The organism is Microbispora sp. H10836 (genome assembly GCF_012999525.1).
Taxonomy (GTDB): Bacteria; Actinomycetota; Actinomycetes; order Streptosporangiales; family Streptosporangiaceae; genus Microbispora.
This window is the reverse complement of record NZ_JABBWU010000004.1, coordinates 226,084-282,180: the sequence shown is the minus strand read 5'-3', so window position 1 is coordinate 282,180 and position 56,097 is coordinate 226,084. Positions and strand designations below refer to the sequence as shown.

55 protein-coding genes, 4 tRNA genes and 1 pseudogene (2 of these 60 cut by a window edge) are annotated in these 56,097 nt (G+C 66.0%); 34 read left to right on the top strand and 26 right to left on the bottom strand.

Going from position 1 to position 56,097, the window contains the following annotated elements; genetic code table 11:
• On the bottom strand, positions 1 to 371 hold the start of the coding sequence (locus HHX30_RS10875; protein WP_169981755.1) for an ABC transporter permease. Its footprint begins 682 nt before the window's first position; only the first 371 of its 1,053 coding nucleotides appear in the window; the start codon lies at positions 369 to 371; its stop codon lies beyond the left edge, outside the window.
• Entirely contained in the window at positions 368 to 1,258 is an 891-nt protein-coding gene (locus HHX30_RS10870) for an ABC transporter ATP-binding protein (protein ID WP_169981754.1), read from the bottom strand. The genes HHX30_RS10875 and HHX30_RS10870 overlap by 4 nt, the downstream gene beginning before the upstream one ends.
• A 707-nt stretch (positions 1,259 to 1,965) precedes the next feature.
• Here HHX30_RS10870 and HHX30_RS10865 point away from each other — a divergent pair.
• The 4 genes from HHX30_RS10865 to HHX30_RS10850 all read left to right on the top strand — a co-directional run bounded on the left by HHX30_RS10865 (position 1,966) and on the right by HHX30_RS10850 (position 5,302).
• On the top strand, positions 1,966 to 2,985 hold the full coding sequence (locus HHX30_RS10865; protein ID WP_169981753.1) for a histidine kinase: 1,020 nt from the start codon (positions 1,966 to 1,968) through the stop codon (positions 2,983 to 2,985).
• Positions 2,982 to 3,653, top strand: coding sequence for a response regulator transcription factor (locus HHX30_RS10860; protein ID WP_169981752.1), 672 nt, complete (start codon positions 2,982 to 2,984; stop codon positions 3,651 to 3,653). Before HHX30_RS10865 ends, HHX30_RS10860 begins: the two co-directional genes overlap by 4 nt.
• Before the next feature lie 287 nt (positions 3,654 to 3,940).
• Positions 3,941 to 4,813, top strand: coding sequence for a class I SAM-dependent methyltransferase (locus HHX30_RS10855; protein WP_169981751.1), 873 nt, complete (start codon positions 3,941 to 3,943; stop codon positions 4,811 to 4,813).
• A 165-nt stretch (positions 4,814 to 4,978) separates the two neighbouring features.
• Positions 4,979 to 5,302, top strand: a complete 324-nt coding sequence (locus HHX30_RS10850) for a hypothetical protein (protein ID WP_169981750.1) — start codon at positions 4,979 to 4,981, stop codon at positions 5,300 to 5,302.
• A 79-nt stretch (positions 5,303 to 5,381) separates the two neighbouring features.
• On the opposite strand, the pseudogene HHX30_RS41515 reads toward HHX30_RS10850, so the two are convergent.
• Both HHX30_RS41515 and HHX30_RS10840 read right to left on the bottom strand, forming a co-directional pair.
• Positions 5,382 to 5,628 (bottom strand): annotated as a pseudogene (locus tag HHX30_RS41515) (transposase); the annotation flags it as partial.
• A 150-nt stretch (positions 5,629 to 5,778) separates the two neighbouring features.
• Complete coding sequence (locus HHX30_RS10840) at positions 5,779 to 6,414, bottom strand: hypothetical protein (protein WP_169981749.1); 636 nt, start codon at positions 6,412 to 6,414, stop codon at positions 5,779 to 5,781.
• A gap of 161 nt (positions 6,415 to 6,575) precedes the next feature.
• On the opposite strand from HHX30_RS10840, the gene HHX30_RS10835 reads away from it, so the two are divergent.
• Positions 6,576 to 7,760, top strand: a complete 1,185-nt coding sequence (locus HHX30_RS10835) for a sensor histidine kinase (RefSeq protein ID WP_169981748.1) — start codon at positions 6,576 to 6,578, stop codon at positions 7,758 to 7,760.
• Positions 7,757 to 8,416: a response regulator transcription factor gene (locus tag HHX30_RS10830; RefSeq protein ID WP_169981747.1), complete on the top strand. Its 660-nt coding sequence runs from the start codon at positions 7,757 to 7,759 to the stop codon at positions 8,414 to 8,416. Before HHX30_RS10835 ends, HHX30_RS10830 begins: the two co-directional genes overlap by 4 nt.
• A gap of 49 nt (positions 8,417 to 8,465) precedes the next feature.
• On the opposite strand, the gene HHX30_RS10825 is transcribed toward HHX30_RS10830, so the two are convergent.
• The 3 genes from HHX30_RS10825 to HHX30_RS10815 form a co-directional block, all read right to left on the bottom strand.
• Positions 8,466 to 9,809 carry a PD40 domain-containing protein gene (locus HHX30_RS10825; protein ID WP_169981746.1) on the bottom strand — a complete coding sequence of 448 codons (1,344 nt, stop codon included), beginning with the start codon at positions 9,807 to 9,809 and terminating at the stop codon, positions 8,466 to 8,468.
• Entirely contained in the window at positions 9,809 to 10,675 is an 867-nt protein-coding gene (locus HHX30_RS10820; protein WP_169981745.1) for a hypothetical protein, read from the bottom strand. Before HHX30_RS10820 ends, HHX30_RS10825 begins: the two co-directional genes overlap by 1 nt.
• Before the next feature lie 438 nt (positions 10,676 to 11,113).
• Complete coding sequence (locus HHX30_RS10815; RefSeq protein ID WP_169981744.1) at positions 11,114 to 11,764, bottom strand: HAD family hydrolase; 651 nt, start codon at positions 11,762 to 11,764, stop codon at positions 11,114 to 11,116.
• Positions 11,765 to 12,280: 516 nt separating this feature from the next.
• Here HHX30_RS10815 and HHX30_RS10810 point away from each other — a divergent pair.
• Entirely contained in the window at positions 12,281 to 13,273 is a 993-nt protein-coding gene (locus HHX30_RS10810; protein WP_169981743.1) for a hypothetical protein, read from the top strand.
• Positions 13,274 to 13,896: 623 nt separating this feature from the next.
• Here the strand turns inward: HHX30_RS10810 and HHX30_RS10805 are convergent.
• From HHX30_RS10805 to HHX30_RS10790, 4 genes are all read right to left on the bottom strand, one after another.
• Positions 13,897 to 16,896: a type I restriction endonuclease gene (locus HHX30_RS10805; protein ID WP_211591849.1), complete on the bottom strand. Its 3,000-nt coding sequence runs from the start codon at positions 16,894 to 16,896 to the stop codon at positions 13,897 to 13,899.
• Entirely contained in the window at positions 16,893 to 17,906 is a 1,014-nt protein-coding gene (locus HHX30_RS10800) for a restriction endonuclease subunit S (protein WP_169981742.1), read from the bottom strand. Before HHX30_RS10800 ends, HHX30_RS10805 begins: the two co-directional genes overlap by 4 nt.
• A gap of 386 nt (positions 17,907 to 18,292) precedes the next feature.
• A complete protein-coding gene (locus HHX30_RS10795) occupies positions 18,293 to 20,656 on the bottom strand; it encodes a class I SAM-dependent DNA methyltransferase (protein ID WP_169981741.1) in 2,364 nt (787 codons plus the stop codon).
• 531 nt (positions 20,657 to 21,187) lie between these two features.
• Positions 21,188 to 21,607, bottom strand: a complete 420-nt coding sequence (locus HHX30_RS10790; protein WP_169981740.1) for a winged helix-turn-helix domain-containing protein — start codon at positions 21,605 to 21,607, stop codon at positions 21,188 to 21,190.
• A 100-nt stretch (positions 21,608 to 21,707) separates the two neighbouring features.
• Between HHX30_RS10790 and HHX30_RS10785 the strand changes: the two genes are divergently transcribed.
• The 3 genes from HHX30_RS10785 to HHX30_RS10775 are packed head-to-tail and all read left to right on the top strand — an operon-like array spanning position 21,708 to position 22,629.
• A complete protein-coding gene (locus HHX30_RS10785; protein ID WP_169981739.1) occupies positions 21,708 to 21,956 on the top strand; it encodes a hypothetical protein in 249 nt (82 codons plus the stop codon).
• Between the two features lie 5 nt (positions 21,957 to 21,961).
• A complete protein-coding gene (locus HHX30_RS10780) occupies positions 21,962 to 22,282 on the top strand; it encodes a hypothetical protein (protein ID WP_169981738.1) in 321 nt (106 codons plus the stop codon).
• 59 nt (positions 22,283 to 22,341) lie between these two features.
• Positions 22,342 to 22,629: a hypothetical protein gene (locus HHX30_RS10775; protein WP_311922304.1), complete on the top strand. Its 288-nt coding sequence runs from the start codon at positions 22,342 to 22,344 to the stop codon at positions 22,627 to 22,629.
• Between the two features lie 158 nt (positions 22,630 to 22,787).
• On the opposite strand, the gene HHX30_RS10770 is transcribed toward HHX30_RS10775, so the two are convergent.
• The 3 genes from HHX30_RS10770 to HHX30_RS10760 form a co-directional block, all read right to left on the bottom strand.
• Positions 22,788 to 23,408 carry a guanylate kinase gene (locus HHX30_RS10770; protein WP_169981737.1) on the bottom strand — a complete coding sequence of 207 codons (621 nt, stop codon included), beginning with the start codon at positions 23,406 to 23,408 and terminating at the stop codon, positions 22,788 to 22,790.
• The gene (locus HHX30_RS10765) at positions 23,405 to 24,442 is read right to left on the bottom strand and encodes an AAA family ATPase (protein WP_169981736.1); all 1,038 of its coding nucleotides are present in this window, start codon (positions 24,440 to 24,442) and stop codon (positions 23,405 to 23,407) included. The genes HHX30_RS10770 and HHX30_RS10765 overlap by 4 nt, the downstream gene beginning before the upstream one ends.
• A gap of 257 nt (positions 24,443 to 24,699) precedes the next feature.
• Complete coding sequence (locus tag HHX30_RS10760) at positions 24,700 to 25,080, bottom strand: GntR family transcriptional regulator (RefSeq protein WP_169981735.1); 381 nt, start codon at positions 25,078 to 25,080, stop codon at positions 24,700 to 24,702.
• A 137-nt stretch (positions 25,081 to 25,217) separates the two neighbouring features.
• On the opposite strand from HHX30_RS10760, the gene HHX30_RS10755 reads away from it, so the two are divergent.
• The 9 genes from HHX30_RS10755 to HHX30_RS10720 all read left to right on the top strand — a co-directional run bounded on the left by HHX30_RS10755 (position 25,218) and on the right by HHX30_RS10720 (position 31,279).
• Positions 25,218 to 25,562 carry a hypothetical protein gene (locus HHX30_RS10755; RefSeq protein WP_169981734.1) on the top strand — a complete coding sequence of 115 codons (345 nt, stop codon included), beginning with the start codon at positions 25,218 to 25,220 and terminating at the stop codon, positions 25,560 to 25,562.
• Positions 25,559 to 26,932, top strand: a complete 1,374-nt coding sequence (locus tag HHX30_RS10750; protein WP_169981733.1) for an FtsK/SpoIIIE domain-containing protein — start codon at positions 25,559 to 25,561, stop codon at positions 26,930 to 26,932. The genes HHX30_RS10755 and HHX30_RS10750 overlap by 4 nt, the downstream gene beginning before the upstream one ends.
• A gap of 44 nt (positions 26,933 to 26,976) precedes the next feature.
• On the top strand, positions 26,977 to 27,657 hold the full coding sequence (locus HHX30_RS10745; RefSeq protein WP_169981873.1) for a DUF2637 domain-containing protein: 681 nt from the start codon (positions 26,977 to 26,979) through the stop codon (positions 27,655 to 27,657).
• Positions 27,658 to 27,668: 11 nt separating this feature from the next.
• A complete protein-coding gene (locus HHX30_RS10740; RefSeq protein ID WP_169981732.1) occupies positions 27,669 to 28,028 on the top strand; it encodes a hypothetical protein in 360 nt (119 codons plus the stop codon).
• Positions 28,029 to 28,047: 19 nt separating this feature from the next.
• Positions 28,048 to 28,224 (top strand): hypothetical protein, encoded by a 177-nt coding sequence (locus HHX30_RS10735; RefSeq protein WP_169981731.1) that lies wholly within the window; start codon positions 28,048 to 28,050, stop codon positions 28,222 to 28,224.
• Positions 28,221 to 28,355, top strand: coding sequence for a hypothetical protein (locus HHX30_RS42600; RefSeq protein WP_283246733.1), 135 nt, complete (start codon positions 28,221 to 28,223; stop codon positions 28,353 to 28,355). Before HHX30_RS10735 ends, HHX30_RS42600 begins: the two co-directional genes overlap by 4 nt.
• A 101-nt stretch (positions 28,356 to 28,456) precedes the next feature.
• Positions 28,457 to 29,839, top strand: a complete 1,383-nt coding sequence (locus tag HHX30_RS10730; RefSeq protein WP_169981730.1) for a replication initiator — start codon at positions 28,457 to 28,459, stop codon at positions 29,837 to 29,839.
• Positions 29,832 to 30,008 (top strand): helix-turn-helix domain-containing protein, encoded by a 177-nt coding sequence (locus tag HHX30_RS10725; RefSeq protein ID WP_139577440.1) that lies wholly within the window; start codon positions 29,832 to 29,834, stop codon positions 30,006 to 30,008. The genes HHX30_RS10730 and HHX30_RS10725 overlap by 8 nt, the downstream gene beginning before the upstream one ends.
• Entirely contained in the window at positions 30,008 to 31,279 is a 1,272-nt protein-coding gene (locus HHX30_RS10720) for a tyrosine-type recombinase/integrase (RefSeq protein ID WP_169981729.1), read from the top strand. The genes HHX30_RS10725 and HHX30_RS10720 overlap by 1 nt, the downstream gene beginning before the upstream one ends.
• 556 nt (positions 31,280 to 31,835) lie before the next feature.
• Here the strand turns inward: HHX30_RS10720 and HHX30_RS10715 are convergent.
• The 5 genes from HHX30_RS10715 to HHX30_RS10695 form a co-directional block, all read right to left on the bottom strand.
• Positions 31,836 to 31,909 (bottom strand) — tRNA-Phe (locus HHX30_RS10715).
• Between the two features lie 20 nt (positions 31,910 to 31,929).
• Positions 31,930 to 32,004 (bottom strand) — tRNA-Asp (locus tag HHX30_RS10710).
• 111 nt (positions 32,005 to 32,115) lie between these two features.
• A tRNA-Glu gene (locus tag HHX30_RS10705) sits at positions 32,116 to 32,188 on the bottom strand.
• Positions 32,189 to 33,820: a metallophosphoesterase gene (locus HHX30_RS10700; RefSeq protein WP_169981728.1), complete on the bottom strand. Its 1,632-nt coding sequence runs from the start codon at positions 33,818 to 33,820 to the stop codon at positions 32,189 to 32,191. It abuts the tRNA gene before it with no gap.
• 57 nt (positions 33,821 to 33,877) lie between these two features.
• A complete protein-coding gene (locus HHX30_RS10695; protein ID WP_169981727.1) occupies positions 33,878 to 34,519 on the bottom strand; it encodes a TetR/AcrR family transcriptional regulator C-terminal domain-containing protein in 642 nt (213 codons plus the stop codon).
• Between the two features lie 68 nt (positions 34,520 to 34,587).
• On the opposite strand from HHX30_RS10695, the gene HHX30_RS10690 reads away from it, so the two are divergent.
• The 4 genes from HHX30_RS10690 to HHX30_RS10675 all read left to right on the top strand — a co-directional run bounded on the left by HHX30_RS10690 (position 34,588) and on the right by HHX30_RS10675 (position 38,188).
• Positions 34,588 to 35,535, top strand: a complete 948-nt coding sequence (locus HHX30_RS10690; protein WP_169981726.1) for an ATP-binding cassette domain-containing protein — start codon at positions 34,588 to 34,590, stop codon at positions 35,533 to 35,535.
• Positions 35,532 to 36,362 carry an ABC transporter permease gene (locus HHX30_RS10685; protein ID WP_311922297.1) on the top strand — a complete coding sequence of 277 codons (831 nt, stop codon included), beginning with the start codon at positions 35,532 to 35,534 and terminating at the stop codon, positions 36,360 to 36,362. Before HHX30_RS10690 ends, HHX30_RS10685 begins: the two co-directional genes overlap by 4 nt.
• A gap of 12 nt (positions 36,363 to 36,374) precedes the next feature.
• Entirely contained in the window at positions 36,375 to 36,716 is a 342-nt protein-coding gene (locus HHX30_RS10680; RefSeq protein ID WP_169981725.1) for a metallopeptidase family protein, read from the top strand.
• Between the two features lie 182 nt (positions 36,717 to 36,898).
• Positions 36,899 to 38,188 (top strand): MFS transporter, encoded by a 1,290-nt coding sequence (locus HHX30_RS10675; RefSeq protein ID WP_169981724.1) that lies wholly within the window; start codon positions 36,899 to 36,901, stop codon positions 38,186 to 38,188.
• A gap of 1 nt (position 38,189) precedes the next feature.
• On the opposite strand, the gene HHX30_RS10670 is transcribed toward HHX30_RS10675, so the two are convergent.
• Positions 38,190 to 38,621, bottom strand: a complete 432-nt coding sequence (locus tag HHX30_RS10670; RefSeq protein WP_169981723.1) for a PspC domain-containing protein — start codon at positions 38,619 to 38,621, stop codon at positions 38,190 to 38,192.
• Between the two features lie 86 nt (positions 38,622 to 38,707).
• Here HHX30_RS10670 and HHX30_RS10665 point away from each other — a divergent pair, with 86 nt between their 5' ends.
• From HHX30_RS10665 to HHX30_RS10640, 6 genes are all read left to right on the top strand, one after another.
• Positions 38,708 to 39,865 (top strand): acyl-CoA dehydrogenase family protein, encoded by a 1,158-nt coding sequence (locus tag HHX30_RS10665; RefSeq protein WP_169981722.1) that lies wholly within the window; start codon positions 38,708 to 38,710, stop codon positions 39,863 to 39,865.
• A 133-nt stretch (positions 39,866 to 39,998) separates the two neighbouring features.
• Positions 39,999 to 40,073, top strand: a tRNA-Lys gene (locus HHX30_RS10660).
• 792 nt (positions 40,074 to 40,865) lie between these two features.
• On the top strand, positions 40,866 to 42,257 hold the full coding sequence (locus HHX30_RS10655; protein ID WP_169981871.1) for a 3'-5' exonuclease: 1,392 nt from the start codon (positions 40,866 to 40,868) through the stop codon (positions 42,255 to 42,257).
• Positions 42,254 to 42,964, top strand: a complete 711-nt coding sequence (locus HHX30_RS10650; protein ID WP_169981721.1) for a DarT ssDNA thymidine ADP-ribosyltransferase family protein — start codon at positions 42,254 to 42,256, stop codon at positions 42,962 to 42,964. The genes HHX30_RS10655 and HHX30_RS10650 overlap by 4 nt, the downstream gene beginning before the upstream one ends.
• Position 42,965: 1 nt before the next feature.
• Positions 42,966 to 44,762 carry an ADP-ribosylglycohydrolase family protein gene (locus tag HHX30_RS10645; RefSeq protein ID WP_169981720.1) on the top strand — a complete coding sequence of 599 codons (1,797 nt, stop codon included), beginning with the start codon at positions 42,966 to 42,968 and terminating at the stop codon, positions 44,760 to 44,762.
• Positions 44,763 to 45,252: 490 nt separating this feature from the next.
• Positions 45,253 to 46,323, top strand: coding sequence for a hypothetical protein (locus tag HHX30_RS10640; RefSeq protein WP_169981719.1), 1,071 nt, complete (start codon positions 45,253 to 45,255; stop codon positions 46,321 to 46,323).
• 82 nt (positions 46,324 to 46,405) lie between these two features.
• Here HHX30_RS10640 and HHX30_RS10635 read toward each other — a convergent pair whose 3' ends face one another.
• From HHX30_RS10635 to HHX30_RS10615, 5 genes are all read right to left on the bottom strand, one after another.
• Complete coding sequence (locus HHX30_RS10635) at positions 46,406 to 48,055, bottom strand: site-specific integrase (protein ID WP_169981718.1); 1,650 nt, start codon at positions 48,053 to 48,055, stop codon at positions 46,406 to 46,408.
• A 6-nt stretch (positions 48,056 to 48,061) separates the two neighbouring features.
• Positions 48,062 to 48,298 carry a helix-turn-helix domain-containing protein gene (locus HHX30_RS10630; RefSeq protein WP_169981717.1) on the bottom strand — a complete coding sequence of 79 codons (237 nt, stop codon included), beginning with the start codon at positions 48,296 to 48,298 and terminating at the stop codon, positions 48,062 to 48,064.
• A gap of 229 nt (positions 48,299 to 48,527) precedes the next feature.
• Positions 48,528 to 49,415 (bottom strand): TRM11 family methyltransferase, encoded by an 888-nt coding sequence (locus HHX30_RS10625; RefSeq protein ID WP_169981716.1) that lies wholly within the window; start codon positions 49,413 to 49,415, stop codon positions 48,528 to 48,530.
• On the bottom strand, positions 49,415 to 50,119 hold the full coding sequence (locus tag HHX30_RS10620) for a hypothetical protein (protein ID WP_169981715.1): 705 nt from the start codon (positions 50,117 to 50,119) through the stop codon (positions 49,415 to 49,417). Before HHX30_RS10620 ends, HHX30_RS10625 begins: the two co-directional genes overlap by 1 nt.
• A 568-nt stretch (positions 50,120 to 50,687) precedes the next feature.
• Positions 50,688 to 51,197 (bottom strand): ATP-binding protein, encoded by a 510-nt coding sequence (locus HHX30_RS10615; protein ID WP_169981714.1) that lies wholly within the window; start codon positions 51,195 to 51,197, stop codon positions 50,688 to 50,690.
• Between the two features lie 519 nt (positions 51,198 to 51,716).
• Between HHX30_RS10615 and HHX30_RS10610 the strand changes: the two genes are divergently transcribed.
• Positions 51,717 to 52,595: a helix-turn-helix transcriptional regulator gene (locus HHX30_RS10610; protein ID WP_311922295.1), complete on the top strand. Its 879-nt coding sequence runs from the start codon at positions 51,717 to 51,719 to the stop codon at positions 52,593 to 52,595.
• Positions 52,586 to 52,783 carry a DUF397 domain-containing protein gene (locus HHX30_RS10605; RefSeq protein WP_169981712.1) on the top strand — a complete coding sequence of 66 codons (198 nt, stop codon included), beginning with the start codon at positions 52,586 to 52,588 and terminating at the stop codon, positions 52,781 to 52,783. Before HHX30_RS10610 ends, HHX30_RS10605 begins: the two co-directional genes overlap by 10 nt.
• Positions 52,784 to 52,801: 18 nt before the next feature.
• Here the strand turns inward: HHX30_RS10605 and HHX30_RS10600 are convergent, their stop codons facing one another.
• The gene (locus tag HHX30_RS10600; RefSeq protein WP_169981711.1) at positions 52,802 to 53,173 is read right to left on the bottom strand and encodes a hypothetical protein; all 372 of its coding nucleotides are present in this window, start codon (positions 53,171 to 53,173) and stop codon (positions 52,802 to 52,804) included.
• 502 nt (positions 53,174 to 53,675) lie between these two features.
• Between HHX30_RS10600 and HHX30_RS10595 the strand changes: the two genes are divergently transcribed.
• From HHX30_RS10595 to HHX30_RS10585, 3 genes are all read left to right on the top strand, one after another.
• A complete protein-coding gene (locus HHX30_RS10595; protein ID WP_169981710.1) occupies positions 53,676 to 54,494 on the top strand; it encodes a hypothetical protein in 819 nt (272 codons plus the stop codon).
• 277 nt (positions 54,495 to 54,771) lie between these two features.
• Positions 54,772 to 55,116, top strand: coding sequence for a pilin (locus tag HHX30_RS10590; protein ID WP_311922294.1), 345 nt, complete (start codon positions 54,772 to 54,774; stop codon positions 55,114 to 55,116).
• A 2-nt stretch (positions 55,117 to 55,118) separates the two neighbouring features.
• Positions 55,119 to 56,097, top strand: partial view of an ABC transporter ATP-binding protein gene (locus tag HHX30_RS10585; protein WP_169981709.1) — the 5' portion only. Its footprint extends 650 nt past the window's final position; 979 of the gene's 1,629 nt are visible here — the first part of the coding sequence; its start codon is at positions 55,119 to 55,121; its stop codon lies off the right edge, out of view.

The following is a 56,097-nucleotide window of genomic DNA, read 5'->3' as shown; positions in this document are numbered from 1 at the left end:
ACGGCTGCCAGACCGACGAGCCCCAGCTTGACCGCCAGCCAGCGGCCGCGGGTGACGCTCTGGTTCCACACCAGCAGATGCGTGCCCGCCTCCAGCTCGCGGGTGATCAACGGTGCCCCCCAGAAGAGCCCGACCAGAGCGGGCAGGGCCAGCACGACAAAGCTGACGGCCACGAAGGGGAGCTGATGTCCGTCGAAGAAGCGGTCGAAGAACAGGTCACAGATGTCGTCCGGAGTGCAACCGGCGATCCCGGCGGCGTACTGGGAGGCCAGGTCCGGGCCGGTCATGGCCAGGGCGGCGGTGAGAACCACGAGTACGGCGGCCATCATCAGGGCCGAGCCGCGGAACTGGCGCCAGGTGAGCCAGATCATCGCTGCACCTCCACGGCGGCCCGCCGGTTCTCCGCGGCGTGCTTGTCCATGTAGGCGAGGACGAGGTCCTCCAGATTGAGACGGCTGACCGTCCACACGGGGTCGTGGATCGGGGAGTCGGTACGGACCACGTACGTGCTCTGTCGCTCGGTGTGGCTGGCGGAGATGACGTACTGGCCGGCGGGGAGTCGGTCGGGATCGCGGCGTGGGCCGGTGAGCCGGTGATGGGCGGCCAGTAACCGGTGGACCTCCCCGGCCATCTGGACGCGGGAGTCGGCGAGCACGATCACGTGATCGCAGATCCGTTCCAGGTCAGAGACCAGGTGGGAGGAGAGCAGCACGCTCAGCTCGTGCGCGACGGCAGCCTCCGCCAGCCCCTGCAGGAACTCGCGGCGGGCCAGCGGATCGAGTGAGGCCACCGGCTCGTCCAGGATCAGCAGCTCGGGCCGCTTGGCCAGGCCCAGGGTGAGGGCGAGCTGGGCACGCTGACCGCCCGACAACTTGCCCGCCCGATGTGCGGGGACGAGTCCGAGCCGCGCGATACGCTCCCGCGCCATGCCGTCGTCCCAGCGGGGGTTGAGCCGGGCTCCCAGCCGCAGGTGCTCGGCGACGGTCAGCCCCGCGTAGACGGGGGTGTCCTGGGCGACGAACCCGACCCTGGCCAGTTGCGCGGGCGTACCCCCGGGCCGGCCGCCGAGCACGGTGATGTCGCCGGCCGTCGGTTCGAGTTGGCCGCCGGCCAGCTTCAGCAGCGTGGTCTTGCCGGCTCCGTTGGGTCCCACCAGCCCGACGACGTGGCCCGTCGGGATGTCGATGGTGCACTCGCGCAGCGCCCAGCGCTTGCCGTACCTCTTGCCCAGTGCCTGGGCCTGCAGAACAGAAGTCACGCTGTGTCCTCCTGAGAGGTGGTCATGAACAGCCTCGACGCTTTCGGCGAGGTCGAGGTCACGGTCGAGGATGTGGCGTCAGAGCGGCGTGATGGCGGGAACGAAACTAGGCACTGCCCTTGCCGGTGCGCGTCGGCCGTCATGCCGAGATCGCGTACCTCCTGAGAAGGAAGGGCCGTCAGGTCATCCCTGCGATGTACTCCCCAAGACCGTGAGCCCCGTCACAACGGCCGATGCGTGACGGACAGGCAGGCGGTGACAATGTGCCGGTGGAAACCGGTGAACGACTGCCGTGGTGGCGGCATCTGCTCGACCTGGACAGCCGACCGGATGAGGATTACCCGGACCGGCGCGGCGTCCGGGACGCGCCGGGGCTGAGTGGCGAAGGACCTCCAAGGCCGTCTCGCAGAGCACTCGCCGCCGACGTGGTGGTCGCGATCGCCATGACGGTCATCGCGGTGACCGTATCGGTGAAATATCCAGTGAGCGGCCCGATCGCGGATCAGCCCGAAGTGATCGAGTACTTGCGGCTCCGACCTGCCCCCTCGCCCCCACCGCCGGTTCCCGATCGCCCGCCGGCTCCTGATTCCCCGACCGACTACCCACCACCTCCTGGCGTCCTGTCCAACGACCCACTCCCACTCCCCGGCGAACCTTCCGGCAACACGCCTGCCCAGCCTCAGCCCTACAACCCGCCCGCGTTCCTTGTGGCGCTGACGGCGTTGCCGCTGGCGGCGCGGCGCCGGTACCCGCTCACCACCTTCTGGGTGGTGCTGGCCGCGGCGCTGGCCACCCACGCGGGTGCCACCTGGATCACCGTGCTGACCTGCGCTGTCGCCGCGTACGGTGCCGTCGCCTACAGCCGTAACAGGTTCCTGGCCATGGGTGGCCTCGCGCTCGCGGCCGGGCTCGCCGGGGGCGCCTTCCGGGACGTCGCGCCTGCGCCGCCGAATTGGATGGGCCCGTTCGTCGTCCTGCTGAGCGTCGGCGTCTTCGGGAGCTTCGTCCGTTTCTGGCGGCGACAGCTGGGAGCCAGCCGGCATCGGCTCGCGGAGTTGCAGCAGGCGCAGGCGGACGCCATGCTCAGGGCTGTCGCGGAGGAGCGGTCCCGGATCGCCGCCGAGCTCCACGATGTGGTGACCCACAATGTCAGCGTGATGGTGATCCAGGCCGGAGCGGCCCGCAAGGTCATGGACGTGGAGCCGGAGCAGTCGAAGCAGGCTCTGCTCGCGATCGAGTCCGGCGGCCGGGCCGCCATGGCCGAACTGCGCCATGTCATGGGCCTGCTCGCCGGCCCGGGCGGCGAGCGTCTCGACGGGCCTTCCGACGGCCTCGAACCCCAGCCCGGGCTCGACCAACTCGACGCCTTGGTGGAACGGGTCCGCGCCGCCGGCGTGCCGGTGAGCATCGAGGTGTCGCCGCCGGGGCCGTTGCCTCCCGGAGTCGATCTCGCCGCCTACCGCGTCGTGCAGGAGGCCCTCACCAACACGATCAAGCACGCGGCCGGGGCCGCCGCGTCCGTGACGATCGGTCATGACGGCGACTGGCTGGAGATCGAGGTGACCGACACCGGCGGGGCACGGAGCGCCGGGCCGCGGACCGGCCATGGCAGGGGGCTGATCGGGCTGCGCGAGCGGCTCGGCGTTTACGGAGGAACTCTGGACTCCGGACGGACGGCCGGGGGCGGATTCCGGATCAAGGCCCGCGTCCCGTGGAGGACCGCATGAGCGAGCGGTTGCGCGCCGTCATCGCCGACGACCAGGCACTGGTACGCACGGGATTCCGCATGATCCTCGCCGCCGACGGCATCGAAGTGGCGGCCGAGGCCGCCAACGGGGACGAAGCCGTCGCCGCGGTCCGCCGTACCAGGCCCGACGTCGTGCTGATGGACATACGGATGCCGCAGATGGACGGCCTCGAAGCCACCCGGCGGATCCTCGCGGGCGGTGCCGAGGACACCCGCGTGCTGATCCTGACCACCTACGACCTCGACCACTACGTGTACGCCGCGCTCGCCGCGGGCGCGAGCGGGTTCCTGCTCAAGGACGTCTCACCCGAGCATTTGGTGGCCGCGGTACGTCTGGTGCGCTCCGGCGACGCCCTGCTCGCGCCCACCATCACCCGCCGCCTGGTCGAGCGTTTCGCCCGCCGCGACAATGTGAAGCCCACCCTCCACCGCGATCTGTCCGAGCTGACGCCTCGAGAACTGGACGTGCTGCGCCTGCTCGCCACCGGCCTGAACAACGCCGAACTCGCCGACCAACTGACCCTCAGCGTGGCCACGGTGAAGACCCACGTCGCGCGCATCCTGTCCAAGCTCGGCCTGCGTGACCGTGTCCAAGCCGTGGTGGTCGCCTACGAGACCGGCCTGATCTCTCCCGGCGGCACCGGCTGACCTGAATGAGCTGCGCCGGGTTTTGATGTGCCCTGACCTGGATCTTTGGGCACAGGCCAAGGGAGTAACCACACGAGCATCAGCCTGCCATGGACGCCCCAGCAGCGGAGGCGGCGACGTTGCTGTCATTAGAGATCAAATCGGGTCCAGGTCCGTATCGCCGAGATCGCCGATCCAGCGGAGGCGCCAGACGCCGAGCGCCTCGACGACCGGCCGCCGCGCCCCGGCGTCTCTCCGGTACAGATGTTGCACTAGGAAGCGATTTCGTCGGAACCTAGTTTCGTTTCATGAGCGATTTGATCAGCGAGGCGGAGACCGACCGCGCCTTGAAGGCCAGGCACCGGGCGATGTGGGCGCTGGGTGACTACCCGGCCGTGGCCTCGGAGATCATCCCTGACCTGGGCGCGACCCTGGTGCAGGCATGCGACGTAGGGCCCGGCGACCGGGTGCTGGACATCGCGGCCGGAACGGGTAACGCCGCGATCCCGGCGGCTCTGGCCGGCGCGGAGGTCGTCGCCTGCGACCTGACGCCGGAACTGCTGGAGGCCGGACGCCGATCATCGGCTGGGCACGGCGTGGAGTTGGAGTGGCGCCAGGCCGACGCCGAGGCGCTGCCGTTCGCCGACGGTGAGTTCGACATCGTGCTCTCCTGTGTCGGGATCATGTTCGCCCCGCACCACCAGGCCGCCGCTGACGAGATGCTCCGCGTCTGTCGCCCAGGCGGCACAATCGGCCTGCTCAACTGGACGCCGGAGGGGTTCATCGGCCAGATGTTCGCGACGATGAAGCCCTACGCGCCCCCGCCGCCGCCCGGCACGCAGCCGCCGCCCCTGTGGGGGCGCCCGGAACACGTCCGCGCGCTATTCGGCGACCAGATCACCGATGTCACGGCCGATCGGCGGACCGTGCAGATCGACAGGTTCACGACACCCGAGGCATTCCGCGACTACTTCAAATCCAACTACGGCCCGACCGTCGCCGCCTACCGCGCCATCGCGAACGATCTCGACCGTGTCACCGCTCTGGACCATGACCTGGCCGCCCTCGCCCATCGCCACACTCACGACACCGGCACCACCTCCATGGCCTGGGAGTACCTGCTGCTCACCGCACGCAAGACCGAGCCGGCCGGCGGCCGGTGCACGGTCGGCCGGTTGTAAGCGCGCTGCGGTACGCCTGGACCAGCGGAAACCGGGCTTCTGCCCGGAGTCGACACGGAAGAAGCAGGAGAAGAGGACATCATGAACGGAACATCAGGCGGCGGGACGGCAGGGAGGCGGACCGGCGCGAGCACCGGCAGGGGCAGCGGGAGTACGGCCGTCAGGATGGCCGCCCGCTTGGTCCTCGTTCCCGCGCTCACTGCGGCCGCCACGCTGGGAATGGCATCTGTCGCGTCGGCCGAGGAGAAGACGGTCACGTGGACGAGCGATCCGAAGAGCATGGTGGATCTCTGCAATGCAAGCGGTGGCTTCGGCGAGATGTATAAGGACGGCAGCGGCATCTGCCTCGGCAAAAAGGGTGGCAGTACGTACTGCAAGCCGCCCAAGGCGCCGAACAACTGCACCAGCACCCCGCCGGAGAAGCTCAGTCAGAGGAAGATCGAGCGGTGGTGGATCGCGACGGGCTTTGCCACCTTGACCGCCTCCTGACCGGGCGCGGACGGCACCGGATAGGCGATCGGCGACAGCATCGCGCCGCCTGAGATTCGGTGCGTGGGGCCACGCCCGGATAGGAGCCGGACCGCAGCCGGGGCACGGCCAGTTCGATCGACCCGGCCCGGGTGTCCCACGGGCGTGTGCGGTAGCCGTTGCGGGTGTTGACTCGCTGGTCGGACACTTCGCCGTAGCCGGCCCCGCAGATCTGCTCGACCTCGGCGTCCATCATCCGCTGGGCGAACTCCCCGGATCATCGTGCGCAGCAGGTCCGGGCTCGCCGCGGCGAGGGTGTCTTCGAAGTACTCCCCGGCAGCGGGCACAGTGTCATTGACGGCCACTTCGTCCCCTTCGTGTTGATGTGAGCGAATCGAAGGATTATGAAGTGGCCGTCTCATGTCACATCGATCTCACCCGCACCAGCAGCAGAGCCTGATCACCCGCACACCATCTCCCCGGACGTCAACGCCAGGTCAGGCCGGCGTGGCCACCCGGGCCCGGGCGGTCGTCTCCAGCGCGAACAGCCGTGCGGACAACGGGGCCAACGCGACACCTATCAGAGCGAACATCATGATCCCGGACACGGCGTCGGGTGCCGCGAAGTCGGCTGCCAGTGCCGCCACCAGCGTCACTGCCGCCCACCGCGGTGCCAGCCGCGTCCGCCAGAGGGCGACGGCGAGGGTGAGGGTGCCCGCGACGGTCGCCAGCAGCACCGGGACGATGAGCACGGCGAAGGGCGGCGCCTCGAACATCGCCGCGGCGATCTCGGCCGCACCTGCCCGGTCCGGGTGGTGGGCGAGCGGGTACTGGGCCATCACGTAGGCGACGGGACCGATGTGGAGCGCCCACCCCAGCGCCGCGAGGACAGACCCGGCGACGCCGAGCCGCGAGCCTTCGGCGCGGAAGAGGCCGATGAGCCCGAACAGGGCACCGGCGAAGCACAGGAACGAGATGACGAGCAGCACGTTCGCACCAATCCAGCGGGCGGGCTGCGCCTCGATCAGGGCGAGCTGGGCGGGGGCGTCGGCGGACGCCGGCAGGAGGATCGTGCCGGCCAGGCCGGCGACGGCGCCGGTGATCAGTGCGACGGCGGTACTTCGGCGTGACATGTGGACCTCCGGGGGAAGGCAGCGGTTGGTGCCGCCGACGCTAGAGACGGCCAGCGCCGGAATCGTCGGAGGTCACGCGGAACCGCATACGAGCCTGCTCGTATGCGCCTACCTCCCCGGGTCGATGCCGCACGGGGCAGCGCGCCGCTATGGTTCGTGCCATGACCGACGACGGCGCCGGCGCCCTGGCGCAGTGGCTGAGGGCCCGGCCGCGGCTCGTGGACTTCACGGTGGCCGCCGTCCTCGTCGCGCTCGGTGCCGGGCAGGTGATGGCCGGGGACGGCGGCGCGACGGCGCTGATCGCCTCGGTCGCCATGACGGCGCCCGTCGCGTGGCGGCGCCGACGGCCCCTGCCGGCCGTCCTGATCGGGTGGTCGGCCCTCTTCGTCGCGGAGGGCCTGGGCGCGGACGTCACGAGCCAGGGCTACGCGGCCGTGATCGCGCTCATACTCACCGTCTACTCGGTCGCGGTCTACGCCCCGCTCCGCCGGGCGCTCGTCGGCCTGGTCGCGGCCCTGGCCCTGGTGTGGGGCTCGATCCCGTTCGCCGCGTCACAGACAGTGGCCGACTTCGCGTTCACCGGGCTGATCACGCTCGCGCCCTGGCTCGCGGGCCGCACCATCCGGGACCGGCAGCTGCGCATCACCGAGCTGCGACGCCTGGCTCGCGAGCTGGAGCACGAGCGGGAGGAACGGGCCCGTGAGGCGAGGGACGCGGAGCGCTCCCGCATCGCCCGGGAGATGCACGATGTGCTCGCACACACCGTCAGCGTCGTGGTGATCCAGCTCGGCGCGGTCGAGCGCATCGTGGAGTCCGATCCGGGCACGGCCCGCTCAGTGATCGCCTCGGTGCGCGCCACCGCGAAGTCCGCGCTCGCCGAGCTGCGGTTCCTGCTGAGCCTCGATGGCGTTCCCGCGGCCGGGCCTCGTCCCTCCCTGGCCCGGCTCGGCGACCTCGCCGACGACATGCGTGCCGCCGGCGTGCCGGTCGAGCTGACGGTCAGAGGTTCGGTCGGCGGGCTGCCGTCCGCGGTCGACCTGGCCGCCTACCGGATCGTTCAGGAGTCCCTCACGAACGTCATGCGCCACGCCACGGGCGCACCCACCCGTGCCCTCGTGGTGGTGGACGAGGATGCCGTACGTCTCACGGTCGAGGACGACGGCGCCGCCCGGCCCGCGTCGCGGGTACACCCGCCCGGGGCGCCCGAGCGGGCCGGTTACGGCCTGATCGGCATGGCGGAGCGGGCCCGGCTGTGCGGGGGCGACCTTGAGGCCGGGCCCCGGCCGGACGGAGGCTTCCGCGTTCGGGCGCGGCTGCCCCTGGTGCGGGCCGTGAGCGTGGCGTGATCCGGATCCTGCTGGCCGACGACCAGGCGCTCGTACGTGCCGGGTTCCGGCTCATTCTCGAGACCGAGGGAGATTTCGAGGTCGTGGGCGAGGCCGCCGACGGGCGGCAGGCGGTCGCTGCCGCCCGCGAGCTCCGACCGGACCTCGTGCTCATGGACATCCGGATGCCTGTGCTCGACGGGATCGGCGCGACGCGTGAGCTGGCGAGGGCCGGCGCCACGGCCAAGGTCCTGGTACTCACCACCTTCGACGACGATGCCCTCGTCCACGACGCGCTGCGCGCCGGAGCGAGCGGGTTTCTTCTCAAGGACGTGGACCCTCCCGACCTCGTCCATGCCTGCCGGACCGTCGTCCGTGACGAGGCGCTGCTCGCGCCGGCCATCACCCGGAGGCTCATCGAACGATTCCTCGCCACCCCGCCGCCCGGCCGCCCGCCGGCTGCGTTCTCCCGGCTGACGGCGCGCGAACTCGAGGTGTTCACGCTGATGGCTCGGGGTCTGGACAACCAGGAGGTCGCCGACCGGCTGGTGATCTCCGCCACGACCGTCCGGACGCATATCACCCGCATACTCGCCAAGCTCGGCCTGCGTGACCGGGTGCACGCCGTAGTCCTCGGCTATGAGTCCGGGCTGGTCCGTCCCGGCGAGGGTGCCTGATCAGCACCGGGCCAGCGCCCGCCGCCACTGTCGGCCCCGGGTTTGTCGATCATCGCACACACCCGGGGAACCGCACTTCTCTCAGGTCTTCCGGGACCAGAGCAGGCAGAGGCTCGGCTTCCCCGGTCTCGATGTCGACCCGGTAGTAGTTGCTGGGCCCGTAGCCGTCGGTACTGATCACGAAGGTGTCCGCACTGGTCCAACACTCGACCCTTTGGAGCCTCGCGGTCGTGGGCAGCCGCATGCTCCGGCGACCTGTGCGCCGGCCGTACCGCGTGAAGCGATTCTCGTCATCGTCGACGCCGATCCACGTCCTCCCGTCGTGCAACGGGCCCAAGTGGCCCAAGTCCTCTGTGCTGAACAAGACGCTGCCACTGAGATCGACCGCCCGGGCACCCTCCAAGTCTTCAACCAGCAGGGCCTGCCCGCCCGCTAACCAGCCGTTCAGTGTCGACTCCGGCCCAAACCCCGGGACACGCCGCCGCTTGCCGTCCCAGACATACAGTTTGTCCTCGGAAGTGAACGCGAGGCGGCGACCGTCCGGAGAAAAATACAGTCGGTAGTCCGAAGGAAGATTCAGTCGGTAGTCCAACGCATCGGCTTTCGATATCGTGCTGATCTTTCCCGACGGAAGGTCATACACGACGACCTTGCGCTTGCTCCGGCTGTGGTAGGCCAGCCTCCGGCCGTTCGGGCTGATCTCGAGGTCGCTTGGGGTGGCGTCCTCGACAAGCAGCCGTTGGTTCGACTCGGTGATGACGACCCAGTAGCTTTCATCGGTGAGCACGGTTACCGGCGCGTCGACGCGGTAGGCGTACCGGAGCGTGGCCTGCATAGGACCGTGCAATGGTTTGAGCTCCGAAAAGGCAAGGGCGACGAAGGGAGCGCGGCCTGCGCCCTGTCCGAGCAAAGCATCTAGGGCCGAGCAATAGGCCACCATGAGGACCAAGGCGACAAGGCAGGCAATCAAGGCACCGCACCCGGCGTTATTCCGCCCGGGCTCCCGCTCGGCGACCGCAGGAAGATCCTCCGTCATTGCCCGTAGCGTGCCGGCGAGAGCCGTGCCATCGGTGCCCAGAGCACGAAGCCCTTTCTCGCCCGCCCGCCGCACGGCTCTTCTACTTCGCCCACACAAATAGGCGGTCTCCTGCTCGGTCCAGCCGTCATGGTGCAACGCAACCAGGACGGCACGCTGCAAATTGGAGAGTTCCTTCCCCCAGCCCGGATCGGGCCAGACGCGGAAGCGGCTGAGATAGGACCGATAGAGCGAGAAGAAGGCGTCCTTCGTGCCTGCCCTGTCGCGCAGTGCCTTCTCCGCCATGCGCCGGGCATACGGCGTGCGTCCGCCCAACAGCGACGCCGTACGGCGGACCTGCTCGTACCAGTCCGACATCAACGGACCTTCCCGAAGACGATTGAGTCGGAGTATGGGATGCCAATCGAGATGAGCTCGCCCGTTCTGGCGTCGATGGCTATGTAGTCGTCCCCATCCTGGATATCCGCGTCCCGTGCGACCAGGGTGTCGGCGCCCGCCCACTGGAATTCGCTGAGCTCAGAGGGCAGGACCCGCACCCGCCGCCCGGTTGCGGTCTCGTACACCGAAGTCGGCTCCCCCAAGTCGATGTACCACCGCAGATCTGCGGACATATCACGGGGACGCTCCTCCTCCGACCGGAAGCGGGTCGCCGTGCCGTCGAAGCGGATGGCGTCGATCGAGACGTCGCGACCATCGCAGCCCGCGCTGCCCATCAGGCTGTCGCCGGTCAGCCCGTAGGCCCAGCACACCTGGTTGAGTGTCCTCGTCCGGCCCGTCTCGAAGTCCGTGACGAATGTCCGACGGTTCTCACTGGTGGACACGGCGAAGTGGCGGCTGTCGGCGGAACTGGCCACCGAGGTGATTGCGACGATCTCCTCAGTGGTGAGGCGTGGTGTGATCGGGCGGGTGAAGCCGGAGCGGAGATCCTTGGCGACGTAGCGGAGCTCCCTCACGTCCAAGTAGGCGACGCGGTGTCCGTCCGGGGTGATCTCGATGGGGATACGGCCGGTGTCGTGCATCGACTCAGAGCGAGCATTGCTGGCGGCCGTACTGAGCTCGATATCCATGCCGAATGGCACGTGCAGTGTCCATCCCACGCAATCAATCACCGTCCCGGCCGCAGGCCCGGGCTCGAATAGGTCGCTGGGGCACGATGTGGGCTCGCCGTACGTGACCGCCTGGATATTGCGCCCGAACGCCCCCTGACAGGCGGCCAGACCCACGAAGACCGCGGCGATCCCTGTCCATCTACGGATGCGTCTCCAACGCGAGAGCCTCGCCCACGGATGTGCCACAGCAAACAGTGATACCCAGACGCGATCACAATCGAATCAACGTCTAACCTCGGACGTCTGCGGACAGGCGTCGACGCCCGGATCTGGCGCTCATCCGCCATCAAGGCAGTTGAACGACGATCCCTTGCTGGAAGAAGACGATGCTTGTTGCTGTCATTGGAGATCAAAAACGCCCCGGAGCGTGATCACTCGGGGCGTTTGGGCTGTTCAGGGGTGGTGGTCAGGGGCAGGGTCGAACTGCCGACCTTCCGCTTTTCAGGCGGAACAATCGCCCTGCTCCCCCGGTCCGTCCCGAGGTCAGGGGTGCTGCTCGGAGGTCAATGTGCGCTCATGGTGGCCGACGTTGTCGTCAGCGTTGTCGTCACATCAGCCGTGGTGCTCAAGAATCTCGATGGCGTGCAGTACGTCGGTAACCACGTGGTCGGCCTGGTGATCGACACCGGACCAGGTGCCTCGGTCAATCCAGATCGTCCGGAGTCCCGCGGCCCGTCCGCCGGCTATGTCAGCGGTCAGATTGTCACCGATCACCCATCCGCCCTCGGCGAGAGCCGCTCCGCAACGCTTGGCTGCGATCTCGAACAGACCGACGTCGGGTTTACGGATGCCCTCCAGCCCCGACAGCGCACAGGCGTCGACGGCCTCGGCCAACCCTGTCTGCTGGATCTTCCCGAGCTGGTTGTCCGCCGTCCCGTTGGTAACGATCGCGACTCGCCAGCCAGACGCGCGCAGCCGAGCCAGGCCATCCAGCACCTCGGGACGAGAGCGCACGAGGTACGGCATCCGCCGCCGGTAGCTACCCCACAACTCCTCGACGGAGTCAGGCAGCGCGAACCGCTCGCGGACCTTGCTGAAGAACACCTCTCGGTGCGGGTAACCGTCCCGGTCCAGACCGATCAGCCAATCGACCGCCTCGACCTCCAGCTGGTGTTCGTCGGCGAACTCCTCAACCCACACCCGGAACGCCGCATCAAGATCTACGAGGGTGTTGTCCAAGTCGAAGAGCGCGAGCCGCTGCACGAGCACACCGTAGCCGGTCGCCTACCGTGTCAAACAGCCTCCGACCGATGGCTGGGCCTCACCTCAGACGGCGGCAAGCGGACCCAGACCGCAGGGTGGCCAGACCGGAGGAACGGAAGCGGCGCGACACGTTGCAGGGTTCGTAAGGGACGCTTCGCGATCATTGGCCTACGGCGACGTATCGATGCTCTTGCGTGCTTCTGGGCCATCACCCACTTCAATGCACGATGTCGCCTTGCCAGTTACTCGCGGTTGCATGGCGCCCTGTCCGACGGCTCGTTCGCGGTTCTCCTGTGGCATGTGGACCCGGACGGCCATGCTGCAGCTTGGAAGGCCCGAGGGACCGACATGGCGACTCAAGATCGCATGTTCACTCTCGAATAAAGGTTACATAGCACACAAATACCTCAGCCTCAGAGCAACACATAGTGCAAACGGGCCACTTGGCATAGGCATATCGATCCGAACCACTGCTTACCGGACGCAGCAGCCAGCCGCTTGTGGCACTCTATAGTCATGAGTTCCTCGGCACCCCAGCGTCGCCTCCGCCAACCGAAGCCACCAAGCGTCAAAAGAAGCATCTACTTCTATCGGGTCGATGCCGGCGCCGATGAAACCGGCATCCCCAAGAACATCGACGTTGAGTTGCGATCTGGACTCAAAGCAATCAACGACCTTTCCTTCGCCCCCGGCAGTCGTCGCTACATGAACCAGGCGGATGGCAGTAGTTTGTGTGCCTGGGTAGACGACACCGTCGGAGACATCACGATGGTTCGACTGGGAACCATTCGGAGGAATGCACTTCCGCAGTCAGAGCTTGGAGGCATCCTCCGCAACCTCACTCTCGGCGAAGACGAAGGACTATGCGAGACATCGCATATTTGCCTGTTCCCTGATGGAATCGTCGGCGTGGAGCACAACTTCTACGGTCCCCGCGCGAAGCGCCTGCCTAGATACATGGAGCATGCGCTATCTGAGCCAAAGCCAAAGTTCACACTCGAGGCACTGCTCAACCACGACGTGGCACAGCAGTTGGAGGGGCTTAAGGCCGTTCGCAAGCTCACACTACGAGTGCGCAAGTCATACGTGGCGACTATCGGAGAAGCCAACGAATCGCTCGGCAAGGCACTTGATGCGGCGGCCACCGGAAGTGATGCCGCGGTTGTCGGACTCATACTTCAGCCAGAGCCGTACAAAAGAGTCGACCTCAAATCTGACTTGATCAACTTCTTGCGTCGCCTCGTTCGCAGGGAAGACCTTCGGGACCAGACAGAAGAGCTCAAGGCGACCGTCGTCGACGGCGAAACCGGGAGAACCGATGAGATCAACCTGCTCGAGGACCAGCTCATCAGTAAGAAGACGATCCTGCGCCAGAGCCAGAGATCCAGAGTGTTGAACAGGGAGGATGCATACCGGCAGATCATCGCCGCCTACGAGGAGCTACACGAAGATCTTTTGTCGGCCTCGTCCGCTAGTGTGTCCTTGAAGGGTTCGAATCAATCCCCCTAAGAGGTGCAACGGATGACGCGACGGCGATTCCCCTCCTTCGCCACAGAGCTATTCACATTCGCCGCCACCTCTACACTGCTGTATAAAATATCATTTATCGCAGAAGTAAATCACCCAATGCAGGAGATTTTACTCAACCGACGAAAAGATATCTATACTGCCACGGTTGGGCTTCACGGAACCCTCCTCGGCTTCATTGTTGCAGCCATCACTATCGCTTTGACTTTCGTCAACTCTCCCCGCTTCGAAATATTGCGTCGAACCAAGCAGTGGCCCCGTCTCTTCGGCTCCTACACGAGAAGCATGCGGTGGGCCGCTATGGCCACCCTGCTATCCCTTATTGCACTGATAGTCGATAACGACTCGACCCCAAATAGACTGACAGCGATTTCTTGCCTCTGTGCTGTCCTATTCGCAGCTTTGGCGCTTACACATATGCTGTGGGTCACCGAGAAGACAGTCAAGGTGGCAATCGCCGCAAAACCCAGATTGCCAGGGGAATAGGAATAATAAGGAGCTCAAACCACCTGCAGTCCCGTCGATCCTAGCCCGACGCAGGCCCGTCCAAGTGCAGTGATAGGTCTAGACTTCGGCGAGGGCTAATCGCTTCATCGCAAGCGCAGTCAATCGCCAGCACCTTCGATATCCCTGGCTGTCGGGTCGTAAGTTTCCCGAAAAATCATTTCTGTCAGCCACCTCTTGAACGCGGGGTTGCCGGCGAAATGACTGTAAAGCTCCGTGTCGGACTTGAGGAACGCCATGATTGCCCGCTGCACGGCGGCATCGCTCTCGACGCGTGCGTTCTGCTCATCGTTGTATCGCTGGGCGTTGACGTACTGTTTGTCCTCGCGAACCTTCGCGGGTATCTCCACAGCGATCAGATGGCGTATCCGGTCTTTGTCTGTCCAGGGGATGTTGCCGAAGTGCTGGTTGAAGTCCTGAAGGATGATCGAGGCCGGCTTCAGCTCGGGCTCGGGCCGATGTCCGGCGCCCATAGGACCGCCACCCGTCAGTTCCGCATCCTCGTTGCCTAGGGTGATGCTGATCGCTGCCTGCTGCTCGGCCCGGTAACTGTCCAGGTCTACCGTCTCCAAGATGCCCCTGGACAGGTCCTCCTCAATCGGTGCAGGCAGTTTGGGGATCAGGAACGTCAGCAAGATCGACAGCTTCAGCCACTCGGGGTTACGGTAGGGGAGTATGCCCGCCAGATAGTCATATGTGCGGACGAACGCCTTGGCCGTGCTCTTGAACTCAACCTGCTGGTCCTCACTGTTGAGCTCCTGGTAGGTGACGACGAGCTGGTCGAGGAGTGCTTCTAGGCGCGAGCGGGGCTCCTTGGCTAGGAACATCTCAACGAAGTGGTCGATGTCTTCGCGACCGTAAACCCCCGCGCCATCGAGAACCGCTCGCAGATCGTGAAGCTTGTTGGGATCGACCGCTTCCGCTAGCACAGTGGTGCGGTACCACCGCATAAACGACTTCTGGATGCCCTCGGCCTTGTTGTAGAAGTCTAGGACGGCCACGTCGTGCTTGTCGGGGTGGGCACGGTTCAGCCGGGACAGAGTCTGCACAGCCCGTACGCCGGACAGCGGCTTATCAACGTACATGGTGTGCAGGAGCGGTTCGTCGTAACCCGTCTGGAACTTGTCTGCGCAGACAAGGATGCGGTAAGGGTCCTCGCGGAAGGTCTTCTCGATGGCGCTACTCGGAAAACCATTCAGGCTCGCCTCGGTAACGTTCTTGCCACCATGTTCGTGCTCGCCCGAGAAGGCAACGATGGCCCGATAAGGACTGCCCAGCTTTTTCAGATAGGCGTTGATGGCGAAGTAGTAGTCCAGCGCTCGCGAGATGCCGTCGGCCACCACCATGGCACGCGCTTTACCGCCGATCTTCCGAGGCCGGATTACCTGCTCCAGCAGGTGGTCGACCATAATCGACGCTTTGGTTTGGATCGCGTGCTCGTTGCCCTCGACATAACGGCGCAACTTCTTCACGGCTTTCTTGGCGTCGAACTCGGGGTCGTCCTCAACCGACTTGACAAGCTTGTAGTAGCTCTCCACCGTCGTGTAACTCTTCAGGACGTCCAGGATGAAACCCTCTTCGATCGCCTGCTTCATCGTGTAGATGTGGAAGGGATAATCGCGTCCATCCGTGCCGCGGCGGCCGAAGTAACCGAGCGTCCGCTCCTTGGGCGTGGCCGTGAAGGCGTAGTAACTGGCGTTGTTGAGCAACTTCTGGCTGTCGATGATCTTGTTGATCTTGTCTTCGGTCGTCTCCTCTTCCTCGACATCTTCCGGAGCGGTACCAAGCGCGCTGCTCATGGCGTGAGTCGTCTTACCGCCCTGCCCGGAGTGCGCTTCGTCGATGATGATGGCGAACCGCCGGTCCCGGTGCGCGTTGCCGATGTCCTGAAGTATCACCGGGAACTTCTGAACGGTGGAGATGACGATCTTCGTACCATTGGCGAGGGCCTCGCGCAGGTCCTTCGACTTGTCGGCGTGCTTCACGAGTGATCGGAGCTGCGTGAACTGCTTGACCGTACGCTCGATCTGCGTGTCCAAGTTGATGCGGTCAGTGACTACGATAACCGCGTCGAAAACGGGCGAGTCGTCGCCGCCGAGACCGACCAGTTGGTGCGCCAGCCAGGCAATGGAGTTGGACTTGCCGCTGCCGGCCGAGTGCTGAATCAGATAGCGCTGGCCGGCGCCGTTCTCCTCACTGTCCTTGAGAAGCTTACGGACGACGTCGAGTTGGTGGTATCGAGGGAAGATCTGCCACCGCTTCGTCTTTTTGGTCTTAGGGTCCTTCTCCACCAGCCGGGCGGCGTAGTGCTCGATGATGTCTGCAAGGCTGCTTGGCGATAGAACCTCCTGCCAGAGGTACGCCGTCCTGTAGCCGTGAGGGTTGGGTGGGTTGCCGCCGCCGCCGTCCCACCCCTTGTCGAAGGGAAGGAACCAGGACCTCTTGCCGGCCAGCCGGGTGCAGAACCGCACCGAGTGCTCATCCACCGCGAAGTGCGCGAGACAGCGGCCGTCGGCAAAGAGCAGCTCACGTGAGTCGCGTGTGTTCTTGTACTGCTCAACCGCGTCCTCTACCGTCTGCTTGGTCTGGCGGTTCTTCAGCTCGAACGTCGCGAGCGGCAAACCGTTGACGAAGATGGCCAGATCCAGGGCTAACTGCGTGTCGTCCTGGCTGTAGCGCAGCTGTCGAGTCACACTCCAGCGGTTGGCACGGTAACGCCGCTCGGCTACAGCGTTGCCCGGCGAGGGCGTCGCCCCGTAGAAGACGACCTCGTATGCGCCCGTGCTGGTGGAGTGGTTCATCCCCTTCCGCAGAAGGTCCACGACACCGTGCTGAGTGATATAGCCCTGCACGCGGTTGAGGAACTGCGCGCGCGTGTCGGACTGGGGATTGTCAAGCTCGAACGCCGCGGCGGCCTCCGGCTGGGTCTCCTCTAGGAACGCCCGAAGTTGCTCAACGTCCATAGCGCGGCCGCGGTCATACGACTTAACGGATCCCTCAATCCACCCACCCGACGGCGAGGTCATGTCCGCGACGATGTCGCGTTCGAGGGCTCCCTCGCTCATATCCGTACCGCCGTATAAACCCGCTGTGCCGCTCACATCGACTCCTCGGTCAGGTCATCGCAGTCCAGGTCACCGTCTAGCCCTTCCTCGTCGGCGTCGTACGCCGCCGGGCCAGGGCCGTGCGGGTCCACGTCGGGCAGTGCCACTGCGGCGGCACGGACATCGAGCTTCCCGGTGACCACATCGGCGATCAAGCGGTTCTGGTATTCGCGAAGGAGGGAGATTTCACGCTCAGTTTTCTCGATCAGTCGTGTCGCCACCCCTGTCAAATCATCAATACGGCGGGAAATTTCCACTTGCTCCTCCAAAGGAGGAAAAGAAACGAGGATCTGCGGTAGTTTACTCGCCTTGATTCCTGGGGCTGTCGATCCCGTCGCACGCTGCGCCAATTGCTGTTGCACGCACGAAGAGGCAAAGGCATGGAGGATGAATCGAGGGTCAACCGCAGTCGGCTCGAACCGAAATCTCATAACCCTCTGGGCAAAAGCGACATTTTCTCGATCAGCCAGTGCGAAATTACCGAGAGGTGCTTCAGTGGTAAATAGTAGGTCACCAACGCGCGGAAGGCCGCGTCGCATGATCGTTGCGTACTTCTTGGGGTCGACATATTCTCGCGAGGCATCGTAGTCGATATATCCTCTGCGGATGTTCTTTGCGGTAACCAGCGTTATTCCCGATGTCGTCTTCTCGGGAGTTGCTCCACGGTAGTCAGCTCGTTCGATGACACGCCTTAAGAATGGCTCTGTCTTCCACCCCTTAGGAAGTTCTGATTGCGTGAGGTTCACAATATCTATCCCGAGTCCTCCGGTGACCTCAAAGTCCACCACTGCTTGCTTATGCTCTTTCAGCAAGGCCATCATTCGTTGCTTGGCCCGGATGGCTGTTCCCACTTCTCGCTCAACGTGCCGTACGTACTTGGCGATGGCCTGCTGCTCATCGAGAGGCGGAACCGGCAAGACCTGCAAGCCAAACTGACTGAACCGGAAGTCCGTAGACCGCTCGCGGATCCCCGTGGCCAGGGCCGCGATCCACCCAGATAGCGCCATGTGTCTGATGAGTAGGGCATAGTACTCGGCGTTCGCTCCGGGGCGAGGCTGACAGACAGTGTAGGCAGGGGTGCATTTCCCATCGGAGTCGGACACGCCCACCGCACCCGCAAACGCGTCCATGGCATGAATAACCAGGTCACCTTTGCGGACCCCTTGGTATCCAATCTCCTTGACGGATTCCGTGAATCCAGTCGTACGTCGGTTTTTTCGCAGCGTGACGGTTCCGTCGCGAAAGCATGTTACGACCTCGTCGCTGCGTCTGACTGGCCGCGACATAAGGGTGAACAGATTCTTCCCGCGAGATATATTCCAATGCGCTGGGATGCACCCGATCCACGGTTGCATGAAGTCCGAGGAGTGTAGGTACTCACGCAGCTTAACTTTCACTCGGAATCTCCCTCAAACAGATTACCGAGCAGCCCTTCGGTTTCCTTCTCCAGAGCCATGATGTCGGCCCGGATCTCTTCCAGGCTGCGCAGCACGGGGGGCTTGTAGAAGTGGCGAGTGAAGCTAATCTCGTACCCCTTCTTGGTCGCGGTTTCTTTGATCCACGCGTCTTTCACGTACGGCAGGACCTCGCGTTGGAAGAACGCCTCGATGCCACCGGGCTCCAGCAACGGCACCCGTTCCGTGTCGCGCAATTCACTGTCGGGCTCGTATTCGACGACAAGCGTCTGGGGTTTTGCCAACGTTGTTTCCTCGATCTCGTACAGGCCGTACAGAGGGCGCGCGACAGCGCCGGCCTTGTACCGCTTGAGGATTACCGGCTTCGCGGTCTCGTCGCGCCAGCTCATGCAGCGCAGCATCACCTCGCGGTCGGCCGGACTCAGCTTGAGGCCGAGGCGGCCCATTACCAGACCGGCCTGACGCTGGAACTCGTTGTAGTCGTTGAAGACCTGCTCGCCCATGTCATCGAGCAGCGCCGCACCGACCTTGACCAATTGCCCGTCCCGCTCCCAGGTCTGCGCCTTCAGCAGCTTCTTACGCGCCGCCTCTTTAAGCACAGGCACGTCGGGGTCCGCCCCGTCCTCGTCGGAACCGGCCGCGTGCGCCCACGATTCCAGTTGCTCGCGCACCTGCTTGACCACGCCCGCGAAGTCCGTGAACAGATCGTCACCGAACTTCTCGTACAGCAGCTCTCGCGCCTCCGCCTCTCCCGATACGAAGCGCAAGGCGTCCACACGCGCCTTGGTGAACTGGCTGCGGAGGCGCAAGGGGCGCTCCACCGTGATCTTCCAATAGCCGAACTTCTCGTTCGGGAAGATCTTGGATTGTCCCGTTTCAGCGAAGTCCATGAACGCCTGAGTAACGCGCCCGACGTCGACCGCGGACAACTCGCAGTTCTTGCTCCCCAGGTTCTTGCGCAGCGGAGTGGACCAGCCGGTGGCGTCGATCAGCTGCACCTTGCCCTTACGGGCCTCAGACTTCCGGTTGGTGATCACCCAGATATAGGTGGCGATACCGGTGTTGTAAAACATGTTCAGCGGCAACGCGACGATCGCCTCAAGCCAGTCGTTCTCAACGATCCAGCGCCGGATGTCACTCTCGCCGCTCCCGGCGTCCCCAGTGAAGAGGGACGAGCCGTTGTGAATCTCAGCGATCCGGCTGCCCAGCGGCGACTCGGACTTCATCTTAGAGACCATGTTCGCCAGGAACATCATCTGGCCATCGCTTGAGCTGGTGGCGAGCGAGGACGGCTTCGTCTCGCCATCGAAGGTGACGATGAACCGGGGGTCAGAAATATTCGCTTTCCCACCCAGCCGCTCCAGGTCGGCCTTCCAGCTCTTGCCGTACGGAGGGTTGGCGAGCATGAAGTCGAACTGCTGACGGGGGAAGGCGTCGTTGGAGAGCGTGGACCATTCGGGACCGCCCTTGATGTTGTCGGCGGCGTCGCCATCACCCTTCAGCAACATGTCAGCCTTGCAGATGGCGTACGTCTCAGAATTGATCTCCTGGCCGTACAGGCGGGTGACGATGTCCTTCGCACCGTGCTCGGCGGCGAGGCTACGCAGGGTTTCCTCAGCGACGGTGAGCATGCCGCCGGTACCGCACGCGCCGTCGTAGAGCAGGTATGTCCCCCCCTTGATCTTTCCCGCGATAGGCAGGAACATCAGCCGGGTCATGAGCTTGACCACGTCACGCGGGGTCCAGTGCTCGCCAGCCTCCTCGTTATTCTCCTCGTTGAACCGACGCACCAGATTCTCGAAGATCGTACCCATGGCATGGTTGTCGAGACCCGGCAGGCGGACCCGCCCATACGCGTCGAGCACTGGCTCGGGGGAAAGGTTGATCTCCGGCGACAACAGCTTGTTAATCAGCATGCCGAGGGTGTCGTTACGGGTTAGCTTGGGGATCTGGTTACGGAACTCGAAGTTATCGAGGATCTCCTTGACGTTCGGCGAGAAGCCGTCCAGGTATGCCTCGAAGTCGCTGCGGAGCTGCTGGGCCGTAGTTCGCTTGGACAGTTTCTGCAGGGTGAAGGGCGACGTGTTATAGAACGCCTCCCCTGCGGCCTCTCGCAGCGGGAAATCCAACTGCTCAGGGTCGACCAGGCCCAGGCTCCTGAGCTCCTCGTGGGTCCGCAGGACGGCGTCCTTGGTCTTCTCCAGGACGGCGTCGAAGCGCCTGAGGACGAGCATGGGAAGTATCACGTCGCGATACTTGCCTCGGACGTACACATCGCGTAGGACGTCGTCCGCGATCCCCCAGATGAAGCTCTCGATCCGGCTCTGCTGCGCGCTGTACACCCTGCGACCGTCTCTTCCCAGACCGCACCGGTCCTGTTCGGGCCGGCACCCTAATGCATGCTCCTAAAGACATTGCAAAGGGTAGTCGAGGGAACGAACTTAGGCAGGGCACCTGCACCTATGGCTCGGAGTCGCGTCGAGTCATCTGCACGTAGCTTCACTGAGGGTCAATCGAAGGGTTGGGCCATCCGATGGCAAGCGGACCCGGAGCGCAGGGCCGCCAGGCCTGAGCACCGGAAGCCGCGCGGCAGCCGATCGCCCCGACCATGGGCTGGCGAGAACCGAAGTGAGCGATCGTCAGGCCTTAACCGGCGTACTCGTGCGCGCAGGGCGGCGCCGGCCGGGACCGGCCGAAGAGCCGCAGCCCGGCCGGCTGGCCGACCGGCGCGCGACGCGGGCCGCCGTAGGCGGGCCGCTTTAACGACGTAGAGAAAGTTCTCATCGAGCACGACCCGGGTCGCGTGGCCTGGCGAGACTGCTCCTACTTCGCCATGGGCGTCAGGAGGGCTGAGGCACGCCGCGCTTCACCGGCTAGCCCTGCTGTTCCTTGCCCGCTTCGATGACGGTCCGGTCTGCGGGAAGCTTGCGGACCTCGCCGTCCGGCTCGGTGATGACCAAAATGGGGACGCCTTCGGCGACGCCGAGTTGCCGGCGCTCGGGTTCGGTGGGCATACGGGCGGTCACCTGGGCGCCGGGCGTGATGGAGACGGTTACCGCCTCTCCCTGTTCCCGAACGCGTGAGCCTCGCAGCTCGGTCACGATCAGTCCCTCTCCCCTCAGTACGGCGATGGCGCGGCGTACCGAGTCGCGGGAGATGCCGTACTCAGCGACGTAATCGCTCTCGGCGGGGAGCCGCTGTCCGGGGCGGTACTCCCCCGCCTCGATGCGCGCCCGGATCAGGTCCGCAAGTTGCTTGTAGACCGGGCGGTCAGCGCTGGGATCGATCGTCATAGCGCCGAAGCTACGTAGCAGCATAGGCGCATTCCATTGCACGTATGTACGTACATAGCTACTGTGACTAAGGAATGGTTCCCTCTTGATCGGGTGGCTCATGATGGTGCAGGACCTTGCAGCGCAGTTTCCGGACTGGGTGATCTGGCGCGGAGCTAGCGAGACCGGCCCTCAAGGCTGGTACGCGACACGGCGCGCGGTGTCGTTGAGCGCCGAGCAGTTCAACGCGGGCCTGGCGCAGACCGTGTGGAGCGACGACGCACCTTCCTTGGCGCTTGAGCTGGAAAGGCAGAACGAGATCGCCTCACGCCTCGCGGGCGCCGCAAGCAGCCAGGACGGTGAAGCTTGAGCCTGGTGGCGACTCCCACACGCTCTCCCGCTCTGGTGGTGGCCGAGCAACTAAGGGGCGAGCTGGAACGCCTTGGTGTCGTCGCCGACGTTCACGAGGGTGACGGCGTCGCACTGCTGTCGGTGTGGCTTCACCTCGTGGTGTGGTGTGAGCGGGGGCCGGAGGGCTGGCGCTACCGCTGGTGGACCGGCCGGGTCTCGCAGCGTTCGGGCCGGTGGATCTACACCGGCTGCCGGGCGCTTGCGGTCAAGACGGCGGCCCAGCGGATCGCCTCGCGCTATGCCGAGCTTCGCCGTGATCCTTCGTCCTCCTCGCTGCCGTGGTGATGCCGGTGGCCAAGAAGACTCCCCCGCCCGCGAATCGCCGTCCGCGGAAACCGTCTGATGTGCTTGAGCTGATCGCGGCCTGCGTAGGGATTCATCCAGCCGCCGAACAGCGCGAGTGTGAGGAGATCGAGTGGTTGGAGAGCCTGCCTCGGGCGGCTTCCGTCCGCGTCCGCCGGCACACCTGCGACTGTCAGCCTGTGGTCTATGAGCTGTGCCAGGCGGGCGGCTTGATGTTCGTGCGGCGCTACGACCGCTCGGACGGGGTGCTCACCGAGGAGAGCGAGTGGGTCCGTCCCCCTGCCGCCGAGCACCTGTGGACGAGGATTCTGCTTGGTCAGGCGCGATGACGACGCATGCCGCCGGGGCTCGCCGTCCCGCCAGCGCCGCGAAGAGGGTACGGAGCTGGCGGGATGCGCCCACGTCGATGTCTGCTGGACCTCGACCGGTGATGACCCTCCAGGCGGCGCGCAGTGCTGCGGATGCGGCACCTGGTGGCGTGCCGATCTCATCCCTCCCGGCGTACGGCCACGTTGTCCGGCTGACGGGGTGCTGGGCTGACGGCCTTGGTCAGCGCGAGGAACGCCTGAGTGATCTCGCGTGCGGCCGTCCCAACGTCCAGGCGGTCGGTGTCGATGCGGAGGTGGAAGAAGCCGTCGTCGGTGTTGGCGGTGATGTCGGCGAGGGTCTCGTCCCAGGCTTTGAGCCGTTGGACGGTGTCGGCGTCTCCGCGGCCTTCCGAACGCTGCCCAGTGACCTCACGGGGAACCCACATCAGCACGCGCAGCCACGCGTTCGGCCTGCCGCCGATGAGGCGGCGTAGGTCGGCGATGTTGCCCATGTGCGCGACCGGTACCTGTCCGGCGGCGGTCATGTCTTCGATGTGCCGGCGGTCGACGGCGTACACGTTGCCGTACCGGTGGGTCTCCAGCAGCAACCGGCCCGCGCGGCGCAGCTCGTCGAGCCACTCGGCGGTGACGAACTCGTAGCCGTCCGCGCGGCCGGTGCCGACTTTGAGCTTGGGCAGCAGGCGAAACCGCGGGTCGTGCCGGTGCATGGCGGCGGTGATGGTGCTCTTGCCACTGGCGGGCGGGCCGTACAGGACGACCCCCACGGGCGGCGCGGTCACGTCAGGATCCGCTTGAGCGACTCGCGCGTTTGGTCGGCGAGGGTGATCGCCGAACCCAACCGGTTGTCGACCGTGATGTGCGCCGTGGGCGGACTGGCGTCGGTCTTGAGGCCGGAGACGTACTCGTCCCAGTTGGTGAGCTTCCAGGCGTCGCGGGCGGCTGCGCGAAACTCGATGTACTCGCGCATCGACTCGGGATCACAGCGGACCCAGATCGCGGCCACATCGATGCCCTTGGCGGCGCACCGGTTCTCCAGGCGCTTGAACCATGCCTCGTCGTTGAGCTCGCTAATGAACGGCGCGGACAGGATGGCGGAGGTGCCGACGTGCAGGTTGTCCCACGCGGTCTCCATCAGGCACCGGTACTCCGCCGGACGGACCTCGGACAGGTACAGCTCGCTATGCCGGTCGTTGGGGTCGGCGCCGAGCGAGACGAGGAGACGTTCGGTCATCCATCGGGTGATGGAGTCCTTGTCCAGGAACGCCCAGCCGGTGATGTCGGACAGGAAGCGGGAGAACTCGGTCTTGCCGGATCCGGCGTAGCCGCCGACGAGGGCCAGGATCGGCTTGGGGCTGCCGCCGCCGTGGCGTCGGCGCCAGGCGTCGACGATGCGGTTGCGCAGGGCGGTCTGCTGGTGGTTGTCGGACTGGATGCCGTCGACGGAGACTTTGGCCAATGTCTCCTCGATCACCTGGGCGGCGGCGTTGTCGGCTGCGGGGTCGGTGGGAGCGGGCAAATCGGAAATCATAATTTCCGCTTTCTCCGTTTCGCCGGGAAGGGGCGGCCGAAATCCTAGGTCGGGCTCGGTGGCCCGGTACATGAGGCAGTAGGCACGGCGGTAATGCGGGCCGGGGTAAATGGAGCCGTGCTCGTGGCCCCATAGCGTTTGGAAGTTGGCCGCGGGCACCGCCAGGCCGTGCCGGCGGGCGGTCTCTCGGAGCCGGTCGCCTGCGGCCTCCAGGGTAAGGCCGTGGGCTTCACGGTGTTCCCGCAGACGGGAGGGGGTCCAGCCGGGCCGCTGGGTCGCCTTCATTGCATCCCTTCACGTTCACACTCTCGGGTGGGTCGTGCGGTGGTGCATGTGAAAACGTACGTGTAGACCGCTGATGAGACGGCGTGAAGAAGCTTAGTTAAGGGTGCGTGATACAGAAAAGCCCGTGATCACGGTGAACTAGCGGCATCCCGAAACCGGGAAACATCGACCGCAGGGAGTCAGCGTGAACATGAGCGACGAGACCACCCGGCGCATCATCGCCGACCTACGGTCGCTGCGCGCCGAACTGGAAGAGATCACTTGCCGGGTTCATCAGATCGCTTTTGCCCTGGAAAGACAGCGGACTCAAGATCGGCAATCCGATCCCCCAGGTCCCGCAGGGCCGCGCGCATCTCGGCGAGCTGCTCCATGATCTCCGAGCCGCCGGGCACCTCGGCGGGGCCGGCGCTCTCCTGCTCGCGGACGAACACGCCCTTGCCCTGCTGACCGACGATCAGCCCTTCGGTACGAAGGACGCTGATCGCGGCTTTGACGACGCTGGATGAGACGCCGTAGCGCTCGCAGAGCTGGTTGATCGAGGGCAGGACCGTACCCGGCGGCAGTGATCCTCTGCGGATCTGCCCGCGTAGTTCGTCGGCGATCTGCATATAGGCAGGCCGACCGGTCTTCTCGATCATCCCGGCCCTCTCTCTTTGCCTCCAGTTCACCACATCCCGGCCATCAGGCCAACCAAGTACTCCAAGCAGTCCTTGACAACTTGGCATACTAAGAACACCATGAGTTCCAAGAGAACTCGTCTCGGAAGGAACAGAACATGCGCACCATCCCCATCCCTGTCGACGTGTCGAAGCTGCACATCACCTGCGCCAAGGCCGCCCGTCCTCGTCTGGTCAGCAAGGAGACCGGCGAGATCAAGCGGGACCGGGACGGCAACACCATGTACGAGGTCACGCTGTTGATCGAGGACGACAACGGCCGCATGGAGCTGGTCAAGGTCAGCACCACGCCCGAACCGCCCATCGCCCCCGGGGAGGAGGTGGTCCCGGTCGGCCTGGTCGGCTACGTCTGGGAGCAGGCGGGCCGGTGGGGCATCTCCTACCGGGCGCAGTCGTTCCTCTCCGCGACGGCCGCCGCGTACGGGGCGGGGGTCGAGCGATGATCCACCTGCCCCGCCCGGTGCTGCTCGCCGTCGCCGCCCTGGTCGTCCTCGTCCTGTGGCGGCGGTGGGCGCCGGTCTCGTACTGGTACCTGTTCGTCTTCCCGCGCAAGGCGGTGTGGCTGCGCTGGTCGTGGCGGCACGTGGCCTCCGGCTGCGGGCTGACCAAAAAGCGTCAGCGGTGGTGGTTCACCACCGTTCCGGGCCTGGTGGCCTCGACAGGGGTCGTACGGGTCAAGCGGCGCTTCCAGCGGGTCGCCGTCGACACCAAGCCGTGGATGGGCCTGCCCCGCCCGGTCCGGCACGGCTTCCGCATCACCTTCCACCTGCTGGACGGGCAGATCCCCGACGACTACGCCAAGGTGTGCGATCGGCTCGCGCACGCCTGGCGCATCGAGGCCGTCCGCGTCGTCGGCTCCCGGCCCGGCCGCGTCACCCTCCAGGGGATCACCCGCGACCCTTTAGCGCACGTCGCCCCCGCCGCACCTCCGCCTGAGCCACGGGAGGGATGGCGGGGAGAGGACCTGCTGCGCCCGGTGGTGGGAGTGCTGGAGACCGGCGCCGCCTGGCGGATGGACTTCCGGCTCATCCCGCACTGGATGAACGCCGGAGCGACGCAGTCGGGCAAGTCCAACCTGATCAACGCGCTCATCGTCGGCCTGGCCCCGCAGCCGGTCGCCCTGGTCGGCTTCGACCTCAAGGGCGGGGTCGAGCTGTCGCCCTACGCGCCGCGGCTGACCGCGCTCGCAACCACCCGGGCCGAATGCCTCGACCTGCTGGCGGACCTGATCGCGGTCATGGGCGCCCGGATGCTGGCATGCCGCCGGCTCGGGGTGCGCGACATCTGGCAACTGCCGGACAGCGTGCGGCCCATCCCGGTCGTGGTCCTGGTCGACGAGCTGGCAGAGCTGTTCCTGACCGCAGACAAAGCGGAAAAGGACCAGGTCACCCGTACGGCTACCGCTCTGCTGCGCATCGCCCAGCTCGGTCGCGCCTTCGGCATCCACCTGGTGCTGTCCGGGCAGCGGATCGGTTCCGACCTCGGCCCCGGCGTAACCGCGCTGCGTGCCCAGATCGGCGGGCGGGTCTGCCATCGGGTCAACGATCCCGAAACCGCGGTGATGACCCTCGGCGACCTCGACCCTGACGCCCTGGTCGCCGCCCGGTCGATCCCGCCGGAGCTGCCCGGCGTCGCGGTGATCACGGGCAGCGATGGCCGCTGGTACCGCGCCCGCTCCGGCTACGTCTCCACCCTTGCGGCTGAGCAGGCCGCCGAGATCTACGCCGCCATCACGCCCTCGTGGGCGCAGGTCGCCGCCTCCGGCCTCGGCCACGAACTCCCCGGCAGCGAAGCCCCGCAGATCGCCGCCTAACCCGACACACCGAGCGAAAGGAGGTGTCCCGCGTGCCTGCGCCCCTGTCCCGCCTGGCCCTACGGCTGGCCGACACCGGCCCCGTCCTGGTCCTGGCCGCCATCGCCGGGGCGGGCAGCTTCACCCACATCCGCGACACCGCCGCCGCCAGCGGCCAAACCGGCTGGATGTCCTGGGCCGTGGCCGTCTGCGTCGACCTCACCTGCGTCATGGCCGCCCGCGAACGCCAGCGGGACAAGAAAACCAGACGGGTACGGCGGGGCTGGATCTCCTGGCCCACCCTCGTCCTCGTCGCCGGCATCGTCCTGTCCCTGGCCGCCAACCTCCACCAGGCCGACCCCACCCTGTGGGGCTGGCTCACCGCCGCCACACCCGCCGGGGCCTTCCTCGTCGCGGTCTCCATGCTGGAACGCCGGGCCTCCGGCACCCGCCTCGACCCGTCCCCGGCTCCGTCCTCGTCCGCCGTTCCGTCGTCCTCGCCGGTCGTCACCTCGTCCTCGGTCCCCGCGCTCGTCCCCTCCGAGCCGGACGGCGCGGACGGCAACCAGGACGGCCCGGGACCGTCCCCGGCATTGGTCGACTACGCCCGCCGCGTGGCCGACGAACACCACGCCAAGCACGGCAAGCCCATCACTCGCGACCTGCTGCGCGCCCGCCTGGGTGTGTCCAACCAGCTCGCCTCCGACTTGCTCCGCAGCCTTCGGAGCACACCGGACGCCCTGTGAGAGGAGACCTCGTGTCTACCGGCAACCACCGCACGGCCACCATCGCCGGCCTCCGCGCCCTGGCCGACTTCCTGGAGGCCAACCCCGCCGTCCCCGTCCCGCGTAGCTCCATCAGCATCACGTACTTCCCGGACCGGGCGGACGACGCTGGGATGCGCGCCGAGATCGACCGCATCGCGGGGCTGCTCGGCGCGGAGATCGATCCGGGTCGCCTGCCCTACAGCCACTACAGGACCGGTCTGGACTTCGGCCCGGTCCGCTACGAGGCGCTCGCCGTCCTCGCCGCCGCGCGCGCCCGGCACGAGGCGGTCACCTCCTATGAGGACTGCATCCTCCCCGACACCACCGTCAACCCGGCCCACGCCGCCTAACGCAAGGGGGTATTCGATCATGCGCATTCGAATCGACGGCACCGATGCCGAGATCGCCTACGCGGTCAACAAGATCCGCACCATTCTCCCGGTCGGCTCCGTCTCGCCGGTCGTCCGGCGTCGCCGCCGGGCCTACACCTGGCGCGTGTTCATCAACACCGCGCCCAAGCGCACCGAAACGAGGTGGATCGCGTGACCACCCCGGACGAGGACGCCCCGGCCGTAGAGATCATCCCGAAGCGCTGGCAGTGCTGCCACTGCGGCGGGGGCGGCGTCGACAGCTACGGCGAGACCTGCCGCCACTGCGAGGGCCTCGGCTTCTGCTGACCCTCGGCGCCCCCGGCGTGACCACACATCCGCCAAGACGTCCGTCACGTCGGGGGCCATCCCACACCGAACCCATCAGCCCGGAAGGGACGCACCCCATCATGCCAACCAAGCACGCCATCGCCGGACTCATCACCCGGCTCCACGACCCCCAATACGCCCGCTGGGCGAGCCAAATCCGCCGGACCGGCGGCTGCCGCCAGCCAATCCACCTGAGCGGCAAGGTCGAGCACTACGACCGCGCCACCGGCCGACTCCTCCACCGCTACAGCACCCACCTCGAACCAGACGGCCTCCTGCGCGTCCCGTGCAAGACCCGCCGCGCCTCCCGCTGCCCCTCCTGCGCCGAGACCTACCGCGCCGACACCTACCACCTCGTCCGCGCGGGCCTCGTCGGCGGCAAGGGCGTCCCACAGACGGTCGCCTCCCACCCGTGCCTGTTCGTCACCCTGACCGCGCCCTCGTTCGGTGAGGTTCACTCCCGGCGGGAGAAGGACGGCCGCGTCCTGCCCTGCCACCCTCGGCGCGACGCCGAGACCTGCCCGCATGGGCGGATCATGTCCTGCACCGCCCGACACGGGGACGACGAAGCAAGCCTTGGCGAGCCGCTGTGCCCCGACTGCTACGACTACACCGGCTCGGTACTGTTCAACGCCACCGCCCCTGAACTGTGGCGCCGCTTCACCCTGGCGCTTCGCCGGCACCTGGCCAAGCTCGCCGGGCTCACGCAAAAGGACCTCGCCGCCCAGCTCGTCGTCTCCTTCGCCAAGGTCGCCGAATACCAGCGGCGCGGCGTGGTCCACCTGCACGCCGTGATCCGCCTCGATGGCCCGGACGGTCCCGCCTCCCCGCCCCCGGCCTGGGCGACCGTCGACATGCTGACCCACGCCGTCCAGCACGCCGCCACCGTGGTCACGGCCAAGGTCCCCGCGTACGACGGCCAACCCTCGCGAATCCTCCGGTGGGGTGCCCAGCTCGACACCCGGCCGATCACCCTGCACGGTGAGCTGACCGAACAGGCGGTTGCCGGCTACATCGCCAAGTACGCCACCAAAGCGGCCGAATGCGTCGGCACCCTGGACCGGCGCATCCAACCCCTCGAAAACCTCGCCGCCCTGCCGATCCGCGAGCACGCCCGGCGGCTCATCGCCGAATGCCTCCGTCTCGGGACCTTCGACGAACTGGCCGACCTCCGGCTGACCCACTGGGCGCACATGCTCGGATTCCGCGGCCACTTCTCCACCAAGTCCCGCCGCTATTCCACCACCCTCGGCGCTCTCCGCGCCGCGCGGGCCGAGCACAGGCGCGACGAGCAGATCAGCACCGGACGACTCCCGCTCTTCGACGAGGACACCGTCCTCGTCATCGCGCACTGGCAGTACGCCGGACAGGGACTCTCCGCTGGTGACGCCGTCCTCGCCGCCGCCATCACTGGCACGCCTCTGCCTCCTGTCTACCCGCGTACGGAGAACTCGGATGGATGACCTCGTGCTCACCGTCGACGAGGCCGCGGAGCGGCTCCGCGTCAGCCGGTGGACCCTCTACACCCTGATCCGCTCCAACCAGCTCAAGACCATCAAGATCGGCCGCCGTCGCCTCGTCCCCGTCGACTCACTGGCCGAATGCGTCGACTACCTGAAGGCGGTGGCGTGATGACCAAGACCAAGCTCGGCGCCCCCGACGAGGAGCCGAAGAGCCGTAAGCCGCGCAAGACGCGGAAGCGCTCCAACGGCGAGGGAACAATCGTCCAGCGTAAGGATGGGCGATACGAGGCCAAGGTCTTCGTCCCGACCACGGCGGGCACGATCAAGCGCGTCAGCGTGTACGGCAAGACTCGCGAGGAGTGCCACGCCAAGTTCGTAGCCCTCAAGTCTCAGGCCGACCAGGGCATCCCCGTTGCTGCAGAGAGTTGGACCGTTGGCGACTACCTGGCCTACTGGCTGGAGCACGTCGTGAGGGTCGAGCGCCGCCCCAAGACGGTGCAGGGGTACGAGGGAGTCATCCGGCGGTACCTCGTGCCGCCCCTCGGCCGGAAGCGTCTCGACAAGCTCAACGCGGCGGAGGTGCGTCAGTTCGTCACGTCGCTCCGTACCGGCTGCCAGTGCTGCCAGCGCGGTTGGGACAAACTTCGGAAGCCGCCGGAGTGCTGCGCCAAGAAGGGCGGCGAGTGCTGCGAATACAAGATCGAGACTCGCATGGTCCAGTTTATTCACGCTGTCCTGCGGAACGCCCTGGAGAACGCGGTCCGGGAAGAAATAATTTCGCGCAACGCGGCGAAGCTCGTGAAGGTGTCACCGCCCAAGTACAAAGTGAACCGCGGCCTTACCGTTCCGCAGGCGAGGGCACTGCTGAAGGCTGCCCAGGGTCACCGTCTCGGCGCGCTCTACGTCCTCGCGGTTTGCCTCGGCCTGCGGCGCGGCGAACTGCTCGGGCTTCGCTGGGAAGACGTCGACCTGGAGACAGGCACGCTCGAAGTCGTGCAGACTCTCCAGCGGGTCGGCGGCCGACTCCAGTTCGTCAAGCCCAAGACGGAGGACTCGGAGCGTACAGTCCCTCTTCCGCCCATCTGCATCGAGGCGCTGAGGGAGCACCGCAAGCGGCAGTTCGCCGAGCGCTCCGACCGCTGGCCGGACTGGGAGGATCACGGTCTCGTCTTCCCATCTCGGCGCGGAACGCCAATGGAGCCCGACAACCTTCGCCGTAGCTGGGGCGAGATCCGCAAGGAGGCCGGCCTCGGCACCGCTCGCCTCCACGACCTCCGCCACACCTGCGTCAGTCTCCTGCTCGACCTCGGAGTACCGCCTCACATCGTCCGGGAGATCGTCGGACACTCCGACATCGAGGTAACAATGACGATCTACGCCCACACCTCCATGGAAGAAAAGAGAAAAGCTCTGGGGAAGCTAGGAGAATCCCTAAAATAAAGAAAGCGCCCCAGGGATCCCGGGGGCGCTTTCCTTTGTGACGCGTTACTGGTCTCGACTCGCACCATGTTATTCAATAAGCCAATTCCAAACCAAAATACATCCCAAAATTAGGGCAGGCTGACGCAACCTGTTTAGCTGTTCTTTTTAGGGCATCACCACGCTTTGACGGCGAATCAGGGCCCGGCGGTGAATTCGCATCGGGGCTAAAGGATCGCCACGCAACCCATCCCGTCAAGACAGTAGCGAGTCCCAAGAAGGCCAACTGAAGAGAGGTCGGATGATCTCCATACCCGGCCGCTCCGGCCGCAGCAGTAGCGCCAGCGGGAGGCAGGACGCCCTTGAGGGAGCGGACAAGCTTCTGCCGCCTCCGGCGACGACGCTTCTTCCCAGCTCCCATAGATCCTTTATAGCGGGAGAAGGGCGAGGGCGCGCGAGGTCTTCGGAACGATCACGAACCGCCACGAGAGACGTTGTCGTCAGCGTTGTCGTCAACGCTCCAACAAGAACGCCCCGGCCATAATCGGCTCGGGGCGTTTGGGCTGTTCAGAGAGTGTGGTCAGGGGCAGGGTCGAACTGCCGACCTTCCGCTTTTCAGGCGGACGCTCGTACCAACTGAGCTACCTGACCTCGGCTACTGCCGCCGTACGCGGTCCTGACGGGACTTGAACCCGCGACCTCCACCTTGACAGGGTGGCGAGCACTCCAAACTGCTCTACAGGACCTTTATGTCCGGGGGAGCTTTCGCTTTCCCCGTGTTGTTCGGCTCGCCTAGCTTACCAGCTTCCGGGAGGTCTTCGACCTTCCGTCATCCGGTGCGCTCGACGCGCTCCACGTGCCCCCAACGGGATTCGAACCCGTGCCGCCGCCTTGAAAGGGCGGTGTCCTAGGCCGCTAGACGATGGGGGCTCAAGGCTTTCGCCCTGTTCCGTGACGCCTTCCGTCGGAGACCTCTGAAGCATAGGGGACGTTTGCCCCTGATGCCAAAGCGACCGGCGACGGCGAGCCGCTGCCGGTTGCCGTCGGCGACGGCGCCTGCGGCGACTCGGGAAAAATTGTACGGCCAGGGTCCGGCTCGATATGACGCTCGCACTGGATCCACTGCTCGCCGAGGCCTCCGACGGTGATGTCGTCCCAGGCCTCCAGGCGGTGGCTGCTCTTGCCGAAGTAGAGCACCGAGGCGGTCAGCGGGGTCGGCTCGTCGTGTTCCAGGCCGCGCAGGCCGGCGCCTCCGGTCGACCCCTGGATCATCAACCGGGTGCCCGAGGGCATCAGCTCGGTGGACCGCGCGTGGACGTGCCCGCTGAGCACGAGCGGCACGTACCCGGACAGGCCCCTGCCCACGGTCGGGTCGTGGACGGCCACGATGTCGGCGGCGATCTTGTCCGGGGCCGAGGTGGAGGCGGACCGGGGCCAGTCACGCGGCGCCAGCTTGCCCGCGTTGGCCCGGCCGAGGTCGAGGAGGCTCTTGCTCTCGTCACCCGCCGCCTGGACGGACTTGTCGGGGGTGAACCTCGGGTCGCCGATGCCGTAGACACTGAGCCCCTCGACCGTGGCGGCGGCGCCGTCCAGCACGATCGCGTTCTTCTGCTTCGCCACCGCCCGCTGGGTCGCCATGGAGTCGTGGTTGCCGCGCACGTAGACGTACGGAACGCCGAGCGAGTCGATCTCCTTGACGTACTCGTTCTCGGCCTTGGTCCCGTGGTCGGCGATGTCACCGGTGTCGATGATCAGGTCGACCTTGAACTGCTCCTTCAGCGACTTGATCACGTTCCAGCCCAGCGGGTTGATGTGCAGGTCGGAGACGTGCAGCACACGGATGGTGTCCGGGTCGGGGTCGAAGATCGGCAGGTTCGACCCCGCCTCGTACAACTGGGACACGTTGGTCACCAGCTTGGCGAGCTGGCCGCGGTACTCGGTGAACTTGGTCACGATCGACTGGGCGCTGCCGACCAGGGACGGCACGCCCGTGAGCAGCCCGGTGTACCGGGGCTCGGCGATCGAGCGAGGGTTGAACGTCAGCGCGGCGACGCCGCCGAGGACGACGACCATCGCCAGTGAACCGGCCGCGGTCCAGACCGCCCGCGACAGCCGGCGGAAGGCGACCAGGCCGGTGAGGAACCCGGCGGCGACGGCGAACAGCACCGCCCGCACGGCAAGGCTCCGCAGCCCTGAGATGACGTCGGCCTCGATCGTCGTCGGGAGCCGGTCGGCCCACCGGGGGTTCTTGAGGATCTCCTCCGCGACCTCCGGGTGCACCGCCTCGATCGTCAGGTCGAGCCGCAGCGGGCCGCTGTGGCTGTCGAAGCTGAGCGCGCCGAGGGGCCGTACGTCGATGACGGTCTCCCCGCTCCAGGACGGGGTCAGGGACATGCCGATGTCCGCGGGGCCGACCGGAGTGTCCACCTTGGCGCCGAAGGCCATACCGAGCCAGCCGCCGACCACCGCCGCCAGCACGACCGCGAGCACACGAACGAGCACACGGGCGAACCGGCTGCCGACCGTCCTCCGGGCGAGCGCCCGCAACCGCGAATTCTTCATCCCTTCCTGACTACCCGAAGACGCGGCCTTTTTGGTTACCGGATCACGGTGTTGCGGTTACCGGCCGTCCGGCTGGACCTCGAGGCGGGCCCGCATACCGGACAGAATCAGCGCCAATCCGTGCTCGAAGGACGCGTCCGTCTGCGGGCCGCCGGTCTCGGCCATGACGGCGCGCACGTTCGGGTACGGCGCGAGGCTCTCCAGCGCCTCGTCGAACAGAGCGGGGTCGATCGATCCCCGCTCCTGGTCGGCCTGCTCCTCCAGCACGAACCCGCCGAGGAAGCTCGCGAGCGTGCCCAGGCCCCACATCGCGTCCGTACGGGTGAATCCGACCCGCAGCAGCGACTCCAGGATGGTCTCGACGGTCCGCAGCGTGGCCGTGCCGGGGTGTGTGCCGGCGGTGAGCCGCGCGGTGTCGCGGTGCGACTTGAACACGCGGCGCTGGCCCCGCAACCACTCCGCGAGCCACTCCTCCCACGACTCCCCCTCGGCGAGCGGCCGCAGCGCCGGAGCCTCCTGTACGGAGATCGCCTCGGCCATCTCGTCCAGGAGCTCCTGCTTGTTCCTGAAGTGCCAGTAGAGAGCGGGGGCCTGCACACTCAGCTCGGTCGCGAGCCTGCGCAGGGTCAGCTTCTCCAGCCCCACCTCGTCGAGGAGCCGGATCGCGGTCCTGACGATCGTGTCGCGTTCGAGTGCCACGGTTGACAGCTTAACGGCGTTCAATACATCCTTAACACTGTTAAATTTAACTGCGTTAAGGAGATGTCGTGATCCATGCGGAGGGAGTGCGCAAGCGGTTCGGCACGACCGAGGCGCTGCGGGGCGTCGATCTCGACGTGCCGGGCGGCTCGGTGTGCGGCCTGCTCGGACCCAACGGCGCGGGCAAGACGACGATGGTGCGCGTCCTCACCACACTGGTGCGCCCCGACGGCGGCTCGGCCCGGGTGGCCGGGTGCGACGTGGTCCGGGACGCCGAACGGCTCCGCTACCGCATCGGCCTCGCCGGTCAGCACGCGGCCGTGGACGAGCTGCTGACCGGACGCCGCAACCTGGAGCTGTTCGGCCGGCTCTACCACCTGCCCCGCCGTACGGCCCGGCGCAGGGCCGAGGAGCTGCTGGAGCGGTTCGGCCTGACGGAGGCGGCCGGGCGCCCGGTGCGGACGTACTCGGGCGGCATGCGCCGCAGGCTCGACCTGGCCGCCAGCCTGATCGTCGCGCCGCCGGTGCTGTTCATGGACGAGCCGACCACCGGCCTCGACCCTCGCAGCCGCCTCGCGCTGTGGGACGTGCTGCGCGAGCTCGTCGCCGAGGGGACCACGCTGCTGCTCACCACGCAGTACCTCGACGAGGCCGACCACCTGGCCGACCGGATCGCCGTCATGGACGCCGGACGGGTGGTCGCGTCAGGGTCGCCGTCCGCGCTGAAGGCGAAGGTGGGCGGCGACCGGGTGAGCGTCGTCTTCCGGGAGGCCGGTGACGTGGCGCCGGGCGTCGAGGCGGTCCGCCGCGTGCTGCCCGGCGAGCCCGAGATCGACCACGCCGGGCGCCGGCTCGTCGCGCCCGTCTCGGACGGCGCCGCATCCCTGGTCAGGGTCGCCGCGGCCCTCGACGCCGCCGGAGTCGGCGTGGAGGACCTGGGGCTGCGCCGGCCCACGCTGGACGAGGTGTTCCTGGCGCTCACGGACGCGCCCGCAAGAGAGAAGGAGGCGGCGTGATCACCGTGGCACCTCCCAGGACGAAGGCGGAACGACTGCGCTGGGCTCTGAGCGACACGTTCGTCATCGCGGGACGCAGCTACTCGCAACTGCGCGCCCAGCCCGGCCAGCTCGCCGCCGAGCTGGTCGCGCCGGTCATCATGACCGTCCTGTTCGGGTACGTCTTCGGCAGCGCGATCTCGCTGCCCGGCGGGGGCGACTACCGGAACTACCTGATGCCCGGAGTCTTCATGCAGGTCATGGCGCTGTCCGCGGTCGCCGCCGCCACGTCGGTCGCCGAGGACATGGCGCGCGGCATCATCGACCGGTTCCGCGCCCAGCCCATCGCGCGCGGTGCCCTGCTGGCCGGGCGGAGTCTCGCGGACCTGTCCAAGGACTGGCTGTCACTCGCGATGATGGCCGTCTGCGGCCTGCTGATCGCGGGCTGGCGTCCGCACGGCACGCCTCTGGAGACGCTCGCCGGTTTCGCGCTGCTCGCCCTGTTCGGGTACGCGATGATCTGGCTGGGCACGTACATCGGGCTGTTCGTGAAGAGCGGTGCGCAGGCGGACGCCGCGACGTTCGGCTGGCTGTTCCCGATGACGTTCCTGGCCAACGCGTTCGTGCCGCTGGAGGGGCTGCCCGGATGGCTGCGGGCCATCGCGGACTGGAACCCGATGAGCGCGGTCGTCTCGGCCGCCCGCGAGCTGTTCGGCAACCCCGGCTCGGCCGCCGCCTCCTGGCCTCTCCGGCATCCGGTGACGGCCTCGCTGTGCTGGTCGCTGCTGATCATCGCGGTGTTCGGGCCACTCGCCGTACGGCGCTACCGCACCGCCACCTCGCGATGACACGATGAGCACGTGATCGACGTCCCGCTGAAGAGGTTCGAGGAGCTCGTCGCCGAGGCGCTGGACACGATCCCGCCGGATCTGGCCAGGGTCATGGACAACGTCGTGGTCGTCGTGGTGGACGACCCGCCCGAGCCCGGCCTGCTCGGGCTCTACACCGGCATTCCGCTGACCGAGCGGGGTGACTGGTACTCGGGGGTGCTCCCGGACCGGATCGAGATCTACCGGAACCCGACGCTGGAGATCTGCGAGACCGAGGACCACGTGGTCGAGGAGGTCCGCATCACCGTCGTCCACGAGATCGCCCACCACTTCGGCATCGACGACGAGCGGCTGCACGAACTCGGCTGGTAGGGCCCTTCCCGCCCGTCAGGCGCCGGCTCGCGTTCGCGTCCCGCGAAAGCGGATCGTCAGCGGCTTGCAAAAGTCGCATCCGACGGGCACTGTAAGTGACATGTTGACCACGGGCTGTCATACCCAGTCGCCGCGACGGACATCGGCGGACACGGCCGGCGGAGCGACCACTGCGGAGTGAGATGGCGGCCCCCAAGCCCGGCAGGCTGTCCGGCCGCCATCGTCGACCTCCCGAGGTGCGGACCACCTACCGGGAGGTCGCCGCGATCCCCGAGTTCCGGGCCCTGTGGCTCGGGCAGGGCATGTCGCTGCTCGGCGACCAGCTCGCCCAGGTGGCGCTCGCTGTGCTCGTCTACAGCCGGACCGCGTCACCGCTGGCCACGGCCGCCGTCTACGCGCTGACCTACCTGCCGCCCATCCTCGGCGGCCCCCTGCTGGCCGGGCTCGCCGACCGGTACCCGCGCAGGCGGGTCATGCTCTGGTGCGACGTGCTGCGCGCCCTGATGCTCGCCGCGATGGCCCTGCCCGCGACGCCGTTCCCGGTGCTGTGCGCGCTGGTCTTCTGCGTGGTCCTGCTCGGGGCGCCGTTCTCGGCCGCCCGCGCGGCGCTGCTGCCCGAGGTGCTCGACGGCGACCGGTACGTCGTGGGGTCGGCCCTGCAGAACGTGACCAACCAGGCGGTGCAGATGCTGGGGTTCGCCGCCGGGGGCGCGGCGATCGCCGTGCTCGGGCCGTACCGGGCGCTGGCGCTGGACTGCGCGACGTTCCTCGGCTCCGCCCTGGTCATCGTCGCGGGAGTGCGGCACCGCCCGGCGCCGGTGCGAGAGGACGGCCGTCCGTCCATGTGGCGGATGACGCGGTCCGGCGCGCGTCTGGTGTTCGGCGAACGGCGGCTGCGCACGCTCGTGCTGTTCGCCTGGCTGTGCGGGTTCTACGTGATCCCCGAGGGCATCGCGGCGCCGTACGCCGCGGCGCTCGCCGACGGGAGGCTGCCCGTCCCGGTGATCACGGGCCTGCTGATGGCGGCGATGCCGACGGGCACGGTCATCGGCGCGTTCTTCTTCGGGCGGTTCGTCACGCCGTCGGGGCGGCTGCGGGGCATGGGCTGGCTGGCCATGCTGACCTGCGCGCCGCTCGTGCTGTGCGTGATCCGGCCGCCGCTGGAGGGCGTGCTCGCCCTGTGGGTGCTGTCCGGAGTCGGCGGGGCCTACCAGCTCGCGGCGAACGCGGCCTTCGTCCAATGCGTCCCGGCGTCGGGGCGGGCCGCGGCGTTCGGGCTGGTGCAGTCGGGGCTGCTGGCCGCGCAGGGCGCCGGCATCCTCGTCGGGGGCGCCGCCGCCCAGAGGCTCGGCCCAGAGCCGGTGGTGACGCTGGCGGGCGTGGCCGGGCTGTGCGCCGCGGCCGTGCTCACCATGCTCTGGACCGAGTCGCGTAGGGAGATCATCGCCAAGGTCCGGGCCGCCGCTACCTGAGTCAGGCCTGCGGACCCTGGTTCTGGGAGTCGCCGGTGGAGGACCGGCCGTACGGGTGCTGCTCGTAGCCGGGGGCCTGCGGGGCCTGCGGGGGGTAGGGGGTGCCGGTGGGGCGGCCGCCCTGGTTCCAGCCCTGCTGGACGTTGTCCCACTTGGCCTTGGCGTCCTGCCAGACGTGGCCGTCCTTGTTCTTGTTGATGAGGTCCTGGACGATGGAGGTGTTCTTGCCCTCCTCGGGGAGGAGGAGCCAGGCGACGGCGTAGATGCCGACGCCGAGGCCACCGAAGAAGCTCGCGACGGCGAGCCCGAGGCGCAGGATGTTGGCGTCGATTCCGGTGTACTCGGAGACGCCCGAGCACACGCCGGCGACGATCCTGCCGTTCCGAGTGCGGTGGAGCTGCTTGACCGAACCGTTGGTGTTCATCTCGTTCATACCTCCACAGTGCCTTGCAGGGGGGTGGGCGCACATCGGGATTCCCCCTGGCCCTACCCCGAGGGGGCCCGGATACCCTGACGGACATGGACGACCTCCTCGAACTCGACGACCAGCTCGACCCCGAGCACCGGCTGATCAGGGACTCCGTCAGGGAACTCGTCTCCGACAAGGTCCTGCCCCACGTCGGCGAGTGGTTCGAGCAGGGCACGTTCCCCGCCCGTGAGCTCGCCCCGGCCCTGGGCTCGCTCGGCCTGCTCGGCATGCACCTGGAGGGGTACGGCTGCGCCGGGCTCGACGCCGTCTCGTACGGCGTGGCCTGCCGGGAGCTCGAGGCGGGCGACTCGGGGTTGCGGTCGTTCGTGTCCGTCCAGGGGTCGCTGGCGATGTTCCCGATCTGGAAGTACGGCTCGGACGAGCAGAAGGAGGAGTGGCTGCCCCGGCTGGCCTCGGGGGAGGCCATCGGCTGCTTCGGCCTGACCGAGCCCGACCACGGGTCCGACCCCGCCGGTATGCGCACCACCGCCAAGCAGGACCCGTCCGGCGACTGGATCCTGAACGGCGCCAAGATGTGGATCACCAACGGCTCGATCGCCGACGTGGCGGTCGTGTGGGCGCAGACCGACGAGGGCATCCGGGGGTTCGTCGTCCCCACCTCGACCCCGGGCTTCTCCGCCCCTGAGATCCACCGGAAGCTGTCCCTGAGGGCCTCGGTCACCGCCTCCCTGTACTTCGACGACGTACGGCTGCCCGCCTCCGCGGTCCTGCCGGGCGTCCTAGGGCTGAAGGGCCCGCTGTCGTGTCTCACCGAGGCGCGATTCGGCATCCTGTGGGGCGTGGTCGGCGCGGGACGGGCCTGCCTGGAGGCGGCGGTCGACTACGCGACGACCCGCGTGCAGTTCGGCAAGCCGATCGGCGGGTTCCAGCTCACGCAGGAGAAGCTGGCCTGGATGGCGGTCGCACTCGGCCAGGCCGGGCTCACCGCCCTCCACCTCGGCCGGCTCAAGGACGCCGGGAAGCTGAAGCCCACCCAGGTCAGCTTCGGCAAGCTCGCCAACGTCCGGGCCGCGCTGGACATCGCCCGTCAGGCGCGTACGGTGCTCGGGGCCAACGGCGTCACGCTGGAGTACCCCGTCATCAGGCACATGACCAACCTGGAGTCCGTGCTCACGTACGAGGGCACCCAGGAAGTGCACCTGCTGACGCTGGGCAAGGCGCTCACGGGTCTCGACGCCTTCCGCTGACGCCTCTGCTCGCTTCGGCGGGGCGATCAGGGACAATGGCGTCGCCGAAGACGCGGTACTCTCTGTACCCTGCATTGTGGGGAGTGTTCCGCGGATCACACCGCGACGCGGCGGGTCCGAGGAGCATGACCACGGGGTGCTAGCTCAATGGCAGAGCTGCGGACTTTTAATCCGTCGGTTCAGGGTTCGAGTCCCTGGCGCCCCACCACTCCACACCCCATCTGACCTGGGATTTCTCGGTCAAGGTGTGCCTCGCGGCGAGTAGTTGATCTCGTTTGGTTGCTCGTTGTTCGCTCGCGGGCACGCACCGGGCACACAGTAGATCGTTTAGACGCCGTTCGTCAGGCCAGACGCCAAAGACGACCGACAGAAGACCACAACCGAAGGCCCCTCGGCGCCCCGCATCAAGCGAGGGCATGCCGATGGCCAGAGATCGCCGTCCGCAGCCTGCTGAATCAACGGCCTCCTCGATGGGACGGACAACAAGCCTGAGAGAGAGTCGGAAGGTGCTGGCTTCCCGATTGCGCTCCCGCAGTTTCCCTCTAGTTACGCCCAGGCATCCACCAACCTTCTGCGCAAGTGTGCCCGATTTTGTAAGCGCATGACCTACTTGTGAGTAGTACGTTAAGATCACCTCCACTTGGTGGGTGCACTTCTCCCGAAGTGCCCGAAACCTCCGCCCACCATGCTCAACTAGGAGGTGCGGCAGCATGCCGCTTTTCAGGATCGCTCACTCTGGCCGACGAAGCCCTCTTTCGGAATCGGACGCATCCACGGATGGCGGAGCCGCATCGGGCAACAAAGAGCCCCTCCGGCCCGATCTAGTGCGCCCCGTCCTGGTGGCCGCATGTGTGATCTTCGCGTTGGCCTTTTCCGCCATGCTGGCAATCACCCTGCTAGGCACTCAAGGATCAAGCACTGACGCGGTCCTTGATACATGCCGGTGGCTGGTGGCACTTACCGCCTCGGCCATCGTCGGGCTCCTTACTCGGGCAAGATCATGAATATGCCCATGCCCCAAGGGCGGCAAGCTTGGGTGATCTTCCTCCCTGGTCGCGGCCATCAAGTGGTCCTTGGAACTGCGGGCACGGGCAAGACGACAATGGCTCTCCTCCGAGCAGAGCACCTAGCCGCGCCGACTACCGACAACCACGGTCGGGTGTTGCTCGTCACCTACAACAACACGTTGGTGACGTACCTTCGGTACCTCCAGCCAGAGTCTGCGCAAAATATTACGATTGAGACATATGGGCGATTTGCACGCGGCTATCTACACAGCCTGGGAAAGATGCCGGCGTGGAATGGGATCGCCGGGCCTGCTGATCGAAGGACATGGGTCGAGCAGGCGGTTAAGGAAGTGGCGAGGAACTACCAGCCGAGCTCATTCTTTCTAAGGGACGTGGGATTCTTCCTGGATGAGCTGGAGTGGATCTCCGGCATGGGGATCGCGTCGCTTGCTGACTATCAGAAGATTCCGCGTAGGGGCAGACGCCGGGCCCTAAGCGAGGGACAGAAGGAAGCCGTATGGCGAATCCTGACGGTTTATCGACGTCTCCGCACCGATGCTGGTCGACGTTACGACTGGTATGACCTGGCCAGTTCAGTGCGTTCCGCCCTCGCGCAGGACACGCGGCCTCGTCGTTACCGGCACATCGTCATGGACGAGGGACAGGATCTTTCCCCTGAAGCCATCCGATCCCTTGTGGAGGCGGTCGACTCTCAGGGGTCCGTAACCTTCTTCGGCGACTACCACCAAATGATCTACGGCCAGGGCATGTCCTGGCGGTCCTGCGGCCTGAACGTCCAGCGTGTGGAACGGTTCGCCGACAACTACCGAAACACCGCCGAGATCGCCCGGCTGGCTATCGCCATGAGCCGCATGCCGCACATGGCGGGCGACCCAGAAGATCTCGTTGAGCCCCACGAGCCTCGCGCTGCCGGAACGCGGCCGACGCTCGTCCAGTGCCGCGATGAGGCACAGGAGATGGAGATCATCCGTGCTCAGGCAGTTGACTACGCACGCAACGGCACCGTCGCTGTACTTGCACGCACTTGGGCTGACGCTCGCCGGGTCTGTCAAGGACTCGCTGTACATCGACTTCACCCGGACCTCAACCGCTGGAACGCCGCACCGGGGATCTACTGCGGCGCGTATCATTCAGCTAAGGGCTTGGAGTTTGACGCCGTCCTAATGCCGTTCTGTGGAGTGACCCATATGCCGCACCCAGACACGGTCACTGCGCTCGGCGAGGATGACGCGGCTACCCGGGAGGGTCGGCTCCTGTACGTCAGCATCACCCGGGCACGTACTGACCTGCTGCTCACCTATAGCGGAACCGTGACCCCCCTGCTGCCCACCGACGATGCACTCTACGCCAAGGTGACCCCATGAACCTAACGGTAGCCGAAGCGCTCAGGCAGCTACCGGTGTCACGGCTCGCCCATTTCACACCCGCCAGGAATCTTTGGCACATCCTCGCAGTAAACGAAATACGAAGCAGCAAAGACCTGGCGGACAATGCTCCCGAGTTTTTTAGTCCGACCGATCAAGAGCGCTTCGATGGTCACCCCAACAAGGTGTGTTGCACCTTCCAGTACCCAAACGGGTACTACTTCGCGGACGCGAGAAGGAACGCCGAGTACGTCAACTATCCAAATTGGGTTTGCTTATTGCTCGATGTGCAATTGCTCCTACGTCCTGGCACCCTCTTCTCACCTTGCAACTCCGCTACTGGCAGAGGGATCTACCTGCAGCCAGGAGGCCAAGCGCTCTTGGACTGCTTCGCACCGGTATCCAAGGTCGGCAGATGGCTGCGCCAGCCCAATCATCACCCTGCAGCAGCAACTGACCTCCAGGCAGAGGCCCTGGTGCCAGGGCCGATCGATTTGTCGTACCTGCACGGTATTGTCGTCGGGAGTGAGGCAGTAGCAAGCGAGCTTTATGGAGCGCTTGAGAGAGGCAGGATGTCGCCCGAGCGGTTCAATTGGATCATCGCACCAGTCTTCTTTGATCGCGGCCGCTTGTCACAGTACTTACGTTACGGCAGGTCGATCATCGAGACACCCTGGACACCCAGCACTACACCGAAAGAGAACTGAGATGGCCTCCACCCCCGTCGTAGGCACTGACCGGGTGTTCGGCATCCTGTCTGGCGCTGCGGTAGGCGACGCCTTGGGTTGGCCACAGGAGATACGCAGCAACATAGTTGGCGGGCAGAAGGCGCGTAACGTTCCAGCTGGTCCGCAATTTCGCGCTTGGAGACGTAATTCAGGCACCCAGTTCGCTCGCTACCAAGAGGAAATCAATGCGGGTGATTACAGCGATGACACTCAGCTAATCCTTGCAGTGGCGAGGAGTTGCCTGTACGACGACTGGTTTTCCTATCTGACCAAGGTCGAGCTTCCGACTTGGCTTCTTTACCATCGGGGAGCGGGTAGAGCCATACTTTCCGCGGCACGCGCATGGGCTGCTGGCCGCGCCCCTTGGGTAGAAGGTAGCAGCACAAGTATGCGAGCCAAAAGCCCAGTTGTGGATTATTTTAATGCCGGCGGCAATGGCGCCGCGATGCGTATCGCACCGCACGCGATAGCCGATCCCGAGATGCCGATACACACTCTTCTTAAGAGAATAGTTCTTGATAGTGCGGCAACTCACGGGCACCCTCGCGCTTTAGTCGGCGCGGTTCTACATGGCCTGGCAATACGGAAGGCGCTTTTACAAGAAGGAACGCTCGAATATGGCAGCCTGATCGAGGCTTTACTAGACGATCACAGCTGGCAGACAGGCAAACTTCTGCATGAATCTCTGCCACCCGATTGGCTGCAAACATATACGCGAATAATGGAGCAACCGGCCGAAGTGGGCTGGATGAGCGTCGTACGCGAGGCGCAGGGTCTTTTGCTCACCGCTCAACGTTCTCTTGAGCGAGCCGCGCTCGCAAATGACGAGAAGACGTTAGAGGCCATGGGGGTGTTCGATAAGACTCGTAATGGGGCTGGCACCATCACAGCCGTTGCAGCAATCTATATGGCGACACGATCAGCAGCGCGGCCGCTCAGCGGATTAGTAAGATGCGCCTTCCTTCCGAATGCTGACACGGACACGCTTGCCTCCATGTGCGCATCTCTACTTGGGGCAATTCACGGCACTGCCTGGCTAGGGCCGCTTCTGCACGACGTGCAGGATAGCAAGTACCTATATAGCCTCGCACAACAGCTCGCCGGCAACGCGCGTCGAGACAGCGGTCAGCAGACGCTTTTCTCGACCTCGGACACCATACGAGAAGTCGATTTGAAACTTGTTGAGCGATTTCGAAATTCCCTTTTCGGAGAAGCTAGCCCTACACCGAAACGCTTTCCTGACGGTCGCCTCCTCGTAGCACAAGAACGCAGAACCGATCACCTTAAGAACGGCCTGCTTACGCACGTACAACTGATGGCTGAAGATGGCCAGACCGTGTTCATCAACAGGTTCATCAAAACTACGGCGACTGAACATAATCTATCATATGCCCGCTCGTCAGGTTCGCTAGCCGCTAAGGAGGAGCTTCCGGCATACGACTTGGAAGTTAATCTGGGTGTCAGCAGCCTCGCACGTGCGACTCACTTCTACTGCGACATCCTTGGGCTGAGAATAGTACGCGCTACAGAGAATTCGGTGGCGCTACACAATGGCCTTTCGCTCACCAAATTCCCCCAGCTTAGCCAATATGGCCGAGCTCACACAGCACCTACGGAGGTGTTGATCACTATTCAAGTACGGAATTTCGATGCTGTTGCCCATCGGGCATTCGGCTCAGATCTAGCTGAAGTTTTAAGCATCGACAACGATGACAAACCAAGAAGGATGCGCCTTCGAGATCCAGACGGTTATAATTTACAGATCCTCTCGCGATAGCCTCGAGCAACGCCCCGGGCGCCGCAAGCCGCATATGCCGCAATCATCTCGATGGGCGCCCCAGCTTCGCAGACCACCATCGGCCCTCTCGAATCGGTCTATATGGGTGGACTGCGGGCGGGGGAAGCCCCTCGATGTCGATGAGTTGTTACGGCAGCCGTGATCACAAGAACGGCGTCCGGATGATCACTAGACCGGCAGAATCTGCACTAGAAGCCTCATCGGACCAACGACCTTGCGGTGTTACGAGCACTAGCCGTAGCGGACCGGCGGGTTTCGCTTGCATCGCCCGCGCGTCGAGTGCAAACTCCTGCCAGGAGAGAGACTCCCGGCGTTGTGGGCGCCGTTCCCGGTGATCAGTCCCGGCAGTTAGATCGCCAGCAGGGTTGCAGGGGCTTAGGCTCTTCCACTCGAGCACGTCAGCTAACCAAGACACGTGCGACCATCACTTCGATCTACGCTGAGCCGGCGGCGTGCCATCGGAGTTGTCATGGGAACGAACGAGAACGCGCGGAAGAGGGCTCTCTACACGGGCCAGGCGCACCAGCATGCGATCAAATCCCTGCATCGGGATCAGGGGAAAGGGAGCCGCCCGATTCCCGTTGCTTCCACCGCACAAGCCGCACTCGAAGCTCTGATCCTAGAACGCATCGGAGAGTGGAATCCAGTCTTCTGGTCTCCCTTCGTCCTGGCTTACGGCATCGCCTGGGTCGACCCCTCACCCGAGGACCTCACCATAGGAATCCCAGCACAGTACCTGCCCGACCTCATCCGAGGACTCATCCCGACGCTGCACCCCAAAGCAGCTTCGGCTAGCGACGACGTAGAGATCCAGGGCATTCCAGGACTACGATTCTCCTATGAGGGCGGACACGTGGTGCTGTATCGCCCCGGCGAAACGGCACGTGTCAGAATCCCCCTGAAGAACGAAAGCCTCTGGCACAAGGCGCTCAAGATCGGCATAGATGACTTCGACTCCGATCTCACTTTCCCATGGGACTCCCACCCGAACGCTTGGCATCCTGCCGAGCTCTACTTCATCAACGCGTCCTGGCCAGGCCGCTACGCCATCGGCGGAGAGCACTACCAAGCCAGCCGGCTGGCATCCGATCTTTTGCGCAGGTTGCCAGGGCTCTGCGGCCCCTTCCTCGCTCACGACATGTGGTTCAACTTTCATGGCGCCACCGATAGCGAATACTACATTCAATTCGAATGGCAAAACAGTCGGCCGCCAAACGCAGTGCTGGACCTGATCCTTGACCGAACTTTCGGGCTGGATGTTCACATCGACCTGGTCCACGATCAGCACTCTCTGGCGGATGCCTACGCGGATCATTGCACGCGGGTCCGCCTCGTAAGCAGGGACGGAAGCGGAAGTCGCATTGATCTGCGCTATCTAAGATTCAAGGGCGACCTGGCCGAAGAGGTCCCACCACTCTTCGAAGGAGTACGTAGCCGACGACGGGAGCTGGAGCACCTTCATGATTACCCTCTGTCTCCGCCCGCCCCTACCGCTCCTCGCCGAGTCGATGAATCACTCAATATGGATGGCGGTTACTAATCCGCTAAGCGTCCCCATAAGACAGCAGGCCCGCTGATAATTCCAGCGGGCCTGCTTCGTACCTCTTACTAGCTAGAGCTGATTAGACGTCGGGCACGATGACCAACTGCGCGCAGGACCCTGTAGGGGTCTTTCGCCGGGACGGAAAAGTCTCTCTCTTGCCACTCTGATGACCGCTCGGCCCGGCCGGGAACGGCGGCGGGCTGGGGGTGGTCAGCAGAGCGGCCGTGGATTCGGCCGCCGCGCGTGCGACTTCGGGATAGACGCTGGTGTAGGTGTCGCGGGTGAAGGTGGAGGAGACGTGGCCGAGGGTCTCCTGGACCACTTTCAGCTCTACGCCGGCGGCGAGCATCAGGGAGGCGGCGCCGTGGCGGAGGTCGTGCAGCCGAAGCGGCGGCAGGTCCGCCTCGTAACACATCCAGTAGAACTGGTCGGTGACGTGCTGCGGGTGCAGCGGCCTGCCGTACTCGTCGGTGAAGACGAATCCGCTGTCGGTCCAGTCCTCCCCTGCTCTGAGGCGTTCTTTCGCCTGCCGCCGGCGATGCTCTTTCAGGATCGTGAGTGTTTCGGCGTCGAGGGCGATGACGCGGTCGCTGGCGTCGGTTTTCGGTTTGCCTTGCACCGGGGTCCAGCCGAGCTGGGTGATCTGCCAGTTCACCGCGATCGTCCCGGAGGTGAAGCTCACCTCCGGCCAGCGCAGCCCGACGGCCTCACCCCGGCGTAGCCCGCGCAATGCGATCAGCCGGTACAACGCATACAGGCGGTGGCGGCGCGCGTAGGCCAGGAACGCCGAGGTCTGTTCCGGTGTCCACACCATGACCGGTGAGGGCCGGGCCGTGCCGAGGTAGACCTGGATCACATCCACGCTGCGCCCGGCGCGGCGCTCGCCTTCTGCGGCGCGGTTGGCGGCATGGTCGGCCCGCCAGCGCGCGACACGCTCCTCAGTCCACACCAGCCCCTTGGGCCGACTGGCCGCAGGGAGTTCAACCACGGCCGCGGGGTTGAAGTCGATCAGCCGATCCTGCTTGATCGCCACGTTCAGGGCATGGCGGAGGGTGGCGCGGATGCGGTGCATCGTCGCGGGGCCGACCGGCCGCCGGTACTTCACCTTCGCCCGCTCCTCCGGGTTCCCGCTCGCGTAGGCGCTGGTGATGACGTCGTTGAACTCCTCGATCGCGTCGAACATCCCACTGATGTCGGAGACCCGCAGCCGGTCCAGGCGAATGTCCCCGAGGTAGGGGATGACGTAGAGCCGGATGTGCGTCTCGTACGATCGCCGGGTGGTCGGGTCGATCTTTTTCTTCCGCTTGAGGAACTCGGCCATCCACTCGGCGACCGTGACCGTCCTGTCCAGATCCTGGTGGGTGCGGACCTTGCGTCTCACCTCCTCGATCGACGGCAGCGCCCGGGTGTCCTTCAGGACCGACAGCATCAGCTCGCAGATCTTCCGCCTCGTGTGCAGATCCTCATCCAGCGCCAGCAGGCCGCGGGCGTGGTCGAGTTCGGCCTCAGCGTCCTCCAGGGTCGTGAACCCCTGACGCCGCAGCGGGCTACGCCGTCGCCCGTCGGCGTGCGGGGGCAGTTCGAGCTGGTAGGCCCACGTGCCGTGGGTGGAGCTCCACCGCTCGCCCCCGCCACCGGAGCGGCGCAGCTTCGGGCACTTCTTCCCGAGTTGCTTGCCCGTGGCCGCGTCGCGGCAGCCGCAGGTCTTGTAGGTGGTGCCGTTCGCCACCGTTGTTCACCCTTCCTCGGTGTCGGGACGGCGTGTGCCGTCGTGGTAGCCGAGCAACGCCCACACCTCCCGCGTCGGCACCAGGTAGCTGCGCCCGATGCGCAGCACCCGGCAGGGGAACTCGCCGTTCTTGGCCAACTGGTAGGCCTTTGTCCGTCCGAACCCCAGCAGCCGCCCCGCGGTGACCACATCGAGCACCGCCGGGAGGTCCCCCAGGTCGGCCGCCCGCGTGCGCCCTGTCATCGCCCGCCCCCGCACGGGCGCGGGCAGGCCGCCGAAGCGGTGTGGCGTGTCGTTGCCGTGGCCCGGCCGACCCGCCGCCCCCTGCCGCTACGCCGCTGTACGCGGACGTCGTGAGCCATGGGGCGACCGGTCGGCCGTAGCCGCCGGTATCGACGCCCACCTCTGCGGCGCGTGTCAAGCAATATCCGCTGGTCACAAGCCCCGCGTCGCCGCCGAACCGGTCCCGTTCTCACCGGTGCCCCCGATCGTCAGGCCGCCCGGTCTCGGCCGGGTCGGTGAGTGGTTTGTGGAAGATCAGCAAGTCCTCGTGTGCGAGCGCGTGGATCGGCACCCCGCGCTCCCATGCCTTGCGCGCCTCGTGAAGCTGGAAGAACGACGCCCGGTTGATCACACGGCCCTCGTCGATCCCGCACAACAGGCACACGATCCGATCGGTGAAGACCAGCCCCGCCTGCTCGGCCACGTTGCGGACCTCGCCGGGCAGGTCGACCAGTTCGCCGCGCACCCGGTACGGCCGCACCGTGATCGCGACCACGCCACCCGGCCGGAGAAGGGTCGTGGTGGCGGCCAGGATTTGAGCGAAACCTTCCAGCAGGACCGGCAGGCTCTGATGGGCGAGGTTGGCCCGGTCGCAGGAGTAGTGGTGGTTCCATTTGCGGATGCCCGGCTCGCCCGTGTCGCGGGTGGAGCGGATGTGCCCGTGCGTGTAGGACCCGTACGGCGGGGAGGTGAGCATCAGCGCCGCCATCCCCGCCAACCCAGGCAGCAGGCGGGAGGCATTCCGGGAGTCGCCGATCACGACCTGGGCCGTTCCGGGGGCACCGTTCCAGCGGGCGTGCGCGACGTTCTCGGCGGCGAGCTTGGCCCACTGCCCCTCGTACTCGATCCCGGCCGCGTGCCGGCCCTGGTGGATCGCCTCCACCAAAGTGGTGCCGATCCCGCACATCGGATCGACCACCAGCTCACCCGGCGCGGTGTAGGTGGCGATCGCCTGGGCGGCGATGGCGGGCAGCATCTTGCCCGGATGCTTCATCGACTCCGGCAGGTAGCGGCCCCGCCGCTGCGTCCGCGAGGGCTGCTGCCCCGTCACCCACACCGACCCGACCGGCTCACCCATCACCGCTCCTCCTCTCCACCCGGGCAGGCGCCGGCAGAGACCGGCGATGTGAGGGGTTTGCTGAAGATCAGCACATCCGCGTGCGCCCGCAATGCCGCAAGTACATGCGACGAGACAGGCTGCGCGTTCCTGGCGGCGATGTGCGTCGGGAGCAGGGACAAGACGATCTGGCGTCGCCGGACCGCGCCATGTACCGCGACGATGTGCTGCAGGTAGACCAGCCCAGCCCGCTGCGCCTCCCGGATGAGACCGGGCACAGGGTCGTGCGGGCGCCCCTGGGTCAAGTGCAGACCGGTGACGACCACCAGATGCCCGCCGGGGGCGAGCAGAGCAGCGGGCTCGCCCAGCGGGCTCCCGTCGGGGGACCCGTCGATCGAGGCCGTGTCCGGCTCCGCATCGCAGGTCCGCCGGACGACGACGAGAGCTGCTTCACCACGCCGATGGGCCAGCGCCACATAGGTGGCCTCGACTCGGGCGATACGCACCTCCACCCCGCGCCGGTCGGCCTCATCACGGCCAGAGGTCGCCCGCGTCCAGATGACACCCGCCACCACGGGGTCGACGACCACCGTCGAGACGCGGCGGCCGAGGACCACCGCGTTGGCCACCAATGTGTGATCGGCGGGGTGAACGTCGACGACCAGGTCGTCGGCTCGGGTGCAGGTTGTGATGAGCTGGCGGGCCAGCCGCCCGGTGACCGGCATGCAGCAGCCGTTGGCGCATGCGGCGGGCGACTGGCCCTCCGGAGCGGTCAGCCAGACGCTGAGCGGCAAATGCCGTACCGGCGAGAAGCACTCCGAGGAGCTGCCGGACGATTCCGTACTGAAGTGCGGGGCTGTTGTCACTATGGCGTGGCCCGGTCACCCAGGCCACCTGATCCCTGTCACTCAACCAAATACCTGCCGCGCGAGCCGCGATCGGACAGCCCCAGGCATAGGTGCCCACGGGGCGACGCCTCGCCGACGGCGTCAGGACATCGGAAGCGAGGCCGAGGCCGAGAAGGGCGCGACGGTACGGGTAATACGGGGGCTTGCCCGTACCGTCGCGCTGGGCCTGCCGCGCGTCAGACCGCGCGCGAGCAGGCCATATGGCGGCCCTGCTATGGGGGAAGGCAGAGACCGCGACCGCGCCGCCCTAGCTGGGGGTGCACAGGACGGCACGGAGCTTCACCGGGTCATCTCATAAGGCGTCTGCCGGATCAGTGGCAGTCCACCGATCCTGATCAGGAGGAACGCTCAGCGGACCCTCCCAACCATGACCACCGGGGCTTCGTCAGCCGGTAGTGGCGTCCAAGCATGAGACGGCATGCGCCGTCGCCGGACGAGCGCCGATCCGGAACCAGACCGCGTTCCCAACCTCGTCGTCATGGTGGAACCCCCAGGCATCTGCCATCGCGCTCACCATCCATAGGCCCCGGCCTCCGGCATCCTCGTCCGACAGATCCCGAACGACGGGGACGCTCGTCGCGGAGCCGTCATCGATCACCTCGCAGTGGGTGACGCCGCCGCCGGTGGCCAGGACCACCGTGACGAGGCCATCCGGGTTACGCCCCGAGTCCGAATGGACGATGGAGTTGGTAACCAGCTCGCTGAGTAACAGCACGGCATCGTCGGCAAGTTCCTCTGCCACTTCTCCGGCCAGGAGACGCCTCGCCCAAGCGCGGGCCTCACCGACGGACGCTGCCCTGCCGGGCAACTGCCTCCATCCCAGAAGGCGCAGTTCCCTCCCGATAGCGACGTGATCACGAAAACGGGCCTCGTGGAGTTCCTGACGCCCAATCACGCGACCACCGCCGACCGGATTCTCTCAGCTGCATTCGCGTCGAGCGCCCACACCCATTCATCGCGCCGCCAGAATCGCGACCACGAGGGCCTCCAGGTGAATACCCAGCCATGTGCGCGACGACTCACCCGAATACGAACAGGTCGCCTAGTGCCCTGCGCGATGTCCAGCATTGGAGGCTCGCCGGGGGCCATCATCACGGAGGTGGCGATCCCGAGATTCCGCAAGTCCCATGCCAGGCGAACCAGGTGAACGAATTGCTGCTCCCGCTCGTCGCTTTTCATATCGGACCTCTCCAATGCCATCGCGGCTCAAGACGAGAGACGTCAAACCACCCGCTCACCAGGCCACGTCGTGATCAGCAGCCCGTCTCCCAAATATGCGGTTGCCACCAGCCCCGCACGCAGGATCGGCGTACGCCTAGAGTGCCCGCACCTGAAGGGAATTCGTAGCCGGATTTGCATACCAGTGAAAACCAGATGATGACAATCAGCGGTCTAGGCTGGTTTGGTTAGCGGTATGACCGCTACATTGTGGGGCGGCTCCACCGCTCTTTGGAGGGATGAAATGACCCACGAGCCGACCCCCGACTCTACGGGTCCACGGGCACGTTTCGGCGCCGAGATGCGGCGTCTGCGAGAGGCGGCCCAACTGTCACAAGCTGCAGTGGCCTCACGGCTGGGCTGTACGCAAACCCAGGTGAGCCGCCTGGAGATGGCGAAGCGAACACCGTCCAAGTCGGATGCGGAGAAGCTGGACCAAATCTTTGGGCTGAGCGATAGGCAATACTTTGTCGGCTTGTACCGCCGGATCGCCTCGCGCCCGGGAGGACCCGGCTGGTTCCTGGGCTGGGTAGAAGAGATCGAGCCTTCAGCAGTGGTGCTTCGTTCCTGGGATCCTCTTCTCGTCCCAGGCCTGCTGCAGACGGAGCCCTACGCGCGAGAGCTGTTCCGCCAGGAACCCCGGATCACCAATGACGAGGTTGAGGCACGCGTTCATGCCCGCATGCAGCGCCGGCAGATCATCGACAGAGATGACCCGCCCATGGTCTTGGTCCTCTTCGACGCTGGCGTGCTGCGGCGTCAAGTGGGCAGCAGCCGCGGGGTGATGCGCGACCAACTCAGCTACCTCCTTGAGGTCGCCACCCACCCCGCTATATCCATCCAGGTCGTCGACCCCCGGTGTCTTCCAGGTCTGGCGGGCGCTTTCATGATCGCGGAGCTGCCGAACGGGGAGCCGGAGACAGTCCACGCGGACTCCCCAGCAGAGGGGCATGTCTCGTCCGATCCGAACCTCGTGACCTCTATCCGAAACCGGTATGAAGCGATACGGCTGTGGGCCTATCCTGAGCACGAGTCACTCAGAATGATCGAGGAAGTGAAGCAGGAATGGACCTGAGCGCCGCCGTATGGCGGAAGTCGTCGCGCTCTTCGGGGAACGGCGGGCAGTGCGTGGAAGTTGCCGCCAATCTACCTGGTGTGATTGCGGTCCGCGACAGCAAGAACCCTAACGGCCCTAAATTGCTTTTCACCTCCGAGGAGTGGGAAGCCTTCATCAGCGGCGTCAAAGATGGCGAATTCGACTAGGGCCAACACTTTCTGGCACTAAAGTACGGCGGCCACGCTATTCCTGTTCGGAGAAGAGCCCTTCAATAGCGAGAGCCAGCCTCTGGACCACTTCCGAAGGAGTCTTCCCGGTTGCGTCAGCAAGCGAGTCCACGAGCAGCGACGCCACCGCCAGATGCACGCCGTTCCCTCGAGCATGCAACTGGTTGGTGCCCGCAGCGTGTCGTTGACGTGCCGTAGCAGCTCCTCCAGTGGCGTCGAAGCTGGGAACATGAGCTTCACCCCACTGACCTGGTTCGCAATCGCGATATCGCTCGTGATCTCAGCCGTCGAACGTTCACCCCGATTGGTGGCGATGGTCAGCACCCGGATAAAGTCGGCAAACAGGTCTTTTTGACTCTTTTCGGCCACTTCCACTCCATGACGGTTGATTGCCTAGAAGCGCATCGACATGCTCGGTGCGCAGCGCAGGGGAGCCTGCGACGACGACTTTCGAGACGCTCTGTGCCGCACAGGCCCACCGCATAGCAGCGTTTCTTCTCGGGGCCAGGAGCCACCTCGCGCCTGAATTCTCTGCGGGCCCTCATGAAGTCAACGTTCCTCAGGACGCACGAGTGGTCAAGAAGATCCGGGCAGCCCTTCTCCGGCCCGGGATGACGAGAACTTGACCAGCCCCAATCTGCTGACACCGTCGCCGCAGGTCAGGCGGTTTCGGCACACCTTTGGGAAATTTCCTCCGAGAGACGCCGGACCTTATTGATGGTCTTTTCGCAGCTCGGAGCGGTTCCGGGCGTTGGCGAATCGTTTTACTGATCATTGCGCTGTCCGCCGTCCGTACCGGGCCTGTCCCGTTCCTGTACGAGGCCGGTGGCAGATCGGTGGTGTCCGAACCGATCGCTATTCGGGGGCCGCAATGACATCCACCGACACCACCGCCACCAACACCACCCCCGGCGACCTGCAGGTCTCCGGTACCGAGCCGCACGTCTTTGAAACCACATCACGCACCGCCTCCCACCTGCCGCTGGACGTAGCGGAGAACGCCTTCCGTCTACTCATGCAGGGCCCGGAGCCACTGTCGGTCGACGGCACCAGGTTCTGCGTCGGCCTTCTGCGGCGGACGATCCCGCTGGACGAGCTGCGGGCGATCCTTCTGCACCCGTCCTGCGGGCGGGAGACGCGCGATGAAGTCTGGCGGCACCTCATCGCCCAGTCCCGCACCCAGCACGGCGCGTGGACCGTCGCCGCCGTCGCGCTCGCTCTGCCAATGCTGCGCCGCCTGGTCAGGACGCTGTCCGAGACCGTCACCGCGGACCGGGAAGACCTGGAAGCCGAAGTGCTCGCCTGCTACCTGGACGCCCTGAACCGGGTGAACCTGGCCTGGACGCACCCGCTGCTGCGGCTGTTCCGGCTCACCCGATTCGCCGTACTCCGCGCCTACGCCATCAAGCCACCCGAGCTGCTGACCGACCCAGACCCGGCCCACGACGAGAGCCTCGTCTACCCCGCCGGCCACCCCGACCTGCTCCTGGCGGAGGCGGTCCGCCAGGAGATCATCACGGCGGAAGCAGCCGAGCTGATCGGGCTGACCCGGCTGGAGAACCTTCCGCTGTCGGTCTACTGCCGCCACCGCGGCCTGCTCTACTGCGCGGTACTCAAGCGCCGCCAGCGGGCCGAGGCCCGCCTGGCCAAAGCCCTCATCGACGGAGAACTGTCCCTGCCCTCGCTGTGATCGATTTCTGGCGGCCATGTCCCAACCGGGGCAGGAAGCCAAGTCTTTCCACAGGTGCAAGGGAAGTACGGGCGCATCTTCCGAGCTCGCCGGGCCGCACTCCGGCCACCGGTCCCTGTCACCCACCGGCATCGGAACTTCCAGCCCTTTCGAAGGAGGACGCCCACCAGGCCACGGCAGGCCGGCGGCGTCCGTACTTCCCGGCACCTACCTCCAGGCATCACCGGCAATGACTCAGGAGGCAGCAGTGACATCCCACCGCACTAGACGCCAGACCGTGCGGGCCGTCGCCGCCGTGGCGACCGGTATAGCGCTCGGCCTGCTCATCGAGACGAGCATCGCGTGGGCCATCAGCGACACCGGTACCGCCTCCGACGTCTTGGCCGCGCCGTCGTCGCTGAACGAGGTCATCGACAACCTGCGCAATGTCATCGTCGGCCTGCTCGTCGCCCTCGCCACGTTGTTTCTGACGATCGGCGGTGTCCGTTACATCCTGGCCGGTGGCGACCCGAGTGAGGTCGAGGCTGCCAAGAAGACTCTGCGCTACGCCGGGATCGGGTACGGCATCGCGACTCTGGCGCCGCTGCTGGTCAGCATCCTCAAGGGCATCGTGGGAGCCTGACCGTGAACCGCCGAAGCTCTCACGGACCGGGCCTCGCCAAAGGCAGCGCTCGCATCCGCCGCCTCGTCCCTCTCGCCCTGGTCACCGCCGCGCTCGCGCTGCTCATGGCCAGCCCCGCATCCGCCACTCCGGCGACGCCGACTCCGGCACCGACCGCCACCTCGGCGCCGTCGCAGTCCCCTTCACCACAGGTGAGCTGGATCGCTCCCACGACGGCACCTGCCCAACCCACGGGGAAGGACGAGTGCGGCTGGATGGATGTCGGCTGCAAGGTGAACAAGGCCGTCAACGGCTGGTTCACCGACCTGGTCCGCGACGCGGTCAACCCGGCCTTCGCGCTGGTCGGGCGGACCCTACTCTCCTCCCCGCCGCCGGCGCTGCTTTCCCGAGTGCGCGAGCTGACCGGCCAGGTGAGGGTGGTCTCCAACGCGCTGCTCGTGCTGTTCGTCCTGGCGGGCGGAGTAATCGTCATGGCGTACGGCAGCGCGCAGACCGCGACCACAGCGGTGGAGCTTATACCGCGCCTGGTGCTGGCGACGATCCTGAGCAACAGCTCACTGACGATCAGTGAGTATGCCGTCCAGTTCGCCAACAGCCTGGTCGACGGATTGGTCGGGACGGGCGTGGACGCCGATCGGGCCGGGAATCTGCTGGCCGGCAGGGTCGCCGCCGTCGTGAACGATCCGGTGAATGCCGCGCTGTATCTGGTGCTGCTGGCCGGAGGCAGTGTGCTGCTGGGGCTAATCCTGGCGTTCATCGCGGTCATCCGCGTCACTCTGCTGTTGTTCCTGATCATCTCTGCTCCGCTCGCGCTGCTGTGTCACGCGTTGCCGCAGACCGAGGGGATCGCCCGGCTGTGGTGGCGTGCCTTCACCGGGGTGCTGGCCATACAGGCCCTGCAGGCGCTGGTGCTGCTGCTGGCGTTCAAGGTCCACCTCACCGACTCTCCCGACCTGTTCGCCGCCGCCGGGCGGCCCTCCC

Excerpts from the sequence above, each read along its gene's own strand:
- HHX30_RS10860 (WP_169981752.1), top strand. The coding sequence starts at position 2,982 with ATGAGCGAGCGGTTGCGCGCCGTCATCGCCGACGACCAGGCACTGGTA.
- HHX30_RS10855 (WP_169981751.1), top strand. The coding sequence starts at position 3,941 with ATGAGCGATTTGATCAGCGAGGCGGAGACCGACCGCGCCTTGAAGGCC.
- HHX30_RS10850 (WP_169981750.1), top strand. The coding sequence starts at position 4,979 with ATGGCCGCCCGCTTGGTCCTCGTTCCCGCGCTCACTGCGGCCGCCACG.
- HHX30_RS10840 (WP_169981749.1), bottom strand. The coding sequence starts at position 6,414 with ATGTCACGCCGAAGTACCGCCGTCGCACTGATCACCGGCGCCGTCGCC.
- HHX30_RS10835 (WP_169981748.1), top strand. The coding sequence starts at position 6,576 with ATGACCGACGACGGCGCCGGCGCCCTGGCGCAGTGGCTGAGGGCCCGG.
- HHX30_RS10825 (WP_169981746.1), bottom strand. The coding sequence starts at position 9,809 with ATGTCGGACTGGTACGAGCAGGTCCGCCGTACGGCGTCGCTGTTGGGC.
- HHX30_RS10810 (WP_169981743.1), top strand. The coding sequence starts at position 12,281 with ATGAGTTCCTCGGCACCCCAGCGTCGCCTCCGCCAACCGAAGCCACCA.
- HHX30_RS10800 (WP_169981742.1), bottom strand. The coding sequence starts at position 17,906 with ATGGCGCTATCTGGGTGGATCGCGGCCCTGGCCACGGGGATCCGCGAG.
- HHX30_RS10790 (WP_169981740.1), bottom strand. The coding sequence starts at position 21,607 with ATGACGATCGATCCCAGCGCTGACCGCCCGGTCTACAAGCAACTTGCG.
- HHX30_RS10785 (WP_169981739.1), top strand. The coding sequence starts at position 21,708 with ATGATGGTGCAGGACCTTGCAGCGCAGTTTCCGGACTGGGTGATCTGG.
- HHX30_RS10765 (WP_169981736.1), bottom strand. The coding sequence starts at position 24,442 with ATGAAGGCGACCCAGCGGCCCGGCTGGACCCCCTCCCGTCTGCGGGAA.
- HHX30_RS10760 (WP_169981735.1), bottom strand. The coding sequence starts at position 25,080 with ATGATCGAGAAGACCGGTCGGCCTGCCTATATGCAGATCGCCGACGAA.
- HHX30_RS10755 (WP_169981734.1), top strand. The coding sequence starts at position 25,218 with ATGCGCACCATCCCCATCCCTGTCGACGTGTCGAAGCTGCACATCACC.
- HHX30_RS10750 (WP_169981733.1), top strand. The coding sequence starts at position 25,559 with ATGATCCACCTGCCCCGCCCGGTGCTGCTCGCCGTCGCCGCCCTGGTC.
- HHX30_RS10735 (WP_169981731.1), top strand. The coding sequence starts at position 28,048 with ATGCGCATTCGAATCGACGGCACCGATGCCGAGATCGCCTACGCGGTC.
- HHX30_RS10730 (WP_169981730.1), top strand. The coding sequence starts at position 28,457 with ATGCCAACCAAGCACGCCATCGCCGGACTCATCACCCGGCTCCACGAC.
- HHX30_RS10725 (WP_139577440.1), top strand. The coding sequence starts at position 29,832 with ATGGATGACCTCGTGCTCACCGTCGACGAGGCCGCGGAGCGGCTCCGC.
- HHX30_RS10720 (WP_169981729.1), top strand. The coding sequence starts at position 30,008 with ATGACCAAGACCAAGCTCGGCGCCCCCGACGAGGAGCCGAAGAGCCGT.
- HHX30_RS10700 (WP_169981728.1), bottom strand. The coding sequence starts at position 33,820 with ATGAAGAATTCGCGGTTGCGGGCGCTCGCCCGGAGGACGGTCGGCAGC.
- HHX30_RS10675 (WP_169981724.1), top strand. The coding sequence starts at position 36,899 with ATGGCGGCCCCCAAGCCCGGCAGGCTGTCCGGCCGCCATCGTCGACCT.
- HHX30_RS10670 (WP_169981723.1), bottom strand. The coding sequence starts at position 38,621 with ATGAACGAGATGAACACCAACGGTTCGGTCAAGCAGCTCCACCGCACT.
- HHX30_RS10665 (WP_169981722.1), top strand. The coding sequence starts at position 38,708 with ATGGACGACCTCCTCGAACTCGACGACCAGCTCGACCCCGAGCACCGG.
- HHX30_RS10655 (WP_169981871.1), top strand. The coding sequence starts at position 40,866 with ATGAATATGCCCATGCCCCAAGGGCGGCAAGCTTGGGTGATCTTCCTC.
- HHX30_RS10650 (WP_169981721.1), top strand. The coding sequence starts at position 42,254 with ATGAACCTAACGGTAGCCGAAGCGCTCAGGCAGCTACCGGTGTCACGG.
- HHX30_RS10645 (WP_169981720.1), top strand. The coding sequence starts at position 42,966 with ATGGCCTCCACCCCCGTCGTAGGCACTGACCGGGTGTTCGGCATCCTG.
- HHX30_RS10640 (WP_169981719.1), top strand. The coding sequence starts at position 45,253 with ATGGGAACGAACGAGAACGCGCGGAAGAGGGCTCTCTACACGGGCCAG.
- HHX30_RS10630 (WP_169981717.1), bottom strand. The coding sequence starts at position 48,298 with ATGACAGGGCGCACGCGGGCGGCCGACCTGGGGGACCTCCCGGCGGTG.
- HHX30_RS10625 (WP_169981716.1), bottom strand. The coding sequence starts at position 49,415 with ATGGGTGAGCCGGTCGGGTCGGTGTGGGTGACGGGGCAGCAGCCCTCG.
- HHX30_RS10620 (WP_169981715.1), bottom strand. The coding sequence starts at position 50,119 with ATGCCGGTCACCGGGCGGCTGGCCCGCCAGCTCATCACAACCTGCACC.
- HHX30_RS10610 (WP_311922295.1), top strand. The coding sequence starts at position 51,717 with ATGACCGCTACATTGTGGGGCGGCTCCACCGCTCTTTGGAGGGATGAA.
- HHX30_RS10605 (WP_169981712.1), top strand. The coding sequence starts at position 52,586 with ATGGACCTGAGCGCCGCCGTATGGCGGAAGTCGTCGCGCTCTTCGGGG.
- HHX30_RS10595 (WP_169981710.1), top strand. The coding sequence starts at position 53,676 with ATGACATCCACCGACACCACCGCCACCAACACCACCCCCGGCGACCTG.